The following is a 57,671-nucleotide window of genomic DNA, read 5'->3' on the forward strand; positions in this document are numbered from 1 at the left end:
CGGTCACATAGTTATCTATGCTCCCGGGGATTAATGAGAGGCTCCTGCCTCTCACTGGAGGCCAGCCTACGGCTGGTCAAATTCGTTCCCGACGAATTTGCCACTTGCTTGCCGCCTTGCGACAATCGAAAAGCCTTAGAGGATTGAGCAGTCAGTTACAGATTTTTTATCATTGCTTTGTGCAAACGTGGCAATGATGCGCCAGAATTTGTAGAATATAGCGCCCCTGGACGAGCAGTCGCTCTCCGGGGCGTTTCTTTTTCAACCCACCTGGGGCCATAACGTGTAATAACGAGGCCGGAAAACATTATGTCTGAACAAATTGTCACGCCTGATACCGCCGCTCTGACGGTGCCGAACAAAGATGCCAAAATCAACCTGCTGGATTTAAACCGTCAGCAGATGCGCGAGTTTTTTAAAAACATGGGCGAGAAGCCTTTCCGCGCCGATCAGGTGATGAAATGGATGTATCACTACTGCTGCGACGACTTTGATGAAATGACCGACATCAACAAAGTCCTGCGCGGCAAACTGAAAGAAGTCGCTGAGATCCGTGCCCCGGAAGTGGTGGAAGAGCAACGCTCAACCGACGGCACCATCAAATGGGCGATCGCCGTTGGCGATCAGCGCGTCGAGACCGTCTATATCCCGGAAGAAGACCGCGCCACCCTGTGCGTCTCTTCACAGGTAGGCTGCGCGCTGGAATGTAAATTCTGCTCCACCGCCCAGCAGGGCTTTAACCGCAACCTGCGGGTGTCCGAAATTATCGGCCAGGTCTGGCGCGCGGCGAAAATCGTCGGCGCGGTGAAGACCACCGGCGTGCGTCCGATCACCAACGTGGTAATGATGGGCATGGGTGAGCCGCTGCTGAACCTTAACAACGTCGTCCCGGCGATGGAAATCATGCTGGATGACTTCGGTTTTGGTCTCTCCAAACGTCGCGTCACCCTGTCGACGTCAGGCGTGGTGCCGGCGCTGGATAAGCTCGGCGATATGATCGACGTTGCGCTGGCGATTTCCCTGCACGCGCCGAACGACACCATTCGTGACGAAATCGTCCCGATCAACAAAAAATACAACATCGAGACCTTCCTCAACTCGGTGCGTGGTTATATTTCGAAGTCCAACGCCAACCAGGGCCGGGTGACCATCGAGTACGTCATGCTGGATCACGTCAACGACGGTACCGAGCATGCCCACGAGCTGGCGGCGCTGCTGAAAGACACCCCGTGCAAGATCAACCTGATCCCATGGAACCCCTTCCCGGGGGCGCCTTACGGCCGTAGCTCCAACAGCCGCATCGACCGTTTCTCCAAGGTCCTGATGGAGTATGGATTTACGACCATCGTGCGTAAAACCCGCGGTGACGATATTGATGCCGCCTGCGGCCAGTTGGCGGGCGATGTTATTGACCGTACCAAGCGCACGCTGCGTAAGCGGATGCAGGGTGAAGCGATTGACGTAAAAGCGGTCTGACAAATGATGACCCGTGCAGCACAGGCGGCGCGGGTCATATTTATGACCAATAACCAGGCGAAATACGCTGATTCAGTTAATAATTACGGTGCGTTTTTGTCGACTTTGAGGCAGTATGTAGCGGCACAACAACCGCTTAGCATTCAATTTTGATTCGTCTCTGTGATCGCGCGCCTGACAGTCCTATACTGTGAGGCTGACGTACCACAGATGTCTCGCGGCGCCGGCGTTTTCCCGCGCTGAACTTTAAATTTCACGTACCAGTAGTTGTAGCGAATGAATACTGAAGCCACTCAAGATCATCAAGAAGCAAACACCACGGGCGCGCGTTTGCGTCACGCCCGCGAACAACTCGGACTTAGCCAGCAAGCGGTGGCCGAACGCTTATGCCTGAAGGTGTCCACGGTTCGTGATATTGAAGACGATAAGGCACCTGCCGACCTCGCCTCCACCTTCCTGCGCGGTTACATCCGCTCCTACGCTCGCCTCGTACATATCCCTGAAGAAGAACTGCTGCCGATGATGGCCAAGCAAGCACCTATCCGTGCGGCAAAGGTCGCGCCAATGCAGAGCTTCTCTTTAGGCAAGCGTCGCAAAAAGCGCGATGGCTGGCTGATGAGCTTTACCTGGCTGGTGCTGTTTGTGGTTATCGGCCTGAGCGGTGCCTGGTGGTGGCAAGACCATAAGGCGCAGCAGGAAGAGATCTCGACCATGGCCGATCAGTCTTCCGCTGAGCTGAACGGCGGTGACGCCAACAGCCAGAACGTGCCGCTGGATACCAGCGCGCCGGTAGACTCAGGCACCGATAGCGCCGCGAACAGCGCGCCAACCGATACCGCCAGCGCACCGACCACCAGCGCCCCGGCTCAGACGCCAGCGGACAATAACGCGGTCGTGGCACCTTCTCAGGCTAATGTCGATACCGCCGGAACGGCCCCGACGACCCCGGCAACGCCGGCCTCGCCGTTACCGACCGATCAGGCGAACGTCACGACCCCAGCGGCGTCGGCACAGGATCTGGTGATGAACTTTTCCGCCGACTGCTGGCTGGAAGTGAGCGATGCCACCGGTAAAAAACTGTTCAGCGGCCTGCAGCGTAAAGGCGGCAATCTGAACCTGAGCGGTCAGGCGCCGTATAAACTGAAAATTGGCGCCCCGGCAGCGGTACAGATCCAGTTCCTCGGCAAGCCAGTCGATTTGAGTCGTTTTATCAGAACTAACCAGGTTGCGCGTCTGACCCTCAATGCCGAACAATCACCGGCGCAGTAACAGACGGGTAACGCGGGAGATTTTTCATGCATAACCAGGCTCCGATTCAACGTAGAAAATCTAAACGTATTTACGTTGGTAATGTGCCAATTGGCGATGGGGCCCCCATCGCCGTCCAGTCAATGACCAATACGCGCACCACCGATGTGGCCGCGACGGTAAGCCAAATCAAAGCGTTAGAGCGCGTCGGCGCGGACATCGTCCGCGTCTCTGTTCCGACGATGGATGCCGCCGAAGCGTTCAAACTGATCAAACAGCAGGTCAACGTCCCGCTGGTCGCCGATATCCATTTTGACTACCGTATCGCGCTGAAAGTCGCCGAATACGGTGTTGACTGCCTGCGTATCAACCCGGGCAACATCGGCAACGAAGAGCGCATTCGCACGGTTGTGGACTGCGCACGCGATAAAAACATTCCTATCCGCATCGGCGTCAACGCCGGCTCGCTGGAAAAAGATCTGCAGGAAAAATATGGCGAGCCGACGCCGCAGGCGCTGCTCGAATCTGCTATGCGCCACGTCGATCATCTCGATCGCCTCAACTTCGATCAGTTTAAAGTCAGCGTTAAAGCCTCCGACGTCTTCCTGGCGGTAGAGTCTTATCGCCTGCTGGCGAAACAGATCGATCAGCCGCTGCATCTCGGGATCACCGAAGCGGGTGGGGCACGCAGCGGCGCGGTGAAGTCCGCGATCGGCCTGGGCCTGCTGTTATCCGAGGGGATCGGCGATACGCTGCGCGTCTCGCTGGCGGCGGATCCGGTGGAAGAGATCAAGGTCGGCTTCGATATCCTCAAGTCCCTGCGCATTCGTGCTCGCGGCATTAACTTCATTGCCTGTCCAACCTGCTCGCGTCAGGAGTTTGACGTTATCGGTACGGTCAACGCCCTGGAGCAGCGTCTGGAAGATATCATCACCCCGATGGATGTTTCGATCATCGGCTGCGTGGTGAATGGTCCGGGCGAAGCGCTGGTCTCCACCCTCGGCGTGACCGGCGGCAACAAGAAAAGCGGTCTGTATGAAGACGGCGTGCGTAAAGATCGACTGGACAACGACGACATGATCGACCAGCTGGAAGCGCGTATTCGTGCCAAAGCCTCGATGCTCGATGAAGCCCGTCGTATTGACGTTCAACAGCTTGAAGCAAAATAACGTGTTGGGAAGCGATACGCTTCCCGTGTATGATTGAACCTGCGGGCGCAAGGCGCCGGGGTTCATTTTTGTATATATAAAGAGAATAAACGTGGCAAAGAACATTCAAGCCATCCGTGGCATGAACGATTATCTGCCGGGCGAAACCGCTCTCTGGCAGCGCATTGAAGGCTCACTGAAGCAGGTGCTCGGTAGCTACGGTTACAGCGAAATCCGTTTGCCGATTGTAGAGCAGACCCCGTTATTCAAACGCGCGATCGGCGAAGTGACCGACGTGGTTGAAAAAGAGATGTACACCTTTGAGGACCGCAACGGCGACAGCCTGACGCTGCGTCCGGAAGGGACGGCGGGCTGCGTACGTGCCGGCATCGAACATGGTCTGCTGTACAATCAAGAACAGCGTCTGTGGTACGTCGGGCCAATGTTCCGCCACGAGCGTCCGCAGAAAGGTCGCTACCGCCAGTTCCATCAGATTGGCGCCGAAGTGTTTGGCCTGCAGGGCCCGGACATCGATGCCGAGCTGATTATGCTGACCGCGCGCTGGTGGCGTGAGCTGGGCATCTCCGATCACGTCAGCCTTGAGCTGAACTCCATCGGTTCGCTGGAAGCGCGTGCCAACTACCGCGACGCGCTGGTAGCTTACCTGGAGCAGTTTACCGATAAACTGGATGAAGACAGCAAACGCCGGATGTACACCAACCCGCTGCGGGTGCTGGACTCCAAGAACCCGGACGTGCAGGCGCTGCTGAACGACGCGCCGGCGCTCGGCGACTACCTCGACGAAGAGTCGAAAACCCACTTTGCCGGCCTGTGCGCGCTGCTCGACGATGCCGGGATCCGCTACACCGTCAACCAGCGTCTGGTACGCGGCCTCGACTACTATAACCGTACCGTGTTCGAGTGGGTAACCACCAGCCTCGGTTCCCAGGGCACTGTCTGCGCCGGCGGCCGCTACGACGGTCTGGTTGAGCAGCTTGGCGGTCGTGCCACCCCGGGCGTGGGTTTTGCTATGGGGCTGGAACGTCTTGTTTTACTGGTCCAGGCAGTGAATCCGGAATTTAAAGCCGATCCTGTTGTCGATATATACCTGGTAGCCTCCGGGGCCGATACTCAGTCTGCTGCAATGCGTCTGGCTGAGCAGGTTCGCGATGCGCTGCCCGGCGTGAAGCTGATGACCAACCACGGCGGCGGCAACTTTAAGAAGCAGTTTGCCCGCGCCGATAAGTGGGGCGCCCGTATCGCCCTGGTGGTCGGTGAGTCAGAGATCGCTGACGGAAACGTGGTAGTGAAGGATTTACGCTCAGGTGAGCAAACTACCGTAACGCAGGAGAGCGTTGCCGCGCATTTGCGCACACTTCTGGGTTAATCTCCCGGGAATTATTAGTCAGGAGAAGGACTGCGTGGAAACTTTTAACAACGAGAACGATCAGGTCGATGCGCTGAAGCGCTTCTTTGCCGAAAACGGCAAAGCGCTGGCGGTCGGGGTGATTTTAGGGATTGGCGCGCTGGTTGGCTGGCGCTACTGGACCTCCCATCAGCAGGATACGGCCAGAGACGCGTCTCTGGCTTACGAACAGGCGACTTCCGCGCTGAAATCGAATACGCCAGAAGTACTGTCAGGGGCGGAGAAATTCGCGGCTGACAATAAAAATACCTACGGCGCCTTCGCCTCTCTCGAGCTGGCACAGCATTTTGTTGAACAGAACGATCTGCCTAACGCTGAAAAGCAGCTGCAGCAGGGGCTGGCGGCCGCGTCTGATGATAACCTGAAATCGGTTATCAGCATGCGTCTTGCCCGCGTTCAGCTGCAGATGAAACAGGCTGATGCGGCGCTGAAAACCCTCGACAGCATCAAAGGTGAGGGCTGGACCGCCATTGTGGCCGATTTGCGCGGCGAAATTCTGTTGAGCAAAGGCGATAAGCAAGGGGCCCGTGCGGCGTGGGAAGCTGGCGTGAAAAGCGATGCTTCTCCTGCGCTCAGCGAAATGATGCGTATGAAAATGAATAATTTGTCCATCTGAGAGGGACTCGATGCAATTGCGTAAATTACTTTTGCCAGGGCTGCTTTCCGTTACCTTGCTGAGCGGGTGTTCGCTGTTTAATAGCGAAGAAGATGTGGTGAAAATGTCACCGCTGCCGACGGTAGAAAACCAGTTTACGCCGTCCACGTCCTGGAGCACCTCGGTTGGCGATGGTATCGGCGAATTTTACTCTAACCTTCATCCGGCCTTCGCCGACGGCGTAGTGTATGCTGCTGACCGTAAAGGCACCGTCAAAGCGCTGAACGCGGACGACGGCAAAGAGGTGTGGTCTGTGAACCTGGCGGAGAAAGATGGCTGGTTCTCGCGCGTGCCAGCGCTGCTTTCCGGCGGTGTGACCGTCTCTGGCGGCCATGTTTATATTGGCAGTGAGAAAGCGCAGCTGTATGCGCTGAATACCAGCGATGGTACCGTTGCCTGGCAAACCCGCGTTGCTGGCGAGGCGCTGTCGCGTCCGGTGGTGAGCGATGGCATGGTGCTGGTGCATACCAGTAACGGCCAGCTGCAGGCGTTGAATGAGACCGATGGTGCCGTGAAGTGGACCGTTAACCTCGATATGCCGGCACTCTCCCTGCGCGGCGAGTCTGCGCCTGCGACCGCTTATGGCGCGGCGATCGTCGGCGGCGACAACGGCCGCGTCAGTGCAGTATTGATGCAGCAGGGGCAGATGATTTGGCAGCAGCGTATTTCTACGGCCACCGGCCCGACGGAAATTGACCGCCTGAACGATGTCGACACGACGCCGATCATCGTTAACGGTGTGGTTTATGCGCTGGCTTATAACGGTAACCTGACCGCGCTGGACCTGCGTAGCGGCCAGATTATGTGGAAACGCGAGCTGGGTTCGGTGAATGATTTCATCGTCGATGGTAACCGTATCTACCTGGTTGACCAGAACGATCGCCTGCTGGCACTGACCACCGATGGTGGTGTGACCCTGTGGACGCAAAGCGATCTGCTGCACCGTTTGCTGACCGCGCCGGTGTTGTATAATGGCAATCTGGTCGTCGGTGATAGCGAAGGCTACATGCACTGGGTGAATCCGGAAGATGGCCATTTTGTGGCACAGCAGAAAGTCGATAGTTCCGGCTTCCTGACCGATCCGGTGGTTGCAGATGGTCGACTGCTGATCCAGGCGAAAGACGGTACGCTGTACGCGATTACGCGTTAATTACCGCTGTCGTGAATGATTAAGAAACGGCCCCTGGCAGACAGGGGCCGTTTTGACTTTTTTAAAAACGTCGTTAAGACGATGTTGCTTAGTGATTGTATGAGGCATTTAACATGATACCTGTGGTCGCGCTTGTCGGGCGCCCTAACGTTGGAAAATCCACGCTCTTTAACCGCCTGACGCGCACTCGTGATGCGCTGGTTGCGGATTTCCCGGGGCTGACTCGTGACCGTAAGTACGGTCGGGCCGAAGTCGAAGGCCGCGAATTCATCTGTATCGATACCGGTGGTATTGATGGTACGGAAGAGGGCGTGGAAACCCGGATGGCGGAGCAGTCGCTGTTGGCTATCGAAGAGGCCGATGTGGTGCTGTTTATGGTCGATGCGCGCGCAGGCCTGATGCCGGCGGACATCGCCATCGCTAAACATCTGCGCTCTCGTGAAAAGCCCACCTTCCTGGTGGCCAATAAAACCGACGGCATCGATGTCGACCAGGCGATGGCGGACTTCTGGTCCTTAGGCCTGGGTGATATCTATCCTATCGCTGCTTCGCACGGCCGCGGCGTGACCAGCCTGCTGGAGCAGGCCCTGCTGCCATGGGTGGATGAGATCAGCCCGCAGGAAGAGGTGGATGAAGACGCCGAATACTGGGCAAAATTCGAAGCCGAGCAGAATGGTGAAGCGGAAGAAGAGCCGGAGGACGACTTCAATCCGCAGGATCTGCCGATCAAGCTGGCGATTGTTGGACGCCCTAACGTCGGTAAATCAACCCTCACCAACCGCATCCTCGGTGAAGATCGCGTGGTAGTTTACGATATGCCGGGCACCACCCGCGACAGTATTTACATCCCGATGCAGCGTGACGAGCGTGAATATGTGCTCATCGATACCGCCGGGGTACGTAAGCGCGGGAAAATCACCGACGTCGTGGAAAAGTTCTCGGTGATCAAAACGCTGCAGGCGATTGAAGACGCCAACGTCGTGCTGCTGGTGATCGATGCTCGCGAAGGGATCTCCGATCAGGACCTCTCGCTGCTGGGCTTTATCCTCAACAGCGGTCGTTCGCTGGTGATCGTTGTCAACAAGTGGGATGGCCTGAGTCAGGAAGTGAAGGAGCAGGTGAAGGAGACCCTCGACTATCGTCTGGGCTTTATCGACTTTGCCCGGGTGCACTTCATCTCCGCCCTGCACGGTAGCGGCGTCGGCAACCTGTTTGAATCGGTACGCGAAGCCTATGACAGCGCCACCCGCCGCGTAAGCACCGCGATGCTGACCCGGATCATGAACATGGCGGCGGAAGATCATCAGCCACCGCTGGTGCGTGGCCGTCGCGTGAAGCTGAAATATGCCCACGCCGGGGGCTACAACCCGCCTATCGTGGTGATCCACGGTAACCAGGTGAAGGATCTGCCGGATTCCTACAAGCGCTACCTGATGAACTACTTCCGTAAATCCCTGGACGTGATGGGTACGCCAATCCGGATCCAGTTCAAGGAAGGGGAAAACCCGTTCGCCAACAAGCGCAACACCCTGACGCCGAACCAGATGCGTAAACGTAAGCGCTTGATCAAGCACATCAAGAAAAGCAAATAATCATCAAACCCGCTTCGGCGGGTTTTTTGTGGCCGCCATGCCGGTAAATGTCAAAACCTTCCGCCATAATCCCGCGATACTTCGCGGGGAACAGAGCGGCTCAAAGGTGGACTTACTATGCAGATTGGTTTTATCGGCCTCGGCGCGGTGGTGGAAACCGCCTATTTACCGGCGCTGCGTCGCCTGGGAAACGTCATCGACCGCTGCCATGGCTATGATCTGGACAGCAGCAGAGCGCTGCCGGGGATCCAGCGCTGTAATTCGCTGTCGGCACTGCTGGCCGAACCTCTGGATACGCTCTTCATTACCACCTCATCACTTCAGCATCTGCCCGTGCTGGAGAGAGCGTTAGCCAGCGGCATTTCCCGCATCGTGGTGGAAAAGCCGATCGTGGCCAACCTTGAGCAGGCCGCCCGACTGCGGGCGCTGCTGGCACCGCCTGAGCAGGCCGCGCGGGTGCTGGCTCTTGACCACTGGATGGCGCGAGGCGTTGCGCTGAACGCTCCTGGCCCACGGTGGCGGGCGGAAGGGGAGGCCAGCCGCCAGCCGCCGCCGCACCTGTCAGCGCAGGATATCGTCTGGCTCGAAGGCTATTTACAGGAGCCAAGCGGCTTTAACGCTGCCGGAGAGCCGGTCGCGCTCAATTTTGCCACCGGGGAGCTGGATACCCGGCAGCTGCGTCACCCTGATGGGGTGATCCTTGATATCGGCACCCATGTCCTGGCGATGCTCCGCGAAACCCTGCACGCCAGCGGAAGCGATACGGCGCTGAGCCTTTCCCTTCGGGTGGCGAAAGACCGCCTCGGCCATGGCATCGCCCCTGGGGATACGGTCACCGCAGAGGGGGAGGCGCATCTGCAGGGAACCCTGGGCACTATCCCGCTCAATATCTGGCTAAACAAATACGCGGGCCCCGCAGGCGGGCAAAAGGGAATGCGGATAGGGCTGCGGGACGGGCGAATCCTCATCCTCGACCGCTCCCCTGAGGGCGAAATGGTGACGCTGCACGACGGCGAGCGGATCCAGCGCTGGACCCGCCCCGGGACGATCTATTCGCACTGCCTCGATGAGCAGATCCTCGGCGCGGATAATCTGTTTATCCGGGCGCCCGGCAGCGTGGCCGGGTTGACGCGACGTCGGCTTGAGGAAGTGGAATGGCTGCTTAGGTTGCAGCAGCAATTACGCGGCCCTCATTAAACCCGGAACATGATAAAATAGGTGCAGATAAACATTGAAAGGAATGGTTATGGAACTTGATTGCCCTCTGTGCCACGCGCCGTTAGATGTCAAAGGCAGCAGCGCGCATTGCGCCCAGTGCGAAAGGGTATTTGCCCTCGAGGCCCGCTGCCCGGAATGCCACCAGCCGCTGGAGGTGCTCAAGGCGTGCGGCGCGGTGGATTACTTTTGCCAGCATGGGCATGGCCTGATCTCGAAAAAACGGGTGGAATTTATTCCGCTGGTTTAGTGGGCGAAGGCTTTCTGGCTCGCGTTTTTTTTACCGGCGCGATCTGCTTCACTTCGCTTTCGACCCAGCCGTCTTTCAGGCGGGTGGTGAGCAGATCGCCGGTTTTGACCTGTTTTGTCTGTTTCAGCACCGTACCGTCGCTCACCGAGGTGACGCTGTAGCCGCGCGCCAGAGTGGCTAAGGGACTCACCGCCTCCAGATGGGTCACCGCGTTGCCAAACCGTTCACGCCGCTCGCTGAGGCGGCCACGCATATTTTCCGCCAGCCGGTATTCCAGCTGCTGGATCCGCGATTGCGCCCGGTGGATCCGTGGCTGCGGGTTGTAGTGATCCAGACGTTGAACGGTGCGCTTTTGCCGCTGTTCGGCGCGCTTAAGCTGCGATTCCACGGCGATGCGCATCCGCTGGCGCAGGCGTTCCAGGGCGGTCTGCTGGCGGGCCAAGCGCAGCTGCGGATGCTGTTGCTGCAGGCGATGGAACAGCTGGGTAAAACGGCGCTGGCGACTGGCGAGGAAATAGTCCATCGCCATCTCCAGACGCTGCTGTCCGGACTGCAGCTGGCGCAGCAGCTCCTGCTGATTGCGGCTGACGATCTCCGCGGCGGCTGAGGGAGTCGGTGCTCGCAGGTCGGCAACAAAATCGGCGATCGTGACGTCGGTTTCATGGCCGACGGCGCTGACGATAGGGATCTGGCTGGCGAAAATAGCCCGCGCCACCCGCTCATCGTTAAAACTCCACAGATCCTCCAGCGAACCGCCGCCGCGCCCGACAATCAGCACGTCACACTCCTGGCGCGCGTTGGCCAGCGCGATGGCGCGCACAATCTGCCCTGGGGCATCGTCACCCTGGACCGCGGTTGGGTAGATGATCACCGGCAGCCCGGGATCGCGGCGCCTGAGGACATGGAGAATATCGTGCAGCGCCGCACCGGTTTTCGAGGTGATGACGCCGACGCAGTGGGCGGGTGAGGGGAGCGCCTGCTTATGTTTTTGCTCGAACAGTCCTTCCGCCGTTAACTGTGCTTTGAGCTGCTCATACTTCTGCTGTAATAACCCTTCGCCGGCGGGTTGCATGCTTTCGACAATAATCTGGTAGTCGCCGCGCGGCTCATACAGGGTGATGTTGGCGCGAACCAGCACCTGCTGCCCGTGCTGTGGGCGAAACGTCACCCGGCGGTTGCTGTTGCGGAACATCGCGCAGCGCACCTGGGCGTTATCGTCTTTTAAGGTGAAGTACCAGTGGCCGGAAGAAGGCTGGCTGAAGTTAGAGATCTCGCCGCTGATCCAAACCTGGCCCATTTCGCGCTCAAGCAGCAGACGCACCGTCTGATTGAGACGGCTTACGGTAAAAATTGCGGGGGATTGAGAGGGTAACATGTGAGCAAGATCAAACTTTAAATCAGCAGGTTATTCAGTCGATAGTAACGCGCTCAGAGGGGATGGCAAGTATTATTTGCAAAAAAGGGTAGATGCAATCGGTTACGCTCTGTATAATGCCACGGCAATATTTATCCACCCTGGTCGAGATATTGCCCATGCTACGTATCGCTAAAGAAGCCCTGACGTTTGACGACGTCCTCCTCGTTCCCGCTCATTCTACCGTTCTGCCGAATACTGCCGATCTCAGCACTCAGCTGACAAAAACCATTCGTCTGAATATTCCTATGCTCTCCGCAGCCATGGATACCGTAACGGAAGCGCGTCTGGCTATTGCCCTGGCACAGGAAGGCGGCATCGGCTTTATTCACAAAAACATGTCCATCGAGCGCCAGGCGGAAGAAGTTCGTCGCGTGAAGAAACATGAGTCCGGCGTGGTCACCGACCCGCAGACCGTTCTGCCAACCACCACCCTGCGTGAAGTGAAAGAGCTGACCGAGCGTAACGGCTTCGCCGGCTACCCGGTGGTTACCGAAGAGAACGAGCTGGTCGGTATCATCACTGGCCGCGACGTGCGTTTCGTCACCGATTTGAACCAGCCGGTCAGCGTCTATATGACCCCGAAAGAGCGTCTGGTTACCGTACGTGAAGGCGAAAGCCGCGAGGTGGTCTTCGCTAAGATGCATGAAAAACGCGTTGAGAAGGCGCTGGTCGTGGATGAGAGCTTCCACCTGCGCGGCATGATCACCGTTAAAGATTTCCAGAAAGCAGAACGTAAACCGAATGCCTGTAAAGATGAGCAGGGCCGTCTGCGCGTAGGCGCGGCGGTCGGCGCCGGTGCCGGCAACGAAGAGCGCGTAGACGCGCTGGTAGCCGCGGGCGTTGACGTTCTGCTGATCGACTCCTCGCACGGTCATTCTGAAGGCGTCCTGCAGCGCATTCGTGAAACCCGCGCGAAATACCCGGACCTGCAGATCATCGGGGGCAACGTGGCCACCGGTGCAGGCGCGCGTGCGCTGGCGGAAGCCGGTTGCAGCGCGGTGAAAGTGGGTATCGGCCCGGGCTCTATCTGTACGACCCGTATCGTCACCGGTGTGGGCGTGCCGCAGATCACCGCCGTTTCCGACGCGGTGGAAGCACTGGAAGGGACCGGTATTCCGGTTATCGCTGACGGCGGTATCCGTTTCTCCGGCGATATCGCCAAAGCGATCGCTGCCGGCGCGGCCGCGGTGATGGTCGGCTCTATGCTGGCGGGGACCGAAGAATCCCCGGGTGAAATCGAACTCTACCAGGGCCGTTCTTACAAATCTTACCGCGGCATGGGCTCTCTTGGCGCGATGTCTAAAGGCTCCTCTGACCGCTACTTCCAGAGCGATAACGCTGCTGACAAACTGGTGCCGGAAGGTATCGAAGGCCGCGTGGCCTATAAAGGTCGCCTGAAAGAGATTATTCACCAGCAGATGGGCGGTCTGCGTTCCTGTATGGGTCTGACCGGCTGTGGTACCATTGACCTGCTGCGTACCAAAGCTGAATTCGTACGCATCAGCGGTGCGGGCATTCAGGAAAGCCACGTTCACGACGTGACCATCACCAAAGAGTCCCCGAACTACCGTCTGGGCTCCTGATTTCTTCGCCCGACCTAGCGTCGGGCGATTTATTTACTCTGTTTCACTTGCCTCGGAATTAGCGTCAATGACGGAAAACATTCATAAACATCGCATTCTCATTCTCGACTTCGGCTCTCAGTATACTCAGCTGGTGGCGCGTCGCGTGCGTGAGCTGGGCGTCTACTGTGAGCTGTGGGCGTGGGATGTCACAGAAGCACAGATCCGCGAATTCAATCCAAGCGGCATCATTCTTTCCGGCGGCCCGGAAAGTACTACCGAAGAGAACAGCCCGCGCGCGCCGCAGTATGTGTTTGAAGCCGGCGTGCCGGTATTTGGCGTCTGCTACGGCATGCAGACCATGGCGATGCAGCTGGGTGGCCATGTGGAAGGTTCTAACGAGCGTGAGTTTGGCTACGCGCAGGTTGAAGTGGTTAACGACAGCGCGCTGGTGCGCGGTATCGAAGACTCCCTGACCGCGGACGGCAAACCGTTGCTGGACGTGTGGATGAGCCACGGCGACAAGGTCACCGCGATCCCGGCGGACTTCGTGACCGTCGCCAGCACCGATAGCTGCCCGTTCGCCATCATGGCCAATGAAGAAAAACGCTTCTACGGCGTGCAGTTCCACCCGGAAGTCACCCACACCCGTCAGGGGATGCGTATGCTGGAGCGCTTCGTGCGCGACATCTGCCAGTGTGAAGCCCTGTGGACCCCGGCGAAAATCATCGACGACGCCGTCGAGCGTATCCGCCAGCAGGTTGGCGATGACAAAGTGATCCTTGGCCTCTCCGGCGGCGTGGACTCTTCGGTGACCGCGATGTTGCTGCACCGCGCCATCGGCAAAAACCTGACCTGCGTATTCGTGGATAACGGTCTCCTGCGTCTGAATGAAGCGCAGCAGGTGATGGACATGTTTGGCGACCACTTTGGCCTGAACATTGTTCACGTTGAAGGCGAGCAGCGCTTCCTCGACGCGCTGAAAGGCGAGAACGATCCGGAAGCGAAACGTAAAATCATCGGCCGCGTCTTCGTGGAAGTGTTCGACGAAGAAGCGCTGAAGCTGGACGACGTCAAATGGCTGGCGCAGGGTACCATCTACCCTGACGTTATCGAGTCTGCCGCTTCCGCTACCGGTAAAGCACACGTCATTAAATCTCACCACAACGTGGGCGGCCTGCCGAAAGAGATGAAGATGGGGCTGGTTGAGCCGCTGCGTGAGCTGTTCAAAGACGAAGTGCGTAAGATCGGTCTGGAACTGGGCCTGCCGTACGATATGCTCTACCGTCACCCGTTCCCGGGCCCGGGCCTCGGCGTGCGCGTGCTGGGCGAAGTGAAGAAAGAGTACTGCGACCTGCTGCGTCGTGCGGACGCTATCTTCATCGAAGAGCTGCACAAAGCTGACCTGTACAACAAAGTGAGTCAGGCGTTTACCGTGTTCCTGCCGGTTCGTTCCGTCGGCGTGATGGGCGATGGCCGTAAATACGACTGGGTCGTTTCCCTGCGCGCAGTGGAAACCATCGACTTTATGACCGCGCACTGGGCGCACCTGCCGTATGATTTCCTCGGCCGCGTCTCTAACCGTATCATCAATGAAGTGAACGGTATCTCCCGCGTGGTGTATGACATCAGCGGTAAGCCGCCAGCAACGATTGAGTGGGAATGATCCCCGTCGTTAGCTGAATGAAACGAAACCCTCTGTTTTTACAGAGGGTTTTTTACTTTAGACATCCCTTCAATCCCGTCGTCCCAGAAGGTTATCTGGCAGGGTGAGGTTTCCCTGTGAATTCCCCGTTTGCGGTTCCGGCAGATGTTCAGCTGGCCCATTTTTTGCCGCCGCCGTGCGGAGCGCGGAAAGTTTACCCGGCTGTACCGTGCCCGCCCCGCGCACCATCGCCAGCGCCAGTCCGGCAACGATCAACGTTAACCCGGTGGACACCCACATTCCGCCGATAATGCCCAGCCGGTGGTTCAGCCATGCGTAGGCAAAGGGTGAGGCAGCCGCCATCAGTTGCCCGGGGATTAGCAGGATACCGGTGCGGCAGGCATAGCTTTCTGCGCTAAACAGCGCCAGCGGTAGCGTTGCTTTGACAATCGTCACCAGCCCGTTAATCGCGCCATAGCCCAGCACAAACCCGGCTGCGCATCCGGCATAAGCCGTGCTGCTCAATCCAAGGAGAAAACAGAGCGGCATGGCGAGCGCGGTAAAACGCGTCAGCGTGAGTGGGGTGACCCGGGGACCGGCCAGCACTTCCCCCAGCCGGGCGCCGGTCTGGCCGAACCCCCACAGCATACCGACGGCAACCGGCAGACCAAAGTGGCTGATAAACTCCGGTAGATGGGTGGAGGTACCGTTGGAGATGAAGGTGATCAGCGCAATAAAGATCGCGTAACGCACTCCGTTACGCCGGTCGCCCTCTGCTGTCGCTTGCGAGGCTGGTGATTTCGCCGGTGAACTGAGCCGCTGGCGAGGCAGTTGATAACTCAGCCATGCGCTCAGCAGGCCAAACAGCGCATAGATCCGCAAGGCATTCTGCCAGGGCATGATGGTTAATAACGCCTCGCCCAGCGGCCAGAAGAGGGCAGAGGCCAGACCGCCAGCGAGAGTGATATGAGAGATAGTTTTCCGCGCCTGCTGACCGTACAGATTCACCACTGTGGCGAACAGCGCATCATACAGCGAAAGCCGCATGCCGATGCCGGTCAGCAGCCAGGCGCCGTACCAGCCGGCCAGCGAAGGGCGCCAGGCCATCATGGCGCAGCTGGCGGCTATCAGTAAGGTTCCGCTGGTGACCACCAGCCTTCCGCCAAAGCGAGCCAGCAGCCTGGCAACGAACGGAGAAACAGCGGCCATCATCAGCATGGCGAGCGTCAGGCCGAGATAGATCTGCGGCAAGGACCATCCTTTGTCGGCGGCGATAGCCCCGGCAAAGGTGCCGGGCATATAAAAAGAGATCCCCCAGTTGATCAGTTGCTGACCGCCCGCGGTGAAGGCGAGCCGTCGGGGAATAGCGCGTGTTTCCATGGTTTTCATTCCGTTAAGGCAGTTGTCCTGAGCATACCCGGCAGGCTATTGTTCTGGCAGAGCGGCCACCTTATGCGCGGTATAAGAGAAACTTTGTATGACAACACTGAACCTGGGAAACCTGGCGACCTTCCGGCTGGTCGTACAGCGCGGCAGCTTTTCTGCCGCCGCCGACGCGCTGGGGATCTCCCAACCTGCCGTTAGCCTGCAGGTGCGTCAGCTGGAGCAGTTTTTACAGACCCGTTTGCTGGAGCGTACCGGCCGCGGGATCAAGGCGACGGCGGCGGGAATGGCACTGCTGGCCCACAGCGAGCAGATCGATCGGGCGGTGAATAGCGCAATGCAGTCGGTCAGCGCATTCAGTCAGGAAGTTAATGGGGCGGTAACGCTGGGGACCGGCGCGACGGCCTGCATTCATCTTCTCCCGCCGCTGCTGCAGCATCTTCGTCAGCAGCATCCGCTGTTGACGGTGGGGGTGACCACCGGCAACACGCTGGATATCGTCCGGGCGGTGGAGGAAAATCGCCTCGATCTCGGGTTGGTTACCTTGCCCGTACAGGGGCGCAGTCTGGCGGTGACCTCAGTGGTTGACGAGGAGTTCGTGGTTATCCATGCCAGTCACGAGACGGGGACGCTGGCGGATTATACCCCTGCTGAACTGCTGGCGCTGCCGCTCATTGCCTTCGAAGCCGGCAGCGGCACCCGGGATCTGATTGACCGCTGGTTCCGCTCGGCGGGAGTGGCGGTCACGCCGGTGATGCAGTTGGGCAGCATCGAGGCGATTAAACGGATGGTGCGGGCAGGGCTGGGCTACAGCATCGTGCCCCGCATGGCGGTGGAGCAGGAGAAGGATCGCGACGGATTAAGCGTGCACTCGCTGGCGCCGCGGCTATATCGACAGCTGGCGGTAGTCATGCGTCAGGACAAAATTGTGACAAAAGGTATCGCGGAAATGCTGCGCCTGCTGCATGCCGTGCGCTGATAAATCGCCGACGGCAAAATTACCGCATCAAAGACAATACATCAGCAGCGAGCGACTCTGTCTGCGGAGTGTGGCGCTTCCAGTATTATAATCAAAGGATTACTCGCGAGCGGAGGGCTCGACGGTGAGTGAAGACTCCTGCGACGCTTTTTTATCCTGGTGATGGTACCAGGCGCCGATGGAGGAGTAGACAAAGCGTCCAAAGAAGAAGAGAAAGCTGATAAGCAGTACGATACGGGTCATGCGACGGTTAAATCGATGTCGTTTACGCATACTGGGTGCCTGACTCACAAAAGGTTCCTTGAAGTATACCCGAAGATGGGCGATGGGGGTATTAAGGCACAGGAACGAGGTGGGGTCAATTGATGCAGATGTAAAAGTGCCGCAGTGAAAACATTAATTAATGTTATATAAGATAATCATCGTATTTACATGCTCACTTTATTAGCGATAAAAAGGTAAAAAAATAAGTTTTATTAATGTTAGCGTCAGTATTTGTTGATTTATATCAACAGTCCCATTCTCTTGACCACTAAAATCAGCGAACATTACCGTATCGTTATTACTTATGCGGTCAGCATGGGGTGGTTGGATGCCTGCCTGAATATGCCTCGCAGGAGCAGAGGCTCTCTGTAGAGCACCTATGAATTTATTAAAATATTATCAACAATATCGCGACAAGTGGTGGGCTTTACCCCTTGTTCTGCCCTCGCTGTTATTACCCTTCGCCAGATGGGCGAATACCTACACCATGCTCAATGGCCACATGGTATTCCTTTATTATCTTCCTCTGGCATTAGTACTCAGCCTGATGATGTTTTTCGGTTGGGCGGCGATCCCGGGTATTATTATTGGCCTGCTGCTCACGCTGGCCCGAGGGATGACGCCCGAGCAGGCTATCGGCGTGTTGTTTCATTTTCTCATCCCCTGCGTGCTGTGCTGGGGCGGATATCGCATCTTTGTACCCCGGCGCCAGCAGGTCTCGCACGGTAACGTCAAACTGATGCCGCACCGTCTGTTCTGGCAGATGCTGCTTCCCTCGGTCATTTTTCTCATTCTGTCACAGATCGCTGAGTATCTGGGACTGCATCCACGTACGACGGAGATGACGGGGATTACGCCCTTTAGTTTACGGTCGTTAATCACCTTTCAGGCGTTGATGGTGGGGTGTCTGACGGGCGTGCCGCTGTGTTATTTTCTGCTACGGATAATTCGGAACCCTTTTCATGTTCGCGGATTTATTTCTCAGGTTCGCTTACAAATTGATCCAAAAATAAAAACAATTGAAATCATTTGCTGGGCGGCGATATTAATCCTGCTGCTGGGGCTATTATTGATGCCGCTTAATGATACCAGCACCATATTTAGTACGAATTATACGTTATCATTACTTATGCCGGTCATGCTCTGGGGAGCCATGCGTTTTGGTTATCGTTTTATCTCGCTGATCTGGACGCCGGTACTGATTGCCGTGATCCATTTTCATTACCGTTACTTACCGGTTTATCCAAGCTATAACACCCAACTGGCGATCACCTCGTCAAGCTATCTGGTCTTCTCGTTTATTGTCGCCTACACGGCGATGCTGGCGATACAGCAGCGGCTGATCTACGCTCGCGTCCGGCAGATGGCTTTCCTCGACCCGGTCGTACATATGCCTAATCTGCGGGCGCTGAGTCGGGCGCTCAATGGCACGAGCTGGTCGACGCTCTGTTTTTTGCGCATTCCTGAGCTGGAACTGCTGGGCCGCCACTACGGCGTATTGTTACGCATTCAGTATAAGCAAATGCTGGCGAACCACCTGAGCGCGTTACTGCAGCCTAACGAAGCGGTGTATCACCTTGCCGGCCATGACTTGGTTTTTCGCCTCAACAGTGAAGGGCATCAGGCGCGTATTCATTTGATCGACCGCTCCCTGCGGCAGTTCCGTTTCTACTGGGACGGGGTTCCCCTCCAGCCGCGGATCGGCATGAGCTATTGCAACGTGCGCTCACCGGTCAAACATCTGTATTTGCTGCTTGGCGAACTAAACACGATTGCCGACATGTCGCTGGCCAGCGGCCATCCGGAGAATATGCAGCGCCGCGGCGCTGGCCATGTTCAACAGGATCTGAAAGATAAAGTGGTGATGATGAATCGCATCCTCAAGGCGCTGGAGCAAGACCACTTCGTCCTGATGGCGCAGCCTATCCAGGGCATCCGCGGCGATAACTACCATGAAGTGTTGCTGAGGATGGAAGGGGAGTCGGGCGAACTGACGGGGCCAAACGCGTTCCTGCCGGTGGCGCACGAGTTTGGCCTCTCCTCTCGTGTGGATCAGTGGGTCATTGAGCACACGCTAGCTTTTATGGATACCCACCGGCGGGCACTGCCCGGTCTGCGGCTGGCGATCAATCTCTCTCCGGTCACGTTGAGCCGCAGCCAGTTTCCTCAGGAAGTCGAAGCGCTGCTGCAGACGTACAACATTGAGCCATGGCAGATTATTTTCGAATTGACCGAGAACTATGCGCTCAGTAACCCTGAGCTGGTCTGTCAGACTTTAGAGCATCTGCGGGCGCTGGGCTGCCGGGTGGCGATCGATGATTTTGGTACCGGCTACGCCAGCTACGCCCGGTTAAAAACGATGAACGTCGACATTCTTAAAATCGACGGCAGCTTTATTCGCAATCTGCTTGCCAGCAGTCTCGATTACCAGGTGGTGGATTCTATTTGTCGTCTGGCGCGTATGAAGAACATGCAGGTGGTGGCTGAATATGTCGAGTCGCCGGAGATACGCCAGGCGGTCATCGCGCTGGGGATCGATTATTTGCAGGGCTACGATATCGGCGTACCGGTACCACTGGCGCAGCTGGCGGAAGGGATGCCTGCCTGAAGCAGAAAAAAGCCGGGCGCGATGGCCCGGCCTGGGGAATATTCAGGAGCGCGGCTCAGGCGTCTGGCTCTTCTTCTGCAATCTTCAGCAGCCATTCCGGCACACCTTCCCAGTACTGCTGCTCTTTTTCCAGATCCAACAGCACCAGCGCATTCTGGCTAAACCAGTTGTGCGGGAAGGTCAGCGTCCAGTGGTGAGCTTCCGTCTGCAGCCGCAGGGTCGGCGGCGTGGTGGTGGCCTGACGCTGGTTATTCAGCAGCACGCCCAGGCGCAGCAGCTGGATCAGCGGCAGAAACTGCTTTTTCCTGAACAGCGTAAAGCGCGGCAGGTCGTCGAGTTTTATCGCTTTGCGATGATAGCGCACCAGGGTGGCCATCAGCATCTGCTGCTCCTGGTTGAAGCCCGGCAGGTCGCTGTTCTGCAGAATGTAGGCCGAGTGGCGATGCATACCGCTATGGTTGATATTCAGCCCTACCTCATGGAGCATCACCGCCCACTTCAACAGCGCCGCAAGGTGCGGATTTGCCAGCTTGGGGTTCTGTTCCTGCCACTGTTCCAGCATATGGGTGGTGGTTTCCAGCACCCGGCGTGCCTGTTCGCGATCGATATTGTACTGATTCGCCAGACTCTGCGCTGTGCGGCTACGAATATCCTGGTGGCGGAAGCGGCCTTCCATTTCGTACAGCACGCCTTCACGCAGGGCGCCATCGGACAGACGAAGTTCTTTAATGGCTAGCGCGTCAAACACGCCGCACAGAATCGCCAGCCCCGGCGCAAAGACCGCTTTACGATCTTCAGAGAGGCCTGGCAGACTGAGCGCGTCGAAGTTTTTATGCTTCAGCAGCTCACTGACCAGCATTTCGAGGCGTTCCGGCGTAATAAATCCGTCCTTCTCACCCATGGCCACCAGCACTTCCTGCGCAGCTTTAATGGTGCCGGAGGCGCCCAGCGCCACGGTCCAGCCCTGAATACGGAACTGCCAGGCCAGGGTTTCCAGTTTTTGTACCGCCGCCAGGCGAGCACGCTGGAAATTTTCTTTATTGATTGTCCCGCCAGGGAAGTAGGCTTGCGAGAAGCTCACGCAGCCCATGCGACGGCTTTCCACCAGGCGGGGCTCAAAATCTTCACCGATGACCAGCTCGGTCGAACCGCCGCCGATATCAATCACCAGCTTACGACCGCGCTCCGGCTGCGTATGCTCAACGCCCATAAAAATCAGGCGCGCTTCTTCATTGCCGGAGATGATCTCGATCGGGTAGGGGATCACTTTTTCCGCGCGTTTAAGAAACTCTGCCGCGTTGGTCGCCTGACGCAGCGTATGCGTCCCGACGATGCAGACGCTGGAAGGGGAGAACCCTTGCAGACGTTCAGCAAACAGCGACAGGCAGTTCAGCCCGCGGGTCATCGCTTCTTCGCTCAACACCGAGTTTTCATCAAGGCCATCGGCCAGATGCACGCGCTGTTTCAGGCGTCCAATGATCTGCATGGCGCCATCGACGACACGGGCGATCACCATATGAAAACTGTTCGAACCAAGGTCGACCGCAGCGAATTCCTGCGGCCGAGGGGTTATTTCGTTTATTGGCATAGGTTAGTCGGGTTGTTCGAGTGATTTGAGATAATCGTAAATCGCCATCTGTGCACGCACTTTACGGCGATTGCCGCGCGGCACATAGCGATTACTCAGTTCTTTATCAAGATAGCGCGCTTTTACCGTATCGTTGAACAAGATATCAAAAATATCCAGCACTCGCTGTTTCAGACGCGGGTCGAGCAGCGGGGCGGCAACTTCAATACGGTAATCGATGTTACGCGTCATCCAGTCGGCAGAGGAGAGCCAGACCTGTTTATCGCCACCGTTTTCAAAACAGTAGACCCGGTCGTGCTCGAGGAAACGGTCAACGATGCTAATGACGCGGATATTCTCGCTGATGCCTTCCAGTCCAGGGATCAGCGAGCACATGCCGCGGATCAACAGATTGACCGGCACGCCGGAGCTGGAGGCGGCGTACAGTCTGTCCACCAGCCCTTTATCCACCAGGTTGTTCAGCTTCAGCGTAATCCCGGAGGGTTGCCCGTTCTGCGCATTGGCGATCTCGCGATCGATCATCTCATACAGCAGACGGCGCGAGTTCTGCGGCGACACCAGCAGGTAATCGAAGCTGACCGGGCGGTAGGGGTTTTCAATAAAGTTAAACACGCGGCGGACTTCATTGGTAATGCGCGCATCGGCGGTTAACAGCGAATAGTCGGTGTAGATCCGCGCGGTCTTCTCGTTAAAGTTACCGGTACCGATATGGGCGTAGCGCACCACCTCATCGCCTTCTTTACGCGAGATAAGGAACAGCTTGGCGTGGATCTTCAGACCCGGCGCGGAGAAGATCACGTGGACCCCCGCTTCCGTCAGGCGTTTCGCCCAGTGAATGTTAGCCTCTTCATCGAAGCGTGCCTGCAGCTCCACCACCACGGTGACTTTTTTACCGTTGTGGGCGGCGTGGATCATCGCGTCAATGATGCGCGAATCTTTGGCTACACGGTAGATGTTGATTTTGATCGCCAGTACGCTGGGGTCGAACGAGGCTTGACGCAGCAGCTCCAGCACATGCTCAAAAGTGTGATAGGGATAGTAGAGCAGGACGTCGCGTTCGCGGATGGCGTCGAAGCCGTTGCGGAATTTATCAAACCACAGATGACGCAGGCGCGGCATAGGCTTATTGACCAGATTAGCCTTACCCACATTCGGGAAGCCGATAAAGTCTTTAAAGTTGTGGTAGCGGCCGCCCGGCAGCATCGAGTCGTAGTTGGAGATGGAGAGCTTATCGCGCAGCATTTCGACCATCGCGTCCGGCATATCGCGCTGGTAGACGAAGCGAACCGGCTCGGCGGTCAGGCGCTGCTTGAGGCTGGAAGACATCAGCTCCATCAGGCTCGACTCCATCTCGTGCACCAGATCGTACTCGGCGTCACGGGTCATTTTCATCGAGTAAGCGTTCAGCGCATCGTAATCAAAGAAGCCTTTAAAGATATCATCCAGGCAATAACGCAGGATGTTATCCAGCAGGATCATTGGCTTACGGCGGCGCGGCGCCTCCGGCGGCAGATTTACGAAGCGCGGCACTTTGTCTGACGGAATTTCCAGCAGGGCATAGTTGATGTTTTCCCCGCGGATAATCTCCACCGCCAGATAGGTGTAATCATCTTTCAGGAACTGCACGAGGTCCGTTTCACGGTTAATCAGGATCGGCGAGATATGCTGACGCAAATACTGTTTGAAGTAGTTGCGCAGCCAGGCCTGCTGATTGACGGACAGCTGGCGCTCGTTGATGAGGAAGATCTGGTTGCGCGCCATCTCCAGCAGCAGTTCGTTATACAGACTATCGAATTCCTGATCGGCCTTCAGAACGCGGGCCTGGATTTTGCCTAACAGGTGGCGAGAATGGGCGGTACTGCCTTGTTCTTCACTGATAATAATCCGGCGCTTAAGCTCAGCGAAGCGCACTTTGTAAAACTCATCAAGGTTGTTGGAGTAGATCCCTAAGAAGCGCATGCGCTCAATCAGCGGGTTACTTTTGTCCGCCGCTTCCTGCAGCACGCGTTCGTTAAAAGACAACCAGCTGAGTTCTTTTTCGATGTATAGCTTTTCCTGGCCCATTACAACTCACACTCCGGATCATTGATGTCGCTTGTTTCATTATGGCGAGCATTGCCATTGAATGTCCAACTATGTCAAAGCAATATGACAGTTTTCTTTCAATCGGATGTCGGGAAAAAGCGGACGCGTTTGTTTGCTTACGTTATGTTCAATCATGAGTAAATGGAGGACGAAACGATGTGGGAAACGCGGGCGCTGGAGCTCAATAATCAGGATATCTGGCACTGGCCGTCGGCTTGTCGCTTAATGGAATATGCCATAAAACATGGTTTTAATACCGTGGTGATCGGCCAGGCGGAGCTGTTCGGCAAGCTGGTATCGCCGCAGGGCTATACGCCGTTTGACTATAACGACCGTTTGTCGAGCCAGCAGCGAGCGCGCTGTATCTATCTCAACCGCCTGGCGCTGCGCTGTCGGGAGCTGGGACTGCGCTTTTATCTGCAGGCGAAAGAGCTCAGTTTCCCGACGGAGCTGTTGTTAGCGCATCCGGAACTGCTGGATAACCCGGGCGGTGTGCGTTTTGATGTGGATTTCTGGAGCCGTTGGTTGACCGACAAAGTCCGCGCCGTCTGTGAGGGTGTACCGGCGCTCACCGGTTTGATTATCGCCCTCTCCAGCACTGACGGCTTGTTGCCGATCTCCCGTCCGCAGTGGGAGAGACAGCGTCGCGAGGCGGACGAAGGCCGCCAGCCGGCGCAGAGCTTCGTGTTGTATCGCCGCTGTTTTGGCGCCTTGAGCCAGGCCGTCGCGGCGCAAAACAAGCATCTGGTAATACGCGTCTTCCCGGCAAGCAACGACGATCTCAGTACCGTGCTGGACGCTATTGAACCTCTGCCGCCGACGGTATCGGTATCGATTAAACTGACGCCGGAACGCTTCTGGCCAGCCTTTCCCAATAACCCGGCGCTGCTGGCGGTGCAGACGCGGGATGTGTGGGTCGATATCGATTTGGCCGGGGAGGAAGTTGGCTGGGGAGTCATGCCGTTTCTGCGTATCGATGAACTGCAGGGGCGACTGCTATGGTGTCAAAGCCGGAATCCGCGTATCACCGGCGCTATCTGTAAAGCCAGCTGGGAAAGTATTGATAACCACTGGATCCCCGATACCTTAAGCGAATGTAACCTGTTCGCCTGCAGCCAGCTGCTGGGAGACGGGATGGCGAAAAACCAGCAGCAGTTGCTCGACCAGTGGCTGGCGCAGCGCTACGGCTGGTGTCCGCCTGACGACGTGGCGCAGCAGTTCCGGCAGCTTCTCGAGCTGGGGGCGCAAACGCTCTACCAGGCGATCTACGTGCGCGACCACGTCTTCCATCGCCACAGCCAGCTGCCGGAAAGCTACGGGCAGGCGGTATGGAGCCTGTACGGTCAGCTGGCGCGTAGCCACTGGCTGCCGGGGTCGGCGCAGGATATTCATTTCACTCGCGACGACCCGCAGAAGTCGATGAGCAATCTGACGCAAATCGCGCAGGAAAAGGATGAGGTGGCCAGCGGCGCGCAGCGCCTGGGTGAAGAGGCCTTGGCGTTTGCCCACACGGCAGAATTTCCTGCCGCGCTGGAGCGGCAGTGGCGTGAAGAGTGGCAGGGGCTGGCGCTCTATTGCCAGCTGTTTACCCATGCGCAAAAGGCCTTTTTTACGCTGCATTTCGCCCGCGAGGTGGAGAACAGCTGGAGCATGCGGGAGATCTGCCATATCAATGTGCAGGCGCTGTACCGTTGCGCGTCTGAGATGGAAATGCTCTGCCAGCAGATGAGCGACGCCTCGCCGGCGTTCTACGTCATGTTCGATCCCGGACGGGTGCGTAGCCTGGCGGATAGCCTGAGCACCGAACTGACGGCGCTCAGGTAACGCTGTTATAGCGTGCGATGCAGGGCTTCCACCAGGCACAGCATCGCCATCGCCTGGCCATAGGGCATGGCGGTGAGCGGGATGTGACGATAGTGATCAAGGTCGTGGCCCATCGCGGTGCCGAACGACACCTGCAACAGTTCACCCTGTGGTGAAATATGGTCGATAATTCCCTGGCAGGCGCGCTCGGCCACCGGTAGATAATGCGCATTCAGATAGCCGAGGCGTATCGCTTTGAAGATGCCGGCGGCAAACCCGGCGGTCGCCGAGGCTTCCAGATAGCTGTCGGGGTCATTGAGCAGCGTTGGCCACAAACCGTTGTCACTCTGGCAGCGGGCAAGCGCGGCGACCTGTATCTGCAGGGTATTTTGCAATTGCCGGTAAACAGCATCATGCTCGTCGAGATCGAGCATCTCCAGCAGCTCCGGGATCGCCAGGGTTATCCAGCTGTTGCCTCGGGCCCACAGGGCGCCGGCAAAGTGGTGCCGGCCGGCGAAATGCCAGCCGTGATACCACAGGCCGCTCTGGCGGTCGCTGAGATAGTGCAGATGCTGTAAAAACTGGTATATGGCCTCTTCTACCCAGCGCCGTTTATCAAACATTTTGCCCAGTATGGCCAGAGGCAATACCGCCATCATCAGCGTATCGTCCCAGATTTGTTGCTGATGCGCGCTCTCGTAGGTGACATGCTGCAGACAGCCTTCATCGGTGCGCGGCATCTGGCGATAGATGGCTTCGCCCCAGCGGTCGAGGTAGGCGCGCCAGTCGCTGCGCGGCTCCTGCTGGTAGCGCAGCGCCAGCGTTAAGAACGGACAAGCCGTATTGATGTTTTTCTCCGGCGTTCCCTCGGCGAAGCGGGCGCTGAACCAGTCGTCAATCAGCTGACGGGCGCGGGGGGAACCGGTCAACTGCTGATAGCGAAACAGTCCAAACAGACCGATGCCGTGCGTCCATTCCCAGCCCTCCCAGCCTTTCGTATCGATGACCCGGCCATCGGCCAGCCGCTGCAGATACTGGCCGCTATTATCGTGAATAGCGGTTAGGTTATCGATCAGCGTTTCAATACGCTGAAGGAGTTCAGGACGGTTGCTTTTCTGCGACATAATCACTCCCTTGCGGTAAGACGGCGTGTTGCCAGCGGGCATTGCGGTGCGGATGACCGGTTAGCAGTTCAATAGTTTCTCGCGTCTGCGGGCTGGCATCCTGCGGATGACCGCCAGCGCGCAGACGCTCCAGCTCGTTAATCAGAATTTGATGGCGTGGCTGGCTTAAGCGGAAACGAAATGCGCCATACATGGCCAGGATCGCCAGCAGGCCGGGGCCCACCAGGAAAACCCACCAGATGCCGTTAAGGGCGGCGGCGTTCTGCGCTTCAGCGCCCTTGGTGAAGCCAAACGCCTCCAGCGCCAGTCCGACGATAAACAGCGCCAGCGCCTGGGAGAACTTGCGCGTCAGCATCATCACGCCGGCGTAAATTCCCTCGCGGCGCACGCCGGTATAGGCCTCATCGACATCCGGCAGAAAGTTATAGACGTTCCACGGAATGAGATAGGTTCCCCCGCGGGCGATGCCCATTACCACCGCACCGCCGAGCAGCAGCCAGGAGAGATGGCTAAAACCGGCGCTAAGCTGGCTGAACCACAGCAAGGCGCAGAGGATCAGTGCGATGGCCAGCTTATAGGCATTACCGTTGCCAACGCGTATGCACAGCCAGGTGAAGAACGGGATGGCGAAGAACTGAAACAGCGTCATCAGGCTCATCGCCTGCGATGCCAGGGAGGTGCCGACGCGCAATACATAGGTCATATAATGCATAAACAGCGAGCCGAAAATATCCAGCGCCACCGCGCCGCCGACGTACATCATGATATGAATGCGGAAGGTGCGCAGATGAAACGTTGAAGCCATCTCCCTGTATAACGACCCCAGGGTTTTAAGCACCCCCTGGCGGGTCTGTGGTGGCGGAAGAACGTCGCGCTCCCAGGTGCCGCGCCAGACAAAAATCCACGGCAGGGCGAAGAGCAGGGCAAAGACGATGCCGATATAGAGAAATGCCTGAGATTGGTCGGCGACGTGAGCCATGATTTGCCCGGGGATCAGCGCGGCGAGAAAGGCCGTCGCTTGCGCGAACAGCATCCTCGCGCCCGACATTTTCGAGCGCAGATCGTAGCGCGAGGTCATTTCTGCCGGCAGCGTATCGTAAGGCACCATCAGTAGCGTAAACACGGTGCTGAACAGTAAATAAGTGCCGAGGTACCAGGCGTAACCGAAGCCGCTCACCCACATCAGGGCGAAACAGAGCGACAGCGGCGCGCCGAGAATAAAGAAAATCCGCCGGCGTCCCCAGCGGGTACGAATGTTGTCGGTGATGTAGCCCATCACCGGGTCGGTGATCCCATCCCAGATTTTGGCGATGGCGAAAATGGAGGCGGCGGCAGCAGGGGAGAGCCCGGCGACCTCGATATAGAAGTAGAGCAGCCACAGACCGGTAATGGTCATCGCGCCGCTACCGAAAATATCACCCATCCCCCAGCAGAGGATATTGCAGGTTTTGACTTCTCGCGTTGGGGTTACTGTCCTCGTCATAAGCGTATCTCTTTAGTAAGGAAAGCGAGGTTGCACAGTAAAAGAGGGGGCGGGGGGCGAAAATGCCGGATGCGGGGATTTCGCGCCGTTCTGCGAGCAGCCTGCCAAATGACGATGAAATGAAATAAATCCCGTGATATGGCTCACGGCTGACGCGATGGCCGCGGGCGGGAACTGTGCGGAGAGTACGTTTTTCGCGGTCGGCCGCGCAGGATTTGTGTTATCCATCACAATTTATCCCGGACGGACCTGGGGAATGTGAAATGCAGCGCAGATATTGCCCCGCGGGCGGTTTCTCCCCTACGCTGGCCGTGCAAGAGATGGTGTGATAGCTGCCTGTTTGATTTTTCAGGATACGCTATGAATATTCATCTTTCGCAGCGCCATCCCCACGCGGATGGTGTCACTCCCGATACCGCACTCTTTCAACAGGCGCTGGACGAGCTGGCGGAAGCCGGAGGCGGTACGCTGGTGGTCGATCACGGCAGGTACGCGCTCGGCGGCTTGCGGATAGGGTCAAATACCTGCCTGTGGCTGTCGCCGGGCGCCGAGCTGATCGTCAGCGAAAACGGCGATGATTTTACTCAGGCGGTCGCGCTGAGCCAGGCTGAGTGCTCCCACCGGGCCTTTCTTTATGCTCTTGATGCGCAAAATGTGAGTATCTGTGGCGGCGGTGAAATCTACGGTAGCGCCGACGGATGGTTTTCCCGGGATGTCGATGCCATGGGGTACCGCCAGCCCGTCAAACGGCGGCCGCGCATCATTTTGCTGGAGAACTGCCGCGGCGTGCGGCTGGAAAATATTACCGTGCGTCATGCGCCGATGTGGACCATACATCTGGTCTCGTGTATCGGTGTCACGATTAACGGGATTACCGTGGATAACGATTTGACGATGGCCAATACCGACGCGCTGGATATCGACAGCTGCCAGCAGGTGCATATCGCCAATAGCTATTTCAGCGCCGCCGACGACGCTATCTGTCTGAAAACCACGGCCAAGCCTGCGCATATTCAGCGTCCGCTGCGTCAGGTTACGATCGTGAACTGTACGCTGCGGTCGAAAAGCTGCGCCTTAAAAATCGGTACGGAAACCTGGCAGGATATTGAAGATGTGCTGGTCAGCAACTGCACCATCTTTGATTCCAATCGCGGGATCGGCTTGATATCTCGCGACGGCGGCCAGCTGCGGCGGATGATCTTCAGCAACATTGCGTTTGCTTGCGTGAGCGCGCCAGCCTGTCACTGGGGGGAGGCGGATCCAGTTTTTCTTTCCGTACGCCATCGCGATCCGGCTATTGCCCCCGGCGCCATCACTCGGATCCAGTTTCGCGGTCTGGTCGGGGAGTGTGAAGGAGCGATTAATTTGCATAGTGAACCAGCGGGCCTGATCCAGCGCATTCTTTTTGACGGCATCCAGCTCCACCAGATGCTGAACTCACAGGCGGAGCAGGGGCTTTACGATGTGCGTCCGCCGTGTAACCCGCAGTCTCCGACCGGTATGGGCATGGATAATGCCTGGTGTCTGAATCCGCACAGCGGCCGTGCCTGGGGGGTTGAGCCTTACCCGGGAGGGTTACCGGTGCTGTATGCCAACGGCGTGACTGACCTGACACTACGTGAGTTTGATTACCAGCGACCAACGCCATTGCCTGCGAGGTGGAACCACAACGCACTATGCCTGGAAAACACAGATAAATAACCGGGGAGAAGTGAGAAAGTAGCCCCGGTAATGACCGGGGCGAGACGTGCTTATTCTTCAGCGGCATAGCCCTGGGGCGGAAGTTGTCGTTCATCCAGCCAGGCGTGGTTGCCTGCCATGCGCAGACGCCCATCGACGAACCAGCTGATGACCAGCGGATAAATGGCATGTTCCTGGGCCTGAACCCGCGCCGTCACCTCATCTTCGCTGTCGCCAGCGAAGACCGGCACCTTGGCTTGCAGGATAACCGGACCGCCGTCCAGCTCATCAGTGACGAAGTGCACCGAGGTCCCATGTTCCTCATCACCGTTTTCCAGCACCTGACGATGAGTATGCAGGCCAGGATACTTCGGCAGTAACGAAGGATGGATGTTCAGCAGACGTCCCTGATAATGGCTGACGAACGCCGGGCTCAGGATACGCATATAGCCCGCCAGCACTACCAAATCCGGGGCGTAGGCGTCAATTTCATGCATCAGCTGACGATCGAATGCTTCCCGGTCGGCAAACTGACTTTGCGCCAGCGCGTGGGCCGGGATGCCGGCCGCGCGCGCGCGTTCAAGGCCAAACGCATCAGCCTTGTTACTGAATACCGCCCGCAGGGTGCCGTTTATCTGTTTCCGGCCGCAGGCGTCGATGATCGCCTGCAAATTGCTGCCGCTACCGGAAATCAGCACCACGATGTTTTTCATGCAATGACCACACGCTGTTCGGAATCGGAAGCTTTGATATACCCGATTTTCCACGCGTTTTCACCTTTCTCGTTCAGCAGGGCAATGGCCTTGTCTGCTTCTGCAGCCGGTAGGGCGATAACCATCCCCACGCCGCAGTTAAAGGTACGGTACATTTCATGCTGGCTGACGTTACCGGCGGTTTGCAGCCAGTTGAAGACGGACGGCCACTGCCAGGAGGACTCATCAATGATCGCCTGGGTGTTATCCGGCAGCACGCGCGGAATATTTTCCCAGAAACCGCCGCCGGTCAGGTGGGCGATAGCGTGGACGTCAACGCTGGCGATCAGATCGAGCACCGATTTCACATAGATGCGGGTTGGCGCCAGCAGATGGTCGGCCAGCGGTTTGCCGTCAAGGTCGGTGGTCTGCGGGTCAACGCCGCTAACCTCAATGATCTTACGCACCAGTGAATAGCCGTTAGAGTGCGGGCCGCTGGACGCCAGCGCCACCAGCACGTCGCCGTCGGCCACTTTGCTGCCGTCGATGATTTCTGATTTTTCCACCACCCCGACGCAGAAACCCGCTACGTCGTAATCTTCACCGTGATACATCCCCGGCATTTCTGCGGTTTCACCGCCCACCAGCGCGCAACCGGACTGCAGGCAGCCTTCGGCGATGCCGTTAATGACGCTGGCCGCGGTATCGACGTCCAGTTTACCGGTCGCGTAATAATCCAGGAAAAACAGCGGCTCAGCACCCTGAACCACCAGGTCGTTCACGCACATGGCGACCAGGTCGATGCCGATGGTGTCGTGACGCTTCAGATCCATTGCCAGACGCAGCTTGGTACCGACGCCGTCGGTGCCGGAGACCAGTACCGGCTCGCGGTATTTCTGCGGCAGTGCGCACAGCGCGCCGAATCCGCCCAGTCCCCCCATCACTTCCGGGCGACGGGTTTTCTTCACCACGCCCTTAATACGGTCGACGAGAGCGTTGCCTGCATCAATATCCACGCCGGCATCTTTATAGCTGAGAGAGGTTTTGTCGGTCACTGCGAAGTCTCCACGCGTTTGCGGTAAGCAAGAAAAATCGGCGCAATTCTAACAGGGAAAGCAAACGTTTGCGAGCCTGCTTTACAGTCGGCGCGAAACAGCGGATAGATGGTCAAATTTGATACTGCTCACGAAAATGAAACCGGGTACAGTCTTGTGCTTGCCTCAGCCTTAAGGAATCCTCATCATAAGACTGAAACCGGTTTCTGTGTTGGTTTGCCACGCATTTTGCCAGTGATTGACGCTGGTCAGGAGAGGGATGAATGAAAATTGCGGCATTTGATATCGGTGGCACCGCATTAAAGATGGGCGTGATGACCCGCGATGGCAGGCTACTGGAAAGCGCGAAGCAGTCGATCAATGACAGCGATGGCGATCATATCTTACAGGTAATGCTGTCATGGCTGGCGGCCCACCCGTCGTGTGAAGGGGTAGCCATCAGCGCGCCAGGCTATGTTGATCCGCACAGCGGCTTTATCACCATGGGCGGTGCTATTCGTCGATTTGATAACTTCGCCATGAAAGCATGGCTTGAAGCCCGGACCGGACTGCCGGTCTCAGTTGAAAATGATGCCAACTGTGTGCTGCTGGCCGAGCGCTGGCAGGGCAAAGCGGCGGAAATGGCCAATTTTCTGGTACTCACCATTGGCACCGGCATTGGTGGCGCGATTTATTGCCATCATCAGTTGGTTCACGGGGCGCGTTTTCGCGCCGGTGAGTTCGGATACATGCTCACCGACCGTCCCGGCGGACGCGATCCTCGTCGCTATTCGATGAATGAGAACTGCACCCTCAAAGTGCTGCGCCATCGCTATGCGGAACATATCGCTGCGCCGCTGGAGAGCGTGACAGGCGAAATGATTTTTGACCGCTATGACGCCGGCGACCCGGTTTGCCAGCGTCTGGTCGCCGAGTTCTTCAATGGCCTGGGCCATGGCCTTTATAACCTCGTTAATATCTTCGATCCGCAGACCATTTTTATCGGCGGCGGCATTGTGGAACGTCCAGGATTTCTGGCGCTGCTGTGCCAGCATCTGGCCTGGTTTGGCATTGCCGACTATCTCGATACCGTCAGTCACGGCAACGATGCCGGCCTGATTGGCGCGGTTTACCATTTCAATCAGCACTATCGTTCGCCTGGCGACGATCGACATTAGGGAGAGACTATGTCCGGATTTAAAGCAGATTTTCTGTGGGGCGGCGCGGTCGCCGCGCATCAGTTAGAGGGCGGCTGGCAGGAGGGCGGCAAGGGGATCAGCGTGGCGGATGTGATGACCGCCGGCGCCCACGGCGTGCCGCGTGAAATTACCGACGGCGTGGTGGCGGGGAAAAACTACCCGAACCATGAGGCGATCGATTTTTATCATCGTTATCCGGAGGACCTGGCGCTGTTTGCCGAGATGGGCTTCAAATGTTTTCGCACCTCGATTGCCTGGACGCGTATTTTCCCGCAGGGCGATGAGCTGGAGCCCAACGAGGCTGGCCTGCAGTTTTACGATGATCTGTTCGACGAATGCCTGAAGCACGGCATTGAGCCCGTGATTACGCTGTCGCATTTTGAAATGCCTTATCACCTGGTCACCGAGTATGGCGGCTGGCGCAACCGGAAGCTGATCGACTTTTTCGTGCGCTTTGCCAGGGTCGTCTTCACCCGCTATCAACATAAAGTGAAGTACTGGATGACCTTTAACGAGATCAACAACCAGGCCAACTTCCATGAGGACTTTGCCCCCTTCACCAACTCCGGTTTGAAATATTTGCCGGATGAAGACCGGGAACCGGTGATGTACCAGGCCGCGCACTATGAGCTGGTGGCCAGCGCCCTGGCGGTGAAAGCGGCGCGCGAGATCAACCCTGCACTGCAGATTGGCTGCATGATCGCTATGTGCCCGATCTATCCGCTGACCTGCGCGCCAGACGATATGATGATGGCGATGAACGCCATGCACCGCCGTTACTGGTTTACCGACGTCCACGTGCGCGGCCGCTATCCGCAGCATCTGCTCAACTATTTTGCCCGCCGTGGCTTTACCCTGGATATCACCGAAGCCGATCGTCAGGCGTTAACTGAGGGCTGTGTCGACTACATTGGCTTTAGCTACTATATGTCGTTCGCCACCAAAGCCACCGAAGATAATCCCTTGCTCGACTATGATGAAACTACCAGCCTGGTCTCCAACCCGTACGTCAAAAAGTCGGACTGGGGCTGGCAGATTGACCCGGTTGGCCTGCGCTATTCGCTGAACTGGTTCTGGGATCACTACCAGTTGCCGCTGTTTATTGTCGAAAATGGTTTTGGCGCGATCGATGTCCGTGAAGCGGACGGCAGCGTCAATGACCAGTATCGTATCGATTATCTCTCCGCCCATATCGCGGAGATGAAAAAGGCGGTGGTCGAGGATGGCGTTGATCTGATGGGCTACACCCCGTGGGGCTGTATCGATCTGGTTTCCGCCGGCACAGGGGAAATGAAAAAACGCTACGGCTTCATTTATGTCGATAAAGATAATGAAGGCAATGGCTCGCTGGCTCGCAGCCGGAAAAAGTCCTTTGCCTGGTATCAACAGGTGATTGCCAGCAACGGGGAGAACCTGTCGTAGTCGGGTGGCGCTAACGCTTAACCGACCTACAATACACGTAGGCCCGCGTAAGCGTATGGACTGCACCCCGCACCCAAGCCGGAGCCTTGCCTCCGGTTTTTTTGTCTCTAAATCACTTTGCTTGATATACGTCAAGCAAGATGGGTATGGCACAATCCGCAAAAAGCGGTATAATCCCGCGATTTTTTTTGTGGCCGCCCCTCAGAGGAGAAAGAGAATGAAGATTGTGGAAGTCAAACACCCACTCGTCAAACACAAGCTGGGCCTGATGCGCGAGCACGACATCAGCACCAAACGCTTCCGTGAACTCGCCTCAGAAGTGGGCAGCTTACTGACTTATGAAGCCACCGCCGATCTGGCGACCGAGAAAGTGACCATCGAAGGCTGGAATGGCCCGGTGGAAGTTGAGCAGATCAAGGGCAAGAAAATTACCGTTGTGCCTATCCTCCGCGCAGGCCTTGGCATGATGGAAGGGGTACTGGAGCACGTTCCCAGCGCGCGTATCAGCGTGGTGGGTATCTATCGTAATGAAGAGACTCTCGAGCCGGTACCTTACTTCCAGAAGCTGGTGTCCAACATTGATGAGCGTATGGCGCTGGTGGTTGACCCGATGCTGGCCACCGGTGGGTCGATGATCGCCACTATCGATCTGCTGAAAAACGCTGGCTGCACCAGCATCAAGGTGCTGGTACTGGTGGCAGCGCCGGAAGGGATTGCCGCGCTGGAGAAAGCGCACCCGGACGTTGAGCTGTACACCGCCTCTGTCGATAAGGGACTGAATGAACACGGGTATATCATTCCCGGTCTCGGCGATGCCGGCGACAAGATCTTTGGTACGAAATAATCGAATAACGATAAATAAGCCGACTTTGAAAGTCGGCTTTTTTTTGAATAAAACACACATAACTAACCATCTCAGAGGAAAACACTATGACGCGCCGTGCTATCGGGGTGAGTGAAAGACCGCCGCTTTTACAGACTATCCCGCTTAGTTTGCAGCACCTGTTTGCTATGTTTGGCGCAACGGTGCTGGTGCCAATCCTGTTCCACATCAACCCGGCCACCGTCCTGCTGTTTAACGGTATTGGTACGCTGTTGTACCTCTTTATCTGTAAAGGCAAAATCCCGGCGTATCTGGGATCGAGTTTCGCCTTTATTTCTCCAGTACTGCTGCTGTTGCCGCTGGGCTACGAAGTGGCGCTGGGTGGTTTTATTATGTGCGGCGTGCTGTTCTGCCTCGTCTCCTTTATTGTCAAAAAAGCCGGTACCGGCTGGCTGGATGTGATGTTCCCGCCGGCGGCGATGGGCGCCATCGTGGCGGTTATCGGCCTCGAACTGGCGGGTGTGGCGGCTAATATGGCCGGGCTGCTGCCAGCCGACGGTCAAGCCCCCGACAGCAAAACCATTATTATTTCGATGGTAACGCTGGCGGTGACGGTATTTGGTTCTGTGCTGTTCCGCGGCTTCCTGGCGATTATTCCAATCCTGATTGGTGTGCTGGTGGGCTATGCGTTGTCGTTTGTGATGGGCGTGGTCGATACCACCCCGATCGCCGAGGCGCACTGGTTCGCGCTGCCGACCTTCTACACGCCGCGCTTTGAGTGGTTTGCTATCTTCACCATTCTGCCCGCCGCGCTGGTGGTGATTGCTGAGCACGTCGGGCACCTGGTGGTGACCGCCAATATCGTTAAGCGCGATCTGATCCGCGACCCGGGTCTGCATCGTTCGATGTTTGCCAACGGCCTGTCGACGATCATCTCCGGCTTCTTCGGTTCGACGCCCAACACCACCTACGGTGAAAATATCGGCGTGATGGCGATTACCCGGGTTTACAGTACCTGGGTTATTGGCGGTGCGGCGATCATTGCGATTCTGCTCTCCTGCGTCGGCAAACTGGCGGCGGCTATCCAAATCATTCCGGTACCGGTGATGGGGGGCGTTTCGCTACTGCTGTACGGGGTGATCGGCGCCTCGGGGATCCGCGTACTGATTGAATCGAAGGTGGATTACAGTAAAGCGCAGAATCTGATCCTCACCTCCGTGATCCTCATCATCGGCGTCAGCGGCGCTAAAGTACACATTGGCGCCGCCGAGCTGAAAGGGATGGCGCTGGCGACCATCGTGGGCATCGCGCTGAGCCTGATTTTCAAGCTTATCAGCGTCCTGCGTCCGGAAGAGGTGGTCCTCGACGCGGCGGATAGCGAAGAGATTAAATAACGATCTCCTGACCGGGCGGCGATCCCGCCCGGTTCTCTCCTGACCTAAATCTGTGGTAAACTCTCCGCGTTTTTCTGTAAGCCTATGTTGAGGTCCATCTGAACGCACCGGCACAGCTCTCTTTGCCACTGTATCTTCCTGACGACGAAACCTTCGCAAGTTTCTGGCCGGGTGATAATCCTTCCCTACTTGCTGCCCTCCAGAACGTACTGCGCCAGGAACACAGCGGGTACATTTATATCTGGTCACGTGAAGGGGCAGGTCGCAGCCACCTGTTACACGCCGCCTGCGCCGAGCTTTCCCAGCGCGGGGATGCGGTGGGCTACGTGCCGCTGGATAAACGGACGTGGTTTGTGCCCGAGGTACTGGAGGGGATGGAACAGCTGGCGCTGGTCTGCATTGATAATATTGAATGCGTCGCCGGGGATGAGCCCTGGGAAATGGCCATCTTTAATCTCTACAACCGGATCCTGGAATCAGGCAAAACCCGACTGCTGATCACCGGCGATCGGCCGCCGCGGCAGCTGAATCTTGGTCTGCCGGACCTCGCCTCACGGCTGGACTGGGGGCAGATCTATAAGCTGCAGCCGCTGTCGGATGAAGACAAACTGCAGGCGCTGCAGCTACGCGCCAGACTGCGCGGCTTCGAGATGCCGGAAGACGTGTGCCGCTTCCTGCTGAAGCGGCTGGATCGCGAGATGCGCTCGCTGTTTATGACCCTCGATCAGCTGGATCACGCCTCGATTACCGCCCAGCGCAAGCTGACGATCCCCTTCGTGAAAGAGATCCTTAAGCTCTAGTCCGCCAGTGGGGCCAGCTCCTGCTCCGTCAGTCCGGTCAGATGAGCGACCAGATCGCGCGCCAGGCCACTGTGTAGCATGGCGGCGGCGATACGCTGTGCCTCTTCTTTCCGGCCTTCCTGTCGCCCCTGCACCAGTCCCCGCTCCAGTCCCTGTTGCTCGAGATATTCCGCAATCGTCATCAACGTCTCCTTATGCTGCGGCGTACGTAACGCCAGTTCGCGTATGAACTTGATCGGCTCGCGCGTATTGCCTGCCTGCACCAGATAGTGCATCAGGGCTTGTACCTGCGATTGTGTCGCCAGTCCAGTCAATAATAATTCGCTCAGCTTGTCGAGGAGCTGCGCCAGATCGCGTTGTCGAATATGTTTTTGCAGTAACTCCAGCGTTGCCATGCGCTGGTGGGTGGCAATGTCGTCATCCGGAATGACGGTAATGTCCGCCAGCGGAAACGCTTCGTGATAAAGACGGCTGGCCAGTTCCGGGGCGGCGAATTCATCGAGCCAGCGTAGAGAGTATGGGTAGGGGCTGGCCAGACCGTGGTAGAAGAGGACAGGGATCACCAGCGGTAGTTGATCGTGACCGGCATCGAGATGACGCTGCATGGCGGCGATGGCATAGCGCATCAGACGAAAGGCCATATGCCGGTCGGGCGTGCTCTGGTGTTCGATAAGCGCATAAATATAACCGTCTCCCGCCGTGGTTTTCAGGGAATACAAAATGTCGGCATAAAAGGGGCGCAGATCGTCTTCGACAAAATGCCCCGACTCGAGATGCAGCGTACGCAGATCGCATACTTTAAGCAGCGTTTCGGGCAGATACAGTTGCAGGAAATCGCGGGCGGTATCGGGATGGGAGAGGTAGGTTTTAAACACCGCGTCATGGGGCGTGGAGGTCGGTTTTTTCATGTTCATCCGTCCAGTGGATTGAGCGATAGATGAACAGTAGCATCGTCCGGCGGGCGGGAGGGATTGGCGTGGAAGATCTGGAATCGGCCACGTAAAAAAAAGCGCCGCGAAAGCGCGGCGCAGGTGGGTTAGCTTACGATCTCAAGGACCTGCTCCGGCGGGCGGCCAATACGCGCCTGGCCGCGGCTGACGACGATAGGGCGTTCAATGAGCTTAGGATTGTCGACCATCGCCTGAATCAGCGCCGCGTCGCTAAGCGCCTGGTCGGCAAGATTGAGCGATTTGTACAGATCCTCCTTCTGGCGCATGAGCTCGCGGGGGCTCTCCATACCCAGCAGCTGCAGCAGCTCACGCAGCGTATCGGCATCCGGCGGTGTGTCGAGATAAAGCACCACCTGTGGATCGATGCCGCGGCTCTGCAGCAGGCTCAGCGTTTCGCGGCTCTTCGAGCAGCGTGGGTTATGGTAAATTGTTACCGCGTCGGTCATGGGGTCTCCTTACATTTTTTGATAGGGGCGGAAGCGGGCCTGCAGATCGCGTAGCTGGTCGATACGGGCATCGTAACGCGCCTGCTGCAGGCTACCAAGTTTCACCTGCGAGCTGGCGCTGCTGAGCAGGGAAATCGCCTGTTCCAGCTGACCGACCAGCGCCATGCTTTCTGCCCGCGCCGCCAGCTCCTGGTCGCGATTGCCCAGCGCGCCTTCCGCCTGGGCCAGCAGATCCCAGCCGTTGCCATCCTCTTTATTGGTAAAGGTATACCGGTTCAGAATGGTCGCCGCTTCCCCGGGCTGTCCGCCCTGCAGCAAGGCGTTGGCCAGGTTCAGCTGCAGTACCGGATTGGTGCGCAGCTCGCGGGCGTTTTTAAGGCGATTGATGGCGTCGCTGGTTTTCTTCTGCCCGAGGTCGATATCCGTGGCCAGGTCGAGATACCAGGCATTTTGCGGGTCGGCGCTGAGCAGCGGCTGCAGCGTTTTGCGTGCCTGGTCAAAGTTGTTGCTTTCCATCGCCAGCAGAGCGCGACCATACTGGGCGGCATGCTGTTGGCGAATATTGCCCTTATCCCAGGCGTTCAGCAGATCGGTGCCCAGCTTGTTGTCGCCGTTGGTGTACATCCCGAGGGTACGCGCCTTCGCCAGATAGAAGTCCGCTGAGGACTGTACCACCACCGGGCGCATCTGGTTGGCGCGGTTACGGGCATCGGCCAGTCGGCTTTCCGGCAGGGGGTGGGTGAGCAGCATTTCCGGCGGTCGCGTCGAGTAGCGCGACTCGTCAAGCAGTTTACCCATAAACATCGGCATAGCCTGTGGGTCGAATCCCGAGCGTTGCAGAACCTGAATGCCAATCCGGTCGGCCTCTTCTTCGTTCTGGCGGGTGAAGCTGATCATGCCCTGTTGGGTACCGGCCAGCGTCCCGGTCAGCGCCGCCATCCCGGCCTGCGGGCTGGCCATCGCCAGCAGAATCGAACCCAGGGCACCGACCCAGGTCAGCGGCGCATTGCGCTTCTGATCTTCCATCGCGCGGGCGAGATGCCGCTGCGTGACGTGGGAAATTTCGTGCGCCATGACAGAGGCCAGTTCGCTCTCATTATCAGAGTAGCGGAACAGGGCGGAGTGGAGGACCACGTTGCCGCCAAAGAAGGCGAAGGCGTTGATTTGGTCGTTATTAATCAAATAGAAATGGAACGGGGTGCGCACTGAGTTGGCGTGTGCCACCAGACGCATGCCCAGCCCGTTGATATATTGTACCAGCAGCGGATCGTTAATCAGCGGCGCACTGCCGCGCAGCTGGCGCACATAGTAATCCCCCATCTGCATTTCCTGACCAATCGACAGCGTGCTTCCTGCAGAGGTCCCCATGTCCGGCAGCGTATCTGCGGAGTCAGCAAAAGCAGGGCCTATCGAACCCAGCGTCAGCGAGGCGATGACGGTCGCCACCAGCGTTTTCTTCAACTGCCTGAACATAACCTCTGTCCTGTAATGTGGGTGTGCCAGTTTGACCGATTGTGCGACGCAATGTTCCCTGGCCGCATCCCAGCGAGTTTAGCTGGCGTTGGCCGCCTTGAAAATATGATCTTCACGGCGGAGAACGGTTTGTCTGCGGCGCATCAAAAAGCGAAGTCTTTTTTGTGACATTTCGATACAATTCCCCGGATTGTCGCCGCTTGGCCCTTCAGGGAAGGTTTTATGCTTGAGATGTTAATGCAGTGGTACCGCCGTCGATTCAGCGACCCTGAGGCGATAGCGCTGCTGGTTATTTTGCTTGCCGGTTTCGGCATCATGTTCTTTTTCAGCGGTCTGTTAGCGCCGTTACTGGTGGCTATCGTACTGGCCTATCTGCTGGAGTGGCCGACGGTTCGTCTGGAACGGATTGGCCTGTCGCGCACCTGGGCCACCTCGCTGGTGCTGATCCTCTTTGTGGGCATCCTGCTATTGCTGGCCTTTGTGGTGATGCCGGTGGCCTGGCAGCAGGGGATCTATCTCATCCGCGATATGCCGGGTATGCTCAACAAACTCTCTGATTTTGCCGCTACGCTGCCGCGGCGCTATCCGGCGTTAATGGATGCCGGCATCATCGATGCGATGGCGGAAAATATGCGCAATCGGATGTTGACGGTGGGCGACTCGGTAGTGAAGTACTCTCTGGCCTCGCTGGTGGGGCTGCTTACCCTGGCGGTCTATTTGGTGCTGGTGCCGCTGATGGTCTTCTTCCTGTTGAAGGATAAAGAGCAGATGCTCAACGCGGTGCGCCGCGTACTGCCGCGTAATCGTGGCCTCGCCGGGCAGGTCTGGAAGGAGATGAATCAGCAGATCACCAACTACATTCGCGGCAAGGTGCTGGAGATGATTGTCGTCAGCGTCGCCACCTGGATCGGCTTTATTCTCTTTGGCCTCAACTACTCGCTGCTGCTGGCGGTGCTGGTGGGCTTCTCGGTGCTGATCCCCTATATCGGCGCGTTTGTGGTGACCATTCCGGTGGTGGGGGTGGCGCTGTTTCAGTTTGGCGCTGGCACCGAGTTCTGGAGCCTGTTCGCGGTCTATCTGATTATTCAGGGGCTGGACGGCAACCTGCTGGTCCCGGTGCTGTTCTCGGAAGCGGTCAATTTACACCCGCTGGTGATTATCCTGTCGGTGGTGATCTTTGGCGGGTTGTGGGGGTTCTGGGGCGTCTTCTTCGCCATTCCGCTGGCCACGCTGATTAAAGCGGTAGTGCATGCCTGGCCGGATGGCCTGGTGGTTGACGACGACTGACGTGTTCGGGATAAAAAAGACGCCGGGTGAGGATCTCCTCCCCCGGCGTCTTGCTCTGCATCAGGCGTTTTCTTTCAGCCAGTTCAGCACCACGTCGTGGTGATTGCTGGTCTTGAAGTCATCAAAGACGTGTTCGATTTTGCCATCGGCATCGACGAGGAAACTAATACGGTGAATACCGTCGTAGGTTTTCCCCATGAAGGATTTTTCGCCCCAGACGCCAAACTGCTCGCAAACCTGATGGTTTTCATCAGACAGCAGCGTGAAGTTCAGCAGCTCTTTCTCGGCGAAACGGGAGAGCTTTTCCGGTTTATCGGTGCTGATGCCCAGCACTTCTACACCGGCTTTCTTCAGGTCGTCCATATTATCGCGCAAGCCGCACGCCTGGACGGTGCAGCCCGGGGTCATGGCTTTCGGGTAAAAATAAACCAGGACACGTTGTCCCTGGAAGTCGGTTAAATTTACTTCCTCGCCGTCCTGGTCCGGTAAGCTAAATTTCGGTGCGATATCACCGGCTTTCAGTGGGGTCATGGGTTAAACTCCATCCTGTTCATCATGCTGTGAATAATTAACGATGTTAATACTGCCTTGTGCGTTCAGTTCTGTACATAGGGCTTTGAACGCTTGTTCGATATTTGCTGCATTTTGCGTCGCAGGACTGTGGGCAGTTATCTGGATAAAAAGCTGCGCGGAATCGCCGTCTCCCGGCTGAGTGCGGGACACCAGTTCCGCAATATTCATATTCCAGGTATCGCACAGGGCAGTGAAGCGCTCGATGATATGCGGTGAGTCCGGCACCTCAACCTGGACCCAAACGGTGTTTGGCATGGCCTGCGGCGGGCGCGCAGTGGTGCGTTTCATCACGATCAACAATTCCAGCTCCGCACCTTTCAGCGGCAGGGTTGATTCGATCAGGTTAATCGCATTCCACGACCCGGAAAGCAGCATGATAAACGTAAACTCATCACCGAGCATGGCCAGCCGGCTGTCTTCGATATTACAACCGCAGCTGCTGACGTGGCGAGTGATCGTATTCACGATGCCGGGACGGTCAGCCCCCAGGGCGGTAATAACCAGATAGTGTTGTAATGAGGCTGTCAAACCTGTTCTTCCTTTAAAAAGGTGAGGTAACATTAGGAAAGCATAAAAAAAACCGCCATACAACATCCCTGATGGCGTCGGGTCTCTTGCTTTTATTGCAGCTCCAAACGTAACATTGAGAATCTTGTCGCACTTCTGCTCTGAGGATGGCCCATGTTCACGGGAAGTATTGTAGCGCTTGTCACGCCGATGGATGAAAACGGTAATGTCTGCCGGACAAGCCTGAAAAAACTGATTGATTACCATGTCGCCAACGGAACCTCGGCGATCGTTTCGGTAGGGACTACCGGTGAATCCGCAACGCTGAGCCATGAAGAGCATGGCGACGTAGTGATGATGACGCTGGAACTGGCCGACGGGCGTATTCCAGTTATCGCTGGCACGGGAGCCAATGCAACCGCAGAGGCGATTAGCCTGACCAAACGTTTTAACGACAGCGGTGTTGTCGGCTGCCTGACGGTCACTCCTTATTATAACCGCCCGACCCAGGAAGGCCTGTTCCAGCACTTTAAAGCTATCGCTGAACATACTGACCTGCCGCAAATTCTGTATAATGTGCCGTCCCGTACCGGTTGCGATATGCTGCCGGAAACCGTTGGCCGTCTGGCGGAAATTAAAAATATTGTCGGTATTAAGGAAGCTACAGGGAACTTAAGTCGCGTTCACCAGATCAAAGAGCTGGTTTCAGACGACTTTATTCTGCTGAGCGGTGACGATGCGACCGGTATGGACTTCATGCAGCTCGGCGGCGTGGGCGTGATTTCCGTCACCGCCAACGTGGCGGCGCGCGAAATGGCCGACATGTGCCGTCTGGCGCTGGCGGGTCAATTTGCCGAAGCGCGTGCGATTAATCAGCGTCTGATGCCACTGCATACAAAATTATTTGTCGAACCCAATCCTATCCCGGTGAAATGGGGATGCAAGGCGTTGGGTCTTGTGGCGACCGATACGCTGCGCTTGCCGATGACGCCCATCACCGACCATGGTCGTGAAGCCGTCACCGCCGCGCTGAAGCATGCCGGTTTGCTGTAAAGTTTAGGGAGATTTGATGGCTTACTCAGTACAGAAGTCGCGCCTGGCGAAGGTTGCGGGTGTTTCGCTGGTTCTACTCCTCGCGGCCTGTAGTTCCGATTCGCGCTATAAGCGTCAGGTGAGCGGTGATGAGGCCTATTTACAGGCGTCACCGTTGAGCGAACTTCACGCGCCGGCGGGGATGATCCTGCCGATTCAGGTGGGCGATTACAACATTCCGGTGGCCAACAGCACCGGCGCGGTGGGCAAAGCGCTGGACATTCGCCCGCCGGCGCAGCCGCTGGCGTTGGTCAGCGGTGCGCGGACCCAGTTTAATGGCGATACCGCGACGCTGATGGTTGAGAACGGCCGCAGCGGCTCGCTGTGGGCGCAGGTCACCAGTATCCTTCAGTCGAAGAACTACGTTATCGCGAAACGCGATGATGCGAGCCAGACGCTGAACACCGACTGGGTTGAGTGGAACCGCCTTGATGAAGATCAGCAGTATCGCGGTCGTTATCAAATCTCCGTCAAACCGCAGGGCTATCAGCAAGCGGTGGTCGTTAAGCTGGTGAATCTGGAGCAGGCGGGTAAACCGGTTGCCGATCCGGCGTCACTGCAGCGCTACAGCACCGCCATGCTGAACGTCATTTCTGAAGGCCTTGATGCGAGCGCCACCAGCGCCCAGAACGCGGCCCAGCGCAGTGCTGGCGCCACCTTCGACGTGCAGAGCGCTGCCGATGACACCGGCCTGCCGATGCTTGTCGTTCGCGCGCCGTTTAACATGGTGTGGCAACGTCTGCCGGGCGCCCTCGAAAAAGTGGGAATGAAAGTGACCGACAGCACGCGCTCTCAGGGCAGCATGGCGCTGACCTACAAGCCGCTGTCTGACAGCAGCTGGCAGGAGCTGGGCGCACGTGACCCGCAGCTGGCCTCCGGTGACTACAAACTGCAGGTCGGTGACCTCGATAACCGCAGTAGCCTGCAGTTCATCGACCCGAAAGGTCACACTCTGACGCAGTCGCAAAATGACGCCCTGGTAGCCGTATTCCAGGCCGCATTTAACAAGTAATCAAAAGGGCTGGAGCAATCCGGCCCTTTTTCATGTATAGTGACGCAAACGTGTGCGTAGCCGCATAACCCTGTAAATCGCCGCGTTAAGGCCGCTCCAGTCGCCTGACTGCAGTTCGCCTCGCAAGCGTTTAGCCTCTGCTCTGAGGCTCGATGTAGGATGTTATGTAAGACCGACACGTCATTTTTTGGCTCAATATCACTGGAGTAGTGAAAGATGAAAAAGCAAGCTGAGTTGTATCGTGGTAAGGCGAAGACAGTATACAGCACCGATAATCCGGACCTGCTGGTACTGGAATTCCGTAACGATACGTCAGCAGGTGATGGCGCGCGCATCGAGCAGTTCGATCGTAAAGGCATGGTGAATAACAAGTTCAACCATTTCATTATGAGCAAACTGGCAGAAGCGGGCATCCCTACCCAGATGGAAGCGCTGCTTTCCGATACCGAATGTCTGGTGAAAAAACTGGATATGGTGCCGGTAGAGTGCGTGGTGCGTAACCGTGCGGCAGGCTCGCTGGTAAAACGTTTAGGCATTGAAGAAGGTATCGAGCTGAACCCGCCGCTGTTCGACCTGTTCCTGAAAAACGATGCTATGCACGATCCGATGGTCAACGACTCCTACTGCGAAACCTTCGGCTGGGTGAGCAAAGAGAATCTGGCGCGGATGCGCGAGCTGACCTACAAAGCCAACGACGTGCTGAAAAAGCTGTTCGATGACGCCGGTCTGATTCTGGTGGACTTTAAGCTGGAGTTTGGTCTGTTCAAAGGCGAAGTGGTGCTGGGCGACGAGTTTTCGCCGGACGGCAGCCGTCTGTGGGATAAAAACACCCTCGATAAAATGGACAAAGACCGCTTCCGCCAGAGCCTTGGCGGCCTGATCGAAGCCTACGAAGAAGTGGCTCACCGCCTGGGCGTTAAGCTCGACTAACCCGCCCGCCGCCAGAAGATGGCCTCATCTTCTGGCGTCTCTTGCTGTTTCCTGTGGTAATCCTGCGCTGAACCGCCTACGATCTCTGCTATTGATACATAACAGGGAATGAGGTGCTTATGCGCTGGCAAGGGCGTCGCGAAAGCGACAATGTTGAAGATCGACGTGGTCAATCAGGCTCGCCGTTTGGCGGCAGCGGGGGCGGCGGTTTCCGTCTGCCGAGCGGGAAGGGCGGCATTGTACTGCTGATTATTGTGCTGGTGGCGGGCTACTACGGCGTGGATTTGACCGGCATGCTGACCGGGGAGCCGATGCCGCAGCAGCAGACCTCCACGCAGCGCTCCATCAGTCCGAAAGACGATGAAGCGGCGAAGTTTACTTCCGTCATTCTGGCCACCACCGAAGATACCTGGGGACCGATCTTTGAAAAGATGGGCCGCCAGTACCCCCAGCCAAAACTGGTGCTCTACCGCGGCGCGACCCGTACCGGCTGCGGCACCGGTCAGTCGGTGATGGGGCCGTTCTACTGTCCTGCCGACAGCACGGTCTATATCGACCTGTCCTTCTACGATGAGATGAAAAATAAACTGGGCGCCGACGGCGACTTTGCTCAGGGGTACGTCATTGCTCATGAGGTGGGCCACCACGTGCAAAAACTGCTGGGCATTGAGCCGAAAGTTCGCCAGCAACAGCAGCATGCCACCGAGGCCGAAGCCAACCGTCTGTCGGTGAAGATGGAGCTGCAGGCGGACTGCTTCGCCGGCGTCTGGGGCCATAATATGCAGCAGCAGGATATTCTGGAAACCGGCGATCTGCAGGAGGCGCTGAACGCTGCCGAAGCCATCGGCGACGACCGTCTGCAGCAGCAGAGCCAGGGGCGCGTGGTACCGGACAGCTTTACCCACGGCACGTCAAAACAGCGCTACACCTGGTTCAAACGCGGTTTCGACAGCGGCGATCCGGCGCAGTGCAATACCTTCGGCAGCGCGCTGTAATCGCCACCGATGATGGACGCGCTGCTTGACCTCACCGCGCAGATGGCGCGTGAGGGGATCCGTCGCCTGCTGGTGCTCAGCGGCGATGAGGCCTGGACGCTGCAGCAGGCGCAGGCGCTACGGGAGCGGCTCGGCGGCGATGGTCTGTGGGTAGGCTCCGATCCGGTTTCTGCGCCCTGCGTGGCGCCTGGCGCCCTGAAGACGCTGCTGGGGCGGGAAGTGATGCACGCCTTTTTCGATGCCCGGCGCGGGTGTGACGTGGCGGCCCTGGCGGCCCTGAGCGGTACGCTGCGGGCGGGAAGCTGGCTGGTGCTGCTGACGCCCCCCTTCGCCGACTGGCCGACCCGGGCGGATGAGGACTCCCTGCGCTGGAGCGATACTCCCGACCCTATCGTTACCCCCAACTTTGTTCACCGCTGCTGCCGGCAGTTTATCGCCGATCCGGAGGTGCTGCTCTGGCAGCAGTCGGACCGGCCGCGCTTCCCGCTGGCCGCCCCCCGCCCTGACTGGCATCCCGCCGATGGCCACCCCCAGGCCGAGCAGGCGCTAATCCTTGAGCAACTGTTGCGGCTGCCGCCCGGTATCGCGGCGGTGACGGCAGAGCGCGGGCGAGGGAAATCCGCTCTCGCGGGCATGCTGCTGCGCCAGCTTGGGGGCGAGGCCATCGTCACCGCCCCAACGCGTAGCGCCGTCGAGGTGCTGGCGAGCTTTGCCGGCGAGGCGTTCCGCTTTATGGCGCCCGATGCGCTGTTGGCGTCGCAAGAAACGGCGGCCTGGCTGATTGTCGATGAGGCCGCGTCGATCCCGGCTCCGCTTCTCCGGCAGCTGGTAAGCCGTTTTCCCCGCACGCTACTCACCACGACGGTGCAGGGTTATGAAGGCACCGGTCGCGGATTCCTGCTGAAATTTTGCGCCAGCCTGCCCCGTCTGCAGTCGTTCAGCCTGAGCGCCCCGATCCGCTGGGCGGCGGGCTGTCCGCTGGAGTCAGCCATCCGTCAGTTGCTGATCTTTAACGATGAGGCATTTCGCGACGCGCCGACGGGGGAGGTGGTGCTGGAAGCGGTTAATCAGTCCTGCTGGCAATCGCAGCCAGCGCTACCGGAGGCGATGTACCAGCTATTGTCCGGGGCGCACTACCGGACTTCCCCGCTCGATCTGCGGCGCATGATGGATGCCCCCGGCCAGGCTTTTCGCTGCGCTCGCGCCAGCGGCGCGGTGGCGGGCGCGCTGTGGCTGGTGGCCGAGGGGGGACTTTCTCCCGAACTTAGCCGGGCGGTGTGGGCAGGGTTTCGCCGGCCGCGCGGGAATCTGGTCGCCCAGTCGCTGGCGGCGCATGGCGGCAGTCCCCTGGCGGCGACGCTGTCCGGGCTGCGGGTCAGTCGGATCGCTGTCCATCCTGCCCGTCAGCGCGATGGTCTCGGGCAGAAGATGATCGCCAGTATCGCCGCCGATGCCGCAGGCTATGACTATCTGTCCGTCAGCTTCGGCTATACCCCTGAGCTGTGGCGCTTCTGGCAACGCTGCGGGTTTATCCTCGTGCGGCTGGGAACCCATCGCGAGGCCAGCAGCGGCTGCTATACCGCGATGGCTCTGTTCCCGCTGACTGCGGCGGGGCACCAGCTCGCGCAGCGGGAGGCGCAGCGGCTGCTGCGGGATGAATATTGGCTTCGCCCGTGGCGGGACGAATCCGCGCCGCTGCCGGCCGTCGCAGACGCTATGCTTAGTGATGAGGACTGGCTGGAAGCGGCGAGCTTTGCTTTCGCCCATCGCCCGCTGGCCGCGGCGCTGGGCTGCCTCAACCGCCTGCTGATGCAGGCCGACATGCCGTTGCCGGCTCTGCGCGGACGTCTGCAGGGGGAAGAGGAAGCCGCGCTGTGTGCTGCGCTGCGGCTGACGGGGCGTAAAGCCCTGCTGGCGAGATGGCGTGTTGAGGCCGCTGACGCCTTGCGCTTCCTCGATGCAGCGCGTGCTGAGGCGCTGCGTCAGCAGGTGGCGCATCTGCAATTATTTTAACTAACTCATTCAGTTAAATGGCATGGTCATATCTGGCGAGCGGCGTAAACTGCCGGCATACACTAAGGAGACAGCCATGAAACACGATCATTTTATTGTTCAAAGCCCTGCGACGCCTGCGCAACAGCTGTTGCTGCTGTTTCATGGTGTGGGTGATAACCCGGTCTCTATGGGGCAAATCGGCAGCTGGTTCGCGCCGCAGTTTCCCGATGCGCTAATTGTCAGCATCGGCGGGGTCGAACCTTGCGGTCCCAACGGTCGGCAGTGGTTTTCGGTGCAGGGAGTGACGGAAGAGAATCGTCAGCAGCGCATCGATGCCATTATGCCGACCTTCATTGACATTGTGCGCTACTGGCAAGAGAAAAGCGGCGTCAGTCCACTGGCCACCGCGCTGATCGGTTTCTCTCAGGGGGCGATTATGTCGCTGGAGAGTATCAAAGCGGCGCCAGATCTGGCTTCAAGAGTGATCGCCTTTAATGGCCGCTACGCGACGCTGCCGATGACGGCAACGACGGCCACCACCATTCATCTGATCCACGGGGGGGAAGATCGGGTTATCGACCTGGCGTGGGCGGTGTCGGCTCAGGAGGCATTACAGCAGGCGGGCGGCGACGTGACCTTAGATATTGTTGACGATCTGGGGCATGCCATTGACGATCGCAGCATGCAGTTTGCCATCGAGCGTCTGCGTTATACCGTGCCGAAGCACTATTTTGATGAGGCGCTGAGCGGCAGTACGCCAAAAGGGGACGATATCATCGAAATGCTGTAACCCCGGCGGACGGGGTTACAGGCGGGCAGTACCGCGATAAAGGCAAACTTACGGTTTCTTCGACTGGTCGTGCTTTGGCCAGTCGTCGTCATCGTCCCATTTATCGTTAAAATCGCGGTGCGGCGGCAGATCGGGTTTGTTGTTAAGGAATTTTTTGTGGTCAACGCGGTTCAGATCTTTGATCACGTTGATAATCACCCCCACCAAAAAGACCAGAACCAGAATCCACCAGTGTTTAATAAGCCATTCCATGCGCGCTTCCTCTTTACGTCAATTCGTCAGGCGACCAGCTGTTCCATTACGCGTTGATACATCCGTGCCAGCAGCTGCAGGTCGGCGGCGTTCACACATTCATTAATTTTGTGAATGGTTGCGTTCACGGGGCCCAGCTCAACCACCTGCGCCCCCATGCGGGCGATAAACCGACCGTCAGAGGTGCCGCCGTTGGTCAACAGCTGCGGTTTGATCTCATTATAGTGCTCAATTGCGCTCACCACCGCATCCACCAGTTTACCGCGCCCGGTGAGGAACGGCTGGCCGGAGAGCCACCACTCCACGCTGTAACGCAGCTGGTATTTTTCCAGCAGGGAGACCACGCGGGCTTTGATCATCTCGTCCGTCAGTTCCGTACTGAAGCGGAAGTTGAACTGGACGAACATATCGCCGGGGATCACGTTGTTGCTGCCGGTACCGGACTGTACGTTGGCGATCTGCATGCTGGTTGGCGGGAAAAATTCATTGCCTTTATCCCACTCGATATTGACCAGCTCCGCCAGCATCGGCGCCGCGCGATGGACAGGGTTATCGGCAAGGTGCGGATAGGCAACATGGCCCTGCACGCCGTGAATGGTCAGGTTGCAGGTCAGCGAGCCGCGGCGGCCGTTTTTCACCACATCGCCGACCACCTCGGTACTGGAGGGTTCGCCGACCAGACAGTAGTCCAGACACTCATTACGCGCCATCAGCGTTTCCACCACTTTGACGGTGCCGTTTTTGGCGCTGGCCTCTTCATCTGAGGTGATCAAGAACGCCAGTCTGCCGCGATGATTCGGGTACTGCGCGACAAAACGTTCCGCCGCCACCACCATCGCCGCCAGCGAGCCTTTCATATCAGCTGCGCCGCGGCCGAACAGCATGCCGTCGCGGATGGTCGGTTCGAACGGGGGGTTGATCCAGCGGTCGGCATCGCCTGCCGGGACCACGTCGGTGTGGCCGGCGAAGGCCAGCGTCTCGCCGTGGCCGCGCCAGGCCCAGAAATTCTGTGTATCGCCGAAATCCATCGGTTCAACGGTAAAGCCGATCGCACGCAGGCGTTCAATCATTAACGCCTGGCATCCCGCATCATCGGGGCTAAGGGAAGGGCGGCGAATAAGCTGCTGAGCCAGCTCAATGACCGGGCAAGACATAGACTATACCTCGTTAAACTGCTGATAACTTGCTTCACTAAAACCCAGCAGCATAGGACGACCGGGCGCACAGAGCAATGGGCGTTTGATAATCGCCGGCATTTCCAGCATCAATGCGGCGGCGGCGTCGGCATTATCGATGCTGTTGCGCAGCGACTCGTCGAGTTTGCGCCAGGTGGTGCCGCGGGTGTTCAGCAGCGCCTGCCAGCCCAGTTCGGCAATAAAGGTATCCAGTTGCGCGCGGTCAAGGCCATCGGCGCGGTAGTCATGAAACTGATACGCAATCTGATGCGCTTCCAGCCAGCGGCGGGCTTTTTTAATGGTATCGCAGTTTTTAATTCCGTACATGGTGAGCATAGATAAACCTTTCACATTCAATTAAGCGGTTAACTCAGATATTTCCGAATATATAAGTCTTACTGAAATAATACGTGATTCAGATGAATAAATATAACTTTTTACCGGGTATCTCATTCAATTGACGGCGTGGTGAAATTTTGCTCATTCGCGGAAGTGATGTGAGGCTATTAACAATATTGCGAAAATGTTGCCTGAGAGTGCTCTGCGTCACATAATTTTTACATACGAAACGGCATAGTGGCGGCAACCAGAGGTTTTATCTCTGTCAGACGTCCACAAGACAATCAGAGCAATAGGGGAGCCCAACTTCCCATCAGCAATGAAGTTATATAGAATCGACCATAATAATAAGAGAGGCTATTATGATTGAACATGAACTGGGGAACTGGAAAGATTTTATTGAAGGCATGCTTCGTAAATAAATTTCCGTAATGTGAGCAGGGGAATAACGCGAAGTAAATAAGCGCGTCATCGTTCTGAACACATAAAGAAGGCGACCTTAAGGGTCGCCTTTTCTGTTATTAAGGCTCGCCGCCAACGCCCGACGGCTTATTGCGGACGCTCCTTCAGCGGAAAGCGACGGCGTACCAGCACAAAGAACAGCGGCACGAAAAAGATGGCCAGCACGGTGGCGGAGATCATCCCGCCCATCACCCCGGTACCGACCGCATGCTGGCTGCCGGAACCGGCCCCGGTGCTGGTCGCCATCGGCAGCACGCCGAAGATAAACGCCAGCGAGGTCATCAGGATGGGGCGCAGGCGCTGACGGCAGGCCGACAGCGTGGCGCTGAGCAGATCCTGGCCTTTCTCGTTCAGCTCGTTGGCGAACTCAACGATCAGAATGGCGTTTTTCGCCGACAGGCCGATCACCGTTAACAGGCCCACCTGGAAGTAAACATCATTCTCCAGGCCGCGCACCCAGGTCGCCAGCAGGGCGCCAATCACCCCGAGCGGGACCACCAGCATCACCGAGAACGGCACCGACCAGCTCTCGTACAGCGCCGCCAGGCACAGGAACACCACCAGCAGCGAAATCGCGTACAGTGCCGGCGCCTGAGCGCCAGAGAGGCGTTCCTGGTAGGACATGGCGGTCCATTCGAGGCCAAAGCCGGTTGGCAACTGCGCGGCCAGCTTCTCCATCATGTCCATCGCGGTGCCGGTACTGATACCCGGCGCCGCCTCACCAACGATCTCCACCGCCGAGTAGCCATTGTAGCGTTCCAGCCGCGGCGAGCCGGTCTCCCAGCGTGAGGTGGCGAAGGCCGAGAACGGCACCATCGTGCCGCTGCTGTTGCGGACATACCAGAGATTGATATCGTCTGGCAGCATCCGGTATTTCGCCGCTGCCTGGACGTAGACTTTCTTCACCCGGCCGCGATCCATAAAGTCGTTGACGTAGCTCGACCCCCACGCGGTTTGCAGCGTATCGTTGATGTCGTCAATAGAGACGCCCAGCGCCTGCGCTTTACGCTGATCGATATCGACCTGCAGCTGCGGACTGTCGTCGAGCCCGTTATGGCGGACCCGGGTCAACAGTGGGTTTTTGCCGGCCAGCTCAAGCAGCGTATCGCGTGCCGCCATCAGCGCATCGTGCCCCTTACCGGCGTGATCCTCAAGCTCCATATCGAAGCCTGCCGAACTGCCGAGGCCGCTGATGGCCGGCGGGCTGCTGGCGATGACCCGCGCTTCGTTGATCTGATTAAACGCTTTGGTGGCGCGTTCAATAATGGCAAAGGAGGAGCCGGTTTCCGGGTCGCGCTGGTCCCAGTCTTTGAGACGCACAAACATGCGGGCCACGTTCTGCCCGTTGCCGCCGGGGCCGGAACCGACGGTGGCAAATACCGATTCGACGTTCTGCTTCTCATTATTGAGGAAGTAATCTTCCGCTTTTTGCACTACTTTCAGCGTCTGCTGCTGAGTAGCGCCGCTCGGCAACTGGACCGAGGTGGTGAACATCCCGCGATCTTCCAGCGGCAGGAACGAGGTGGGCAGATGCAGGAACAGGAACACCATCCCGCCGAGCAGGACGACGTAGATCAGCATCCAGCGCAGCGAGCGGTGAAGAATTTTGCCGACAAAGGTTTCGTAGCGGCTGGCGCTGCGGTTGAAGGTGCGGTTGAACCAGCCGAAGAAGCCTTTTCTTTCATGGGATTCACCTGGCTTAACCGGCTTGAGCAGCGTGGCGCAAAGGGCCGGAGTGAGGATCATGGCCACCAGCACCGAGAGGACCATCGCCGCGACGATAGTGATTGAGAACTGGCGATAGATGGCCCCGGTGGTGCCGCCGAAGAAGGCCATTGGCACAAACACCGCCGACAGCACCATGGCGATCCCCACCAGTGCGCCTTGAATTTGCCCCATCGATTTGCGGGTCGCCTCGCGGGGCGACAGGCCCTCCTCGCTCATGATGCGCTCGACGTTCTCCACTACCACGATGGCGTCATCCACCAGCAGGCCGATCGCCAGCACCATCGCGAACATCGTCAGGGTGTTGATGCTGTAGCCACAGGCATACAGCACCGCAAAGGTGCCCATCAGCACCACCGGCACGGCGATGGTCGGGATCAGGGTGGCGCGGAAGTTCTGCAGGAACAGATACATCACGAGGAAGACCAGCAGGATCGCCTCCAGCAGCGTTTTGACCACATCAGTGATGGAGGCCTTTACGAAGGAGGTCGTCTCGTAGGCGACTTTATATTCCAGACCGTGAGGAAAATACTGCGACAGCTCATTGAGGCGATTGATCACTCGCTCCGCCGTGGCCATTTCGTTGGCGCCGGAAGCAAGCTTAATTCCCAGGCCCGAAGCGGCCTGCCGGTTGTAGCGGCTGAGGTAGTCGTACTTCTCCGCCCCCATCTCGACGGTGGCGACATCGCCCAGCGTCACCTCTGAACCATCCTGATTGACGCGCAGGGTGATATTGCGGAACTGCTCCGGGGTTTGTAGCAGAGATTGCGAGTTGATGGTGGCGTTTAGCGCCTGCTTATCGACCGAAGGCGTCCCGCCAAGCTGGCCGACGGCAATCTGGGCGTTCTGCGAACTGATGGCGTCGGTCACATCCTTGGTGGTCAGCTGGTAGCTATTGAGCTTCGCCGGGTCGAGCCAGATGCGCATTGAGTATTGCGAGCCGTAGGCGTCGATATCCCCCACGCCGTTGACGCGGCTGAGCGGGTCCTGAATGTTACTGGCGACGTAGTCGGCAATATCTTGTTTATCCATGCTGCCGTCGGTGGAGACGAAGGCGAGGGTCAGGATATTGGTGTCGCCGGTCTTGCGCACCGTCACCCCCTGGTTTTGCACCGCCTGCGGCAGTTTACGCATCGCCGACTGCAGCTGGTTCTGAACCTGCTGCACGGCTTCGTCCGGGTCGGTACCGGCGGTGAAGCTGAGGGTGATCGTCGCCTGGCCAGTGGCGCTGCTCTGGGATGACATATACATCAGGTTATCGAGGCCGGTCATATTCTGTTCGATAACCTGGGTGACGGTATTCTCCAGGGTTTGCGCGGAGGCGCCGGGATAGTTGGCGGTGATCCGCACGTTCGGCGGGGCGAGGTCGGGATACTGTTCAACGGGAAGCGACAAAATGGCAAGGGTGCCCGTCAGACATAACAGGATTGCCAGCACCCACGCAAAAATGGGGCGATCGATAAAGAAATTCGCCATCAGAATAAAGACCTCATATGCACATTTTTTTGTTATTGCACAGCCTGTGCCACTTTAGCGCCAGCGCCTCCGGCAATCGTGGAGAAATTAAGGAGATAGTGTAATTTATCATGTTGCTTTTGCCGTATCGTAAAGAAACCTCGAACTTTCCTGCCAGCAGGCAGTGAGCCTGCTTTGCAGCCTCAGACAGGCGCATTATCCCTTGCCGGTGTGAAACCTCATTTCATTTAAGTCAAAAAAATTGATCCAAAACGGATTCTCTCCAGAAAAAGTTTATCCTGGGCATTTGGACATTGTTCCGGCGCCGTCTTGTCGGGTAATAAATAGTCATGCGCATTGAGGGGTTATTCACCAAGAAGACAAAAGGAAGCCATGAACCACTTTATTTTGAGCGATAGTCGAAAATGTATCGGCTGCCAGGCCTGCGAAGTGGCCTGCGTAATGGCGCATAACGAGGAGCAACACGTGCTGACCCCGCAGCGCTTTTTACCTCGTATCACCGTCATCAAAGCGGCGGGCCAGCGTAACGCTATCACCTGCCGCCACTGTGAAGACGCCCCCTGCGTCCGCAGTTGCCCCAACGACGCCATTGCCCAGTCCGGCGACAGCGTTCAGGTCAGTCAGGAGAAATGCATTGGCTGTAAATCCTGCATGGTGGCCTGCCCGTTCGGGGTGATGCAGGTGGTGGTGACGCCGCAGGCTGCGGGCCTGGTAAAGGCCAGCGCGCAGAAATGCGATCTGTGCCAGGGCCGCGAAGCGGGACCGGCCTGTGTGGAAAACTGTCCCGCGCAGGCACTGACCCTCGCCGACGATGAGACGTTGACCGCGCTGGCGAAGCAGCGGCGACTGCGCTCGGCATGCCAGGAGGTGCAGCCGTGGCAGCGCGGTACGCCGACCTGCAGCCAGCCCAATGTTGGCGCGAAGGTCAGGCAAATGGCGATGACGCCGCCGCGCGGGGAGCCGGATAAGCTGGCGGCGGAGGCGCGTAAGAGCCACTTTGAGGAGATCTATCAGCCGTTCACCCCGGCGCAGGCGCAGCAGCAGGCCGCCCGCTGCCTCACGTGTGGGGAACACAGTATTTGCGAATGGACCTGCCCGCTGCATAACCATATCCCGCAGTGGGTCGAGCTGGTTAAGGCGGGGGATATCGCCGCCGCGGTCGCGCTTTCCCATCAGACCAACTGCCTGCCGGAGATCACCGGTCGCGTCTGCCCCCAGGACCGGCTGTGTGAAGGTGCCTGCACCCTGCGCGATGAAAGCGGCGCAGTCACCATCGGCAACATTGAGCGCTATATTTCCGACCAGGCGCTGGCCAGCGGCTGGCGTCCGGACCTCTCGCAGGTTAAGCCGAGCGGTAAGCGGGTGGCGATTATCGGCGCCGGGCCGGCCGGGCTGGCCTGCGCCGATGTGCTGGTGCGTCACGGCGTCCAGCCGGTGGTTTTTGACCGTCATCCGGAGATTGGCGGTCTGCTGACCTTCGGCATCCCGGCGTTCAAGCTGGATAAATCGCTGCTGGCCCGGCGGCGGGCCATTTTCAGCGAGATGGGTATCCGCTTTGAGCTCAATTGCGAGGTGGGGAAAGATATCCCCATGGCGACGCTGCTGGCCGACTATGACGCGGTGTTCGTCGGCGCCGGAACCTATCGCTCCATGAAGGCGGGGTTGCCGAACGAAGAGGCCCCCGGCGTTTACGATGCGCTGCCGTTCCTCATTGCCAACACCAAACAGGTGATGGGGCTGGCGGCATCGGCTCAGGAGCCTTATATCAACACTGCCGGGCTGAACGTCGTCGTGCTGGGCGGCGGCGATACAGCGATGGACTGCGTGCGCACCGCGCTGCGTCACGGCGCCCGCCAGGTGACCTGCGCCTATCGGCGGGATGAAGCCAACATGCCGGGCTCGAAAAAAGAGGTCAAAAACGCCCGCGAAGAGGGGGCGGTCTTTGAGTTTAACGTCCAGCCGGTGACCCTGGAGCTGGACGAAAGCGGGCGAGTGAACGGGGTACGCTTTTTGCGCACCGAGCTGGGCGCCCCGGACGCGGGAGGAAGACGCCGCCCGACGCCGATCCCCGGCAGTGAGTTTGTTATGCCGGCGGATGCGGTGATCATGGCCTTTGGCTTCCACCCGCACCGCATGCCCTGGCTGGAAGCGGCGGGCGTGGCGCTGGACAGCCAGGGGCGCATCAAAGCCGGCGTCGAGAGCCGTTACCGTTACCAGACCAGTCAGGAGAAGATCTTTGCCGGCGGCGATGCCGTGCGCGGCGCAGACCTTGTAGTGACGGCGATGGCGGAAGGCCGTCACGCGGCGCAGGGGATTTTGGACTATCTGGCGCTGAAAACGACGCCGCTTCACTGACGACAAACCCGGCCCCGCAGCGTAGTATGAGGGCGTCCTTTTACGCTGTGGGGTCGGTATGTCACTCAATATTCACGTCATTAAAGATAAAATCCTCTCTGAGAACTGGTTCGTACTACGCAACATGACTTATGAGCTAACGCGGGCGGACGGCAGCGTCGTGCGCCATAAGCGCGAAGTCTACGATCGCGGCAATGGCGCCACCGTACTGCTGTATAACCGCCATAAGCAGACGGTGGTCCTGGTGCGGCAGTTCCGGGTCGCCACCTGGGTCAATGGCAATCATGACGGCATGCTGATTGAAACCTGCGCCGGGCTGCTGGACAACGACGAGCCGGAAGCCTGCATTCGTAAAGAGGCGGTGGAAGAGACCGGCTACGAAGTGGGCGAGGTGCGTAAGCTGTTTGAGCTGTTTATGTCGCCAGGGGGCGTCACCGAAGTGGTGCATTTCTTTATCGCCGAGTACAGCGACGCGCAGCGAACCACCAGCGGCGGCGGGGTGGATGATGAAGCCATCGAGGTGCTGGAGCTGCCTTTTAGCCAGGCGCTGCAGATGGTCGCTGACGGTGAGATCCGCGACGGTAAGGCGGTCATCCTGCTGCAGTATCTGCAAACCTCCGGCCTGATGTCGGGGAACTCTGACAAATCCGATTGAGTAAGCGGCTGCCGTTGTCCAGGATAGGCGCCGTGGT

48 protein-coding genes and 1 pseudogene are annotated in these 57,671 nt (G+C 57.9%); 31 read left to right on the forward strand and 18 right to left on the reverse strand.

Going from position 1 to position 57,671, the window contains the following annotated elements:
• Positions 1-309 precede the first annotated feature (309 nt).
• The 9 genes from HMPREF3096_RS16040 to HMPREF3096_RS16080 all read left to right on the forward strand — a co-directional run bounded on the left by HMPREF3096_RS16040 (position 310) and on the right by HMPREF3096_RS16080 (position 10,160).
• Positions 310-1,476 (forward strand): dual-specificity RNA methyltransferase RlmN, encoded by a 1,167-nt coding sequence (locus HMPREF3096_RS16040; protein WP_008803802.1) that lies wholly within the window; start codon positions 310-312, stop codon positions 1,474-1,476.
• 276 nt (positions 1,477-1,752) lie between these two features.
• Positions 1,753-2,745, forward strand: a complete 993-nt coding sequence (rodZ, locus tag HMPREF3096_RS16045; RefSeq protein ID WP_032730938.1) for a cytoskeleton protein RodZ — start codon at positions 1,753-1,755, stop codon at positions 2,743-2,745.
• A gap of 26 nt (positions 2,746-2,771) precedes the next feature.
• Positions 2,772-3,893: a flavodoxin-dependent (E)-4-hydroxy-3-methylbut-2-enyl-diphosphate synthase gene (ispG, locus tag HMPREF3096_RS16050; RefSeq protein WP_008803805.1), complete on the forward strand. Its 1,122-nt coding sequence runs from the start codon at positions 2,772-2,774 to the stop codon at positions 3,891-3,893.
• A gap of 91 nt (positions 3,894-3,984) precedes the next feature.
• Positions 3,985-5,259, forward strand: a complete 1,275-nt coding sequence (gene hisS, locus HMPREF3096_RS16055) for a histidine--tRNA ligase (RefSeq protein ID WP_032730937.1) — start codon at positions 3,985-3,987, stop codon at positions 5,257-5,259.
• A 34-nt stretch (positions 5,260-5,293) separates the two neighbouring features.
• Entirely contained in the window at positions 5,294-5,914 is a 621-nt protein-coding gene (locus tag HMPREF3096_RS16060; protein WP_004201892.1) for a YfgM family protein, read from the forward strand.
• A 10-nt stretch (positions 5,915-5,924) separates the two neighbouring features.
• Positions 5,925-7,103 carry an outer membrane protein assembly factor BamB gene (bamB, locus tag HMPREF3096_RS16065; RefSeq protein ID WP_008803807.1) on the forward strand — a complete coding sequence of 393 codons (1,179 nt, stop codon included), beginning with the start codon at positions 5,925-5,927 and terminating at the stop codon, positions 7,101-7,103.
• 113 nt (positions 7,104-7,216) lie between these two features.
• Entirely contained in the window at positions 7,217-8,695 is a 1,479-nt protein-coding gene (gene der / locus HMPREF3096_RS16070; RefSeq protein ID WP_008803808.1) for a ribosome biogenesis GTPase Der, read from the forward strand.
• Between the two features lie 117 nt (positions 8,696-8,812).
• Positions 8,813-9,892 carry a Gfo/Idh/MocA family oxidoreductase gene (locus HMPREF3096_RS16075; protein WP_032730912.1) on the forward strand — a complete coding sequence of 360 codons (1,080 nt, stop codon included), beginning with the start codon at positions 8,813-8,815 and terminating at the stop codon, positions 9,890-9,892.
• A gap of 49 nt (positions 9,893-9,941) precedes the next feature.
• Entirely contained in the window at positions 9,942-10,160 is a 219-nt protein-coding gene (locus HMPREF3096_RS16080; protein ID WP_004201901.1) for a zinc ribbon domain-containing protein, read from the forward strand.
• On the opposite strand, the gene xseA is transcribed toward HMPREF3096_RS16080, so the two are convergent.
• On the reverse strand, positions 10,144-11,535 hold the full coding sequence (xseA, locus tag HMPREF3096_RS16085; RefSeq protein WP_023340611.1) for an exodeoxyribonuclease VII large subunit: 1,392 nt from the start codon (positions 11,533-11,535) through the stop codon (positions 10,144-10,146). The two genes, HMPREF3096_RS16080 and xseA, sit on opposite strands and share 17 nt — an antisense overlap.
• Positions 11,536-11,693: 158 nt before the next feature.
• On the opposite strand from xseA, the gene guaB reads away from it, so the two are divergent.
• The gene (guaB, locus tag HMPREF3096_RS16090; RefSeq protein ID WP_004151980.1) at positions 11,694-13,160 is read left to right on the forward strand and encodes an IMP dehydrogenase; all 1,467 of its coding nucleotides are present in this window, start codon (positions 11,694-11,696) and stop codon (positions 13,158-13,160) included.
• A 67-nt stretch (positions 13,161-13,227) separates the two neighbouring features.
• Complete coding sequence (gene guaA / locus HMPREF3096_RS16095) at positions 13,228-14,805, forward strand: glutamine-hydrolyzing GMP synthase (protein WP_016161630.1); 1,578 nt, start codon at positions 13,228-13,230, stop codon at positions 14,803-14,805.
• Positions 14,806-14,874: 69 nt separating this feature from the next.
• Here guaA and HMPREF3096_RS16100 read toward each other — a convergent pair whose 3' ends face one another.
• Positions 14,875-16,164, reverse strand: coding sequence for an MFS transporter (locus HMPREF3096_RS16100; protein WP_032731036.1), 1,290 nt, complete (start codon positions 16,162-16,164; stop codon positions 14,875-14,877).
• A 72-nt stretch (positions 16,165-16,236) separates the two neighbouring features.
• Here HMPREF3096_RS16100 and HMPREF3096_RS16105 point away from each other — a divergent pair.
• Positions 16,237-17,146: pseudogene (locus tag HMPREF3096_RS16105) on the forward strand (LysR family transcriptional regulator).
• Positions 17,147-17,245: 99 nt separating this feature from the next.
• Here HMPREF3096_RS16105 and HMPREF3096_RS16110 read toward each other — a convergent pair.
• Complete coding sequence (locus tag HMPREF3096_RS16110; protein WP_012967451.1) at positions 17,246-17,419, reverse strand: YfgG family protein; 174 nt, start codon at positions 17,417-17,419, stop codon at positions 17,246-17,248.
• 370 nt (positions 17,420-17,789) lie between these two features.
• Here HMPREF3096_RS16110 and HMPREF3096_RS16115 point away from each other — a divergent pair, with 370 nt between their 5' ends.
• On the forward strand, positions 17,790-20,018 hold the full coding sequence (locus HMPREF3096_RS16115) for a sensor domain-containing phosphodiesterase (RefSeq protein WP_070544526.1): 2,229 nt from the start codon (positions 17,790-17,792) through the stop codon (positions 20,016-20,018).
• 55 nt (positions 20,019-20,073) lie between these two features.
• Here the strand turns inward: HMPREF3096_RS16115 and ppx are convergent, their stop codons facing one another.
• Positions 20,074-21,606, reverse strand: a complete 1,533-nt coding sequence (gene ppx / locus HMPREF3096_RS16120; protein WP_008803823.1) for an exopolyphosphatase — start codon at positions 21,604-21,606, stop codon at positions 20,074-20,076.
• 3 nt (positions 21,607-21,609) lie between these two features.
• Positions 21,610-23,670, reverse strand: coding sequence for a polyphosphate kinase 1 (gene ppk1, locus HMPREF3096_RS16125; protein WP_002913838.1), 2,061 nt, complete (start codon positions 23,668-23,670; stop codon positions 21,610-21,612).
• Between the two features lie 177 nt (positions 23,671-23,847).
• On the opposite strand from ppk1, the gene HMPREF3096_RS16130 reads away from it, so the two are divergent.
• Positions 23,848-25,515: a hypothetical protein gene (locus HMPREF3096_RS16130; RefSeq protein WP_012540900.1), complete on the forward strand. Its 1,668-nt coding sequence runs from the start codon at positions 23,848-23,850 to the stop codon at positions 25,513-25,515.
• A 5-nt stretch (positions 25,516-25,520) separates the two neighbouring features.
• On the opposite strand, the gene HMPREF3096_RS16135 is transcribed toward HMPREF3096_RS16130, so the two are convergent.
• Positions 25,521-26,618 (reverse strand): beta-galactosidase BglB, encoded by a 1,098-nt coding sequence (locus tag HMPREF3096_RS16135; protein WP_012540901.1) that lies wholly within the window; start codon positions 26,616-26,618, stop codon positions 25,521-25,523.
• Entirely contained in the window at positions 26,593-28,041 is a 1,449-nt protein-coding gene (locus HMPREF3096_RS16140; protein ID WP_032730894.1) for an MFS transporter, read from the reverse strand. Before HMPREF3096_RS16140 ends, HMPREF3096_RS16135 begins: the two co-directional genes overlap by 26 nt.
• Before the next feature lie 420 nt (positions 28,042-28,461).
• On the opposite strand from HMPREF3096_RS16140, the gene HMPREF3096_RS16145 reads away from it, so the two are divergent.
• Positions 28,462-29,802 carry a glycoside hydrolase family 28 protein gene (locus HMPREF3096_RS16145; RefSeq protein WP_012540903.1) on the forward strand — a complete coding sequence of 447 codons (1,341 nt, stop codon included), beginning with the start codon at positions 28,462-28,464 and terminating at the stop codon, positions 29,800-29,802.
• Between the two features lie 50 nt (positions 29,803-29,852).
• Here HMPREF3096_RS16145 and purN read toward each other — a convergent pair whose 3' ends face one another.
• The gene (gene purN / locus HMPREF3096_RS16150; RefSeq protein WP_012540904.1) at positions 29,853-30,494 is read right to left on the reverse strand and encodes a phosphoribosylglycinamide formyltransferase; all 642 of its coding nucleotides are present in this window, start codon (positions 30,492-30,494) and stop codon (positions 29,853-29,855) included.
• A complete protein-coding gene (gene purM, locus HMPREF3096_RS16155; RefSeq protein WP_008803825.1) occupies positions 30,491-31,528 on the reverse strand; it encodes a phosphoribosylformylglycinamidine cyclo-ligase in 1,038 nt (345 codons plus the stop codon). The genes purN and purM overlap by 4 nt, the downstream gene beginning before the upstream one ends.
• Before the next feature lie 263 nt (positions 31,529-31,791).
• Between purM and bglK the strand changes: the two genes are divergently transcribed.
• The 5 genes from bglK (at position 31,792) to HMPREF3096_RS16180 (ending at position 37,145) form a co-directional block, all read left to right on the forward strand.
• A complete protein-coding gene (gene bglK / locus HMPREF3096_RS16160) occupies positions 31,792-32,685 on the forward strand; it encodes a beta-glucoside kinase BglK (protein ID WP_032730892.1) in 894 nt (297 codons plus the stop codon).
• Positions 32,686-32,694: 9 nt separating this feature from the next.
• Complete coding sequence (locus HMPREF3096_RS16165) at positions 32,695-34,128, forward strand: 6-phospho-beta-glucosidase (RefSeq protein WP_022064637.1); 1,434 nt, start codon at positions 32,695-32,697, stop codon at positions 34,126-34,128.
• A 217-nt stretch (positions 34,129-34,345) separates the two neighbouring features.
• The gene (gene upp / locus HMPREF3096_RS16170; RefSeq protein WP_004201927.1) at positions 34,346-34,972 is read left to right on the forward strand and encodes a uracil phosphoribosyltransferase; all 627 of its coding nucleotides are present in this window, start codon (positions 34,346-34,348) and stop codon (positions 34,970-34,972) included.
• Between the two features lie 86 nt (positions 34,973-35,058).
• Positions 35,059-36,345 (forward strand): uracil permease, encoded by a 1,287-nt coding sequence (gene uraA, locus HMPREF3096_RS16175; protein ID WP_032730891.1) that lies wholly within the window; start codon positions 35,059-35,061, stop codon positions 36,343-36,345.
• Between the two features lie 98 nt (positions 36,346-36,443).
• On the forward strand, positions 36,444-37,145 hold the full coding sequence (locus HMPREF3096_RS16180) for a DnaA inactivator Hda (protein ID WP_020947395.1): 702 nt from the start codon (positions 36,444-36,446) through the stop codon (positions 37,143-37,145).
• On the opposite strand, the gene HMPREF3096_RS16185 is transcribed toward HMPREF3096_RS16180, so the two are convergent.
• The 3 genes from HMPREF3096_RS16185 to bepA form a co-directional block, all read right to left on the reverse strand.
• The gene (locus HMPREF3096_RS16185) at positions 37,142-38,053 is read right to left on the reverse strand and encodes an Rpn family recombination-promoting nuclease/putative transposase (protein WP_032730889.1); all 912 of its coding nucleotides are present in this window, start codon (positions 38,051-38,053) and stop codon (positions 37,142-37,144) included. The two genes, HMPREF3096_RS16180 and HMPREF3096_RS16185, sit on opposite strands and share 4 nt — an antisense overlap.
• 128 nt (positions 38,054-38,181) lie before the next feature.
• On the reverse strand, positions 38,182-38,541 hold the full coding sequence (arsC, locus tag HMPREF3096_RS16190; protein WP_008803830.1) for an arsenate reductase (glutaredoxin): 360 nt from the start codon (positions 38,539-38,541) through the stop codon (positions 38,182-38,184).
• Positions 38,542-38,550: 9 nt separating this feature from the next.
• Positions 38,551-40,014 carry a beta-barrel assembly-enhancing protease gene (gene bepA, locus HMPREF3096_RS16195; protein ID WP_008803831.1) on the reverse strand — a complete coding sequence of 488 codons (1,464 nt, stop codon included), beginning with the start codon at positions 40,012-40,014 and terminating at the stop codon, positions 38,551-38,553.
• Between the two features lie 51 nt (positions 40,015-40,065).
• Between bepA and HMPREF3096_RS30940 the strand changes: the two genes are divergently transcribed.
• Both HMPREF3096_RS30940 and HMPREF3096_RS16200 read left to right on the forward strand, forming a co-directional pair.
• Positions 40,066-40,182, forward strand: a complete 117-nt coding sequence (locus HMPREF3096_RS30940) for a hypothetical protein (protein ID WP_012540910.1) — start codon at positions 40,066-40,068, stop codon at positions 40,180-40,182.
• Between the two features lie 54 nt (positions 40,183-40,236).
• Positions 40,237-41,301 carry an AI-2E family transporter gene (locus HMPREF3096_RS16200; protein WP_012540911.1) on the forward strand — a complete coding sequence of 355 codons (1,065 nt, stop codon included), beginning with the start codon at positions 40,237-40,239 and terminating at the stop codon, positions 41,299-41,301.
• 60 nt (positions 41,302-41,361) lie between these two features.
• Here HMPREF3096_RS16200 and bcp read toward each other — a convergent pair whose 3' ends face one another.
• Both bcp and HMPREF3096_RS16210 read right to left on the reverse strand, forming a co-directional pair.
• A complete protein-coding gene (gene bcp / locus HMPREF3096_RS16205; protein ID WP_008803833.1) occupies positions 41,362-41,832 on the reverse strand; it encodes a thioredoxin-dependent thiol peroxidase in 471 nt (156 codons plus the stop codon).
• A gap of 3 nt (positions 41,833-41,835) precedes the next feature.
• Positions 41,836-42,402, reverse strand: coding sequence for a glycine cleavage system transcriptional repressor (locus tag HMPREF3096_RS16210; RefSeq protein ID WP_002913804.1), 567 nt, complete (start codon positions 42,400-42,402; stop codon positions 41,836-41,838).
• A 153-nt stretch (positions 42,403-42,555) separates the two neighbouring features.
• Here HMPREF3096_RS16210 and dapA point away from each other — a divergent pair, with 153 nt between their 5' ends.
• From dapA to ypfH, 6 genes are all read left to right on the forward strand, one after another.
• On the forward strand, positions 42,556-43,434 hold the full coding sequence (dapA, locus tag HMPREF3096_RS16215; RefSeq protein ID WP_002913803.1) for a 4-hydroxy-tetrahydrodipicolinate synthase: 879 nt from the start codon (positions 42,556-42,558) through the stop codon (positions 43,432-43,434).
• A gap of 16 nt (positions 43,435-43,450) precedes the next feature.
• On the forward strand, positions 43,451-44,485 hold the full coding sequence (bamC, locus tag HMPREF3096_RS16220) for an outer membrane protein assembly factor BamC (protein WP_008803834.1): 1,035 nt from the start codon (positions 43,451-43,453) through the stop codon (positions 44,483-44,485).
• 216 nt (positions 44,486-44,701) lie between these two features.
• Positions 44,702-45,415: a phosphoribosylaminoimidazolesuccinocarboxamide synthase gene (gene purC / locus HMPREF3096_RS16225; protein WP_002913801.1), complete on the forward strand. Its 714-nt coding sequence runs from the start codon at positions 44,702-44,704 to the stop codon at positions 45,413-45,415.
• Between the two features lie 119 nt (positions 45,416-45,534).
• On the forward strand, positions 45,535-46,410 hold the full coding sequence (locus HMPREF3096_RS16230; RefSeq protein ID WP_012540912.1) for a KPN_02809 family neutral zinc metallopeptidase: 876 nt from the start codon (positions 45,535-45,537) through the stop codon (positions 46,408-46,410).
• A 9-nt stretch (positions 46,411-46,419) separates the two neighbouring features.
• The gene (locus HMPREF3096_RS16235; protein ID WP_032730888.1) at positions 46,420-48,423 is read left to right on the forward strand and encodes a tRNA(Met) cytidine acetyltransferase TmcA; all 2,004 of its coding nucleotides are present in this window, start codon (positions 46,420-46,422) and stop codon (positions 48,421-48,423) included.
• Between the two features lie 76 nt (positions 48,424-48,499).
• Entirely contained in the window at positions 48,500-49,195 is a 696-nt protein-coding gene (gene ypfH, locus HMPREF3096_RS16240; RefSeq protein ID WP_008803836.1) for an esterase, read from the forward strand.
• Positions 49,196-49,243: 48 nt separating this feature from the next.
• Here the strand turns inward: ypfH and HMPREF3096_RS16245 are convergent, their stop codons facing one another.
• The 3 genes from HMPREF3096_RS16245 to HMPREF3096_RS16255 are packed head-to-tail and all read right to left on the reverse strand — an operon-like array spanning position 49,244 to position 50,958.
• On the reverse strand, positions 49,244-49,447 hold the full coding sequence (locus HMPREF3096_RS16245; protein WP_002913768.1) for a YpfN family protein: 204 nt from the start codon (positions 49,445-49,447) through the stop codon (positions 49,244-49,246).
• 26 nt (positions 49,448-49,473) lie between these two features.
• Positions 49,474-50,601, reverse strand: coding sequence for a succinyl-diaminopimelate desuccinylase (gene dapE / locus HMPREF3096_RS16250; RefSeq protein ID WP_032730887.1), 1,128 nt, complete (start codon positions 50,599-50,601; stop codon positions 49,474-49,476).
• Between the two features lie 3 nt (positions 50,602-50,604).
• Positions 50,605-50,958, reverse strand: a complete 354-nt coding sequence (locus tag HMPREF3096_RS16255) for an ArsC family reductase (protein ID WP_008803838.1) — start codon at positions 50,956-50,958, stop codon at positions 50,605-50,607.
• A gap of 365 nt (positions 50,959-51,323) precedes the next feature.
• Between HMPREF3096_RS16255 and ypfM the strand changes: the two genes are divergently transcribed.
• Positions 51,324-51,383, forward strand: coding sequence for a protein YpfM (gene ypfM / locus HMPREF3096_RS30490; protein ID WP_100181659.1), 60 nt, complete (start codon positions 51,324-51,326; stop codon positions 51,381-51,383).
• A gap of 127 nt (positions 51,384-51,510) precedes the next feature.
• Here ypfM and acrD read toward each other — a convergent pair whose 3' ends face one another.
• Complete coding sequence (gene acrD, locus HMPREF3096_RS16260) at positions 51,511-54,624, reverse strand: multidrug efflux RND transporter permease AcrD (RefSeq protein WP_008803839.1); 3,114 nt, start codon at positions 54,622-54,624, stop codon at positions 51,511-51,513.
• Between the two features lie 372 nt (positions 54,625-54,996).
• Here acrD and aegA point away from each other — a divergent pair, with 372 nt between their 5' ends.
• Together aegA and nudK are read left to right on the forward strand one after the other, a co-directional pair.
• Positions 54,997-56,979 carry a formate-dependent uric acid utilization protein AegA gene (gene aegA, locus HMPREF3096_RS16265; protein ID WP_048293512.1) on the forward strand — a complete coding sequence of 661 codons (1,983 nt, stop codon included), beginning with the start codon at positions 54,997-54,999 and terminating at the stop codon, positions 56,977-56,979.
• 58 nt (positions 56,980-57,037) lie between these two features.
• Entirely contained in the window at positions 57,038-57,634 is a 597-nt protein-coding gene (nudK, locus tag HMPREF3096_RS16270) for a GDP-mannose pyrophosphatase NudK (RefSeq protein ID WP_002913754.1), read from the forward strand.
• Positions 57,635-57,671: the final 37 nt, after the last annotated feature.

The sequence above is a fragment of the Klebsiella sp. HMSC25G12 genome (assembly GCF_001807705.1).
Classification (GTDB): Bacteria; Pseudomonadota; Gammaproteobacteria; order Enterobacterales; family Enterobacteriaceae; genus Klebsiella; species Klebsiella variicola.

Excerpts from the sequence above, each read along its gene's own strand:
- purC (WP_002913801.1), top strand. The coding sequence starts at position 44,702 with ATGAAAAAGCAAGCTGAGTTGTATCGTGGTAAGGCGAAGACAGTATAC.
- aegA (WP_048293512.1), top strand. The coding sequence starts at position 54,997 with ATGAACCACTTTATTTTGAGCGATAGTCGAAAATGTATCGGCTGCCAG.
- ppk1 (WP_002913838.1), bottom strand. The coding sequence starts at position 23,670 with ATGGGCCAGGAAAAGCTATACATCGAAAAAGAACTCAGCTGGTTGTCT.
- ppx (WP_008803823.1), bottom strand. The coding sequence starts at position 21,606 with ATGCCAATAAACGAAATAACCCCTCGGCCGCAGGAATTCGCTGCGGTC.
- HMPREF3096_RS30940 (WP_012540910.1), top strand. The coding sequence starts at position 40,066 with ATGTTCCCTGGCCGCATCCCAGCGAGTTTAGCTGGCGTTGGCCGCCTT.
- guaA (WP_016161630.1), top strand. The coding sequence starts at position 13,228 with ATGACGGAAAACATTCATAAACATCGCATTCTCATTCTCGACTTCGGC.
- HMPREF3096_RS16255 (WP_008803838.1), bottom strand. The coding sequence starts at position 50,958 with ATGCTCACCATGTACGGAATTAAAAACTGCGATACCATTAAAAAAGCC.
- bcp (WP_008803833.1), bottom strand. The coding sequence starts at position 41,832 with ATGACCCCACTGAAAGCCGGTGATATCGCACCGAAATTTAGCTTACCG.
- ypfH (WP_008803836.1), top strand. The coding sequence starts at position 48,500 with ATGAAACACGATCATTTTATTGTTCAAAGCCCTGCGACGCCTGCGCAA.
- guaB (WP_004151980.1), top strand. The coding sequence starts at position 11,694 with ATGCTACGTATCGCTAAAGAAGCCCTGACGTTTGACGACGTCCTCCTC.
- HMPREF3096_RS16135 (WP_012540901.1), bottom strand. The coding sequence starts at position 26,618 with ATGTCGCAGAAAAGCAACCGTCCTGAACTCCTTCAGCGTATTGAAACG.
- HMPREF3096_RS16145 (WP_012540903.1), top strand. The coding sequence starts at position 28,462 with ATGAATATTCATCTTTCGCAGCGCCATCCCCACGCGGATGGTGTCACT.
- acrD (WP_008803839.1), bottom strand. The coding sequence starts at position 54,624 with ATGGCGAATTTCTTTATCGATCGCCCCATTTTTGCGTGGGTGCTGGCA.
- nudK (WP_002913754.1), top strand. The coding sequence starts at position 57,038 with ATGTCACTCAATATTCACGTCATTAAAGATAAAATCCTCTCTGAGAAC.
- upp (WP_004201927.1), top strand. The coding sequence starts at position 34,346 with ATGAAGATTGTGGAAGTCAAACACCCACTCGTCAAACACAAGCTGGGC.
- purN (WP_012540904.1), bottom strand. The coding sequence starts at position 30,494 with ATGAAAAACATCGTGGTGCTGATTTCCGGTAGCGGCAGCAATTTGCAG.
- dapE (WP_032730887.1), bottom strand. The coding sequence starts at position 50,601 with ATGTCTTGCCCGGTCATTGAGCTGGCTCAGCAGCTTATTCGCCGCCCT.
- HMPREF3096_RS16110 (WP_012967451.1), bottom strand. The coding sequence starts at position 17,419 with ATGCGTAAACGACATCGATTTAACCGTCGCATGACCCGTATCGTACTG.
- bamB (WP_008803807.1), top strand. The coding sequence starts at position 5,925 with ATGCAATTGCGTAAATTACTTTTGCCAGGGCTGCTTTCCGTTACCTTG.
- HMPREF3096_RS16200 (WP_012540911.1), top strand. The coding sequence starts at position 40,237 with ATGCTTGAGATGTTAATGCAGTGGTACCGCCGTCGATTCAGCGACCCT.
- bamC (WP_008803834.1), top strand. The coding sequence starts at position 43,451 with ATGGCTTACTCAGTACAGAAGTCGCGCCTGGCGAAGGTTGCGGGTGTT.
- dapA (WP_002913803.1), top strand. The coding sequence starts at position 42,556 with ATGTTCACGGGAAGTATTGTAGCGCTTGTCACGCCGATGGATGAAAAC.
- der (WP_008803808.1), top strand. The coding sequence starts at position 7,217 with ATGATACCTGTGGTCGCGCTTGTCGGGCGCCCTAACGTTGGAAAATCC.
- rodZ (WP_032730938.1), top strand. The coding sequence starts at position 1,753 with ATGAATACTGAAGCCACTCAAGATCATCAAGAAGCAAACACCACGGGC.
- HMPREF3096_RS16165 (WP_022064637.1), top strand. The coding sequence starts at position 32,695 with ATGTCCGGATTTAAAGCAGATTTTCTGTGGGGCGGCGCGGTCGCCGCG.
- ispG (WP_008803805.1), top strand. The coding sequence starts at position 2,772 with ATGCATAACCAGGCTCCGATTCAACGTAGAAAATCTAAACGTATTTAC.
- HMPREF3096_RS16245 (WP_002913768.1), bottom strand. The coding sequence starts at position 49,447 with ATGGAATGGCTTATTAAACACTGGTGGATTCTGGTTCTGGTCTTTTTG.
- bglK (WP_032730892.1), top strand. The coding sequence starts at position 31,792 with ATGAAAATTGCGGCATTTGATATCGGTGGCACCGCATTAAAGATGGGC.
- HMPREF3096_RS16100 (WP_032731036.1), bottom strand. The coding sequence starts at position 16,164 with ATGGAAACACGCGCTATTCCCCGACGGCTCGCCTTCACCGCGGGCGGT.
- xseA (WP_023340611.1), bottom strand. The coding sequence starts at position 11,535 with ATGTTACCCTCTCAATCCCCCGCAATTTTTACCGTAAGCCGTCTCAAT.
- HMPREF3096_RS16130 (WP_012540900.1), top strand. The coding sequence starts at position 23,848 with ATGTGGGAAACGCGGGCGCTGGAGCTCAATAATCAGGATATCTGGCAC.
- HMPREF3096_RS16075 (WP_032730912.1), top strand. The coding sequence starts at position 8,813 with ATGCAGATTGGTTTTATCGGCCTCGGCGCGGTGGTGGAAACCGCCTAT.
- HMPREF3096_RS16080 (WP_004201901.1), top strand. The coding sequence starts at position 9,942 with ATGGAACTTGATTGCCCTCTGTGCCACGCGCCGTTAGATGTCAAAGGC.
- HMPREF3096_RS16140 (WP_032730894.1), bottom strand. The coding sequence starts at position 28,041 with ATGGGTGATATTTTCGGTAGCGGCGCGATGACCATTACCGGTCTGTGG.
- bepA (WP_008803831.1), bottom strand. The coding sequence starts at position 40,014 with ATGTTCAGGCAGTTGAAGAAAACGCTGGTGGCGACCGTCATCGCCTCG.
- HMPREF3096_RS16040 (WP_008803802.1), top strand. The coding sequence starts at position 310 with ATGTCTGAACAAATTGTCACGCCTGATACCGCCGCTCTGACGGTGCCG.
- uraA (WP_032730891.1), top strand. The coding sequence starts at position 35,059 with ATGACGCGCCGTGCTATCGGGGTGAGTGAAAGACCGCCGCTTTTACAG.
- HMPREF3096_RS16115 (WP_070544526.1), top strand. The coding sequence starts at position 17,790 with ATGAATTTATTAAAATATTATCAACAATATCGCGACAAGTGGTGGGCT.
- HMPREF3096_RS16235 (WP_032730888.1), top strand. The coding sequence starts at position 46,420 with ATGATGGACGCGCTGCTTGACCTCACCGCGCAGATGGCGCGTGAGGGG.
- HMPREF3096_RS16230 (WP_012540912.1), top strand. The coding sequence starts at position 45,535 with ATGCGCTGGCAAGGGCGTCGCGAAAGCGACAATGTTGAAGATCGACGT.
- arsC (WP_008803830.1), bottom strand. The coding sequence starts at position 38,541 with ATGACCGACGCGGTAACAATTTACCATAACCCACGCTGCTCGAAGAGC.
- HMPREF3096_RS16185 (WP_032730889.1), bottom strand. The coding sequence starts at position 38,053 with ATGAAAAAACCGACCTCCACGCCCCATGACGCGGTGTTTAAAACCTAC.